A 57,671-nucleotide genomic window follows, 5' to 3' on the forward strand; every position below is an offset into this window, starting at 1 on the left:
GTCTTTGATTCGAATGTGATACGTCTTTGAACCCTGCCTTCTCCCTCTCTTCAACGGGAAAACTACGGGAAATGGACTGCCTCACAGCCCTCACACCAGGGTTAGGCCGGGGATCCACTAGGGCATGAACATACCATCTACATACCATCTACATACCATCTACATACCATCTACATACCATCTACATACCATGAACACTCCCCGGAGTTCATGACGTGTCCGGAAACTGTAGTTTCCGGGACCTTGTCATAGTCCAAGGGGTAGCAGACTCCGGAGAAACACCGGACAAGTGAGGGAGAAAAAAGAGCCCGGGAAGAGAAACCGGTTGGCTACAGTCCCTCTCCCCGGGCAACTTTGTAAACGCACCACGAATATTTGTTACTTCACGATTATCGTGAAACAATCAACCAAATCATGGGAATACCCTTCGTTATGTACATTCAAGGTTATCTTGTAACTCCCCGCAGGTATATCGTGTTCCAAAGGAACTTCAAACGCACCATTCCCACCCACGGAAATATACTCTCTCAACTTCTCTGGAACACCATCTTGAGAAGTGATATTTCCCACTTCCATATAAATCGGGTTAGTCCCCAAGACTCCTTGTATGGCAACACTTGTCCAGGGAGCACCCCATTTCGCACGATAATAATCCTCTCCCTCATTTATTCGTTCAGGAATACCCAAAACATTCACGATCATATCCGGCGAGTACCCGAAGCCAAGGTACAATTCGTAAGTCGGGTTTATTTCCCCGGGATCATCATCCAATTCCGAGCGAATAACCAGTGTATCCGGTTTATATATGGCGTTATCCGTTTCCAAATAACCCGGTGTAACATCCTGACAAGCCGCAAGAAACCACAGACTCACGGCCATTACCATCCAAGTGAATAATATTTTCATTGTTTTTCGATTTTTAAATTTACAGGTATTCATTAAATTTTCCCTATCCCAAAATTATAATTCAGCGCATGAACCACCCCATGCCACGGTTGAATGTCAGGTGTCGCTAAGGGTACCATGAGGGTTACCGAAAACGAGTATAAAAACATGATATCCGCCCCAGCTTCCGGCACGCCATTATACTCTTGTTTATCCAGATAAGCCACCAAAGAACGTCCCCCAAGCGAGGTAAATCGTGTTCCCCCGGTTTGCCTCGGGTCCTCGATCAAAAAGTTTATATCACGATAAGCTATATCTTTACGCAAATATTTCCCCTTTACCACGTGGTCGAGCATGGTTTTCCGGCAAAATTCCGGTGTCAACTCGTCCACTGATTCCATATTATTATCCCACAAGTAACGCAGGATACAATAGCTCGGGGGTGCAAAGAACGTGATTTCGGGCAAGCTATCCACCCGCCCCTCGAATAAATCCTGTAATCCCGCCCGCTCGATCATCGCCACGGTCAATTCCCAATTATACTCATCTCCACGCAAGTAATCAAGTATGGTACAATCGTGATAAGGAGAGGAAACACCCGAGTTTATCACGTTCTGTTGCGTATCACACGACACGCATAGCCCCCAAAGGCACACTACGATTTTTATATACTGTAAAGTTTTCATTTCATTGTCTATTAAAGGTATTTCTGCCAAAAAGGATATTGTACAAACAAAGTGTTATTCGCTTCACCATTTACAATCAGAAAAAAACAACCATCCAATATATCTTGTTGTGAAACCGAACGATATCCCCCGTATAATTCCGTTTTGTAGTACTCGTTTCGCAAGACATCGTACCATCTTGAACCTTCCATCAACAACTCTTTTTCACGCTCCTTGAAAATAGCGTAACGCAAATCACCCTCGGCTGATTCGTATGGCTTCGCATTAGCTCGTTTCCGAATGCGATTCAAATCATCGATAGCTCCCTCGATATTTCCCAAACGTACCCGGCTCTCCGCGCGCAACAAGATGATATCCGCCAAGCGGAACCATATCTTATTCTGATCGTATCCCCGGAACATCCCGGTTCCCGTCCCGGATGTTTCCAAACGAGCGTAACGCCACTTCCACGGGAAAGCATAACCTTCCGTGAGCGGTAACAACGTATCGTGAGCCAACGAGTCCAATTTATAGAAATAGGCATCCCTCCGTAAATCCGTCACCTTTTCTCCCCCTTCTTCTCGAGTCGGGAACATCTCCCGCACGGAAGAAACCAACATTCGACACCCGCTCGACAATGTCAATCTCGATGTAGTTACCGGATAAGTCTGCCAATACCTACTTTCTGCCAGAAGAAAAGTTGGACTTATCTCACCAAATTCATCAGCGAATCCACGGAAAATACTCTCGTATATACTTTCCCGATCGCCACCGACCAACACGGAAGTACACACCGCTTCCGGGTTTGAAGCCAATTTATAGACATCATCCAGACTGATGATTGCCGTACAAGCCGAATCAACCGCTTGCCACAAGGCGCTGTCATCATATCCGGATTTCACTGAAGGTGCCATGTATTTACACCCGGCCTTCCACGCGCACAAATGTGCCAACACCGCATTAGCAGCTCCTTTACAGGGGATAGATTTGTAAGTAACGACATCTCCATCAGCATCTTTCAGTTCCGAATATTCCGGCAACAAATTCGCAGCCGCCCGGGCCTCTCCGATCGCGTAATCAATCACGTCCACCCACGAAGTTCGTGCCAAAGGACCGGAAATCACCTCATCTCGAATCAACATGCAATCACCAAAATCCCTCACTAAATGCAAATAGGTAAATGCTTTGTAAAAATGGATTTGCCCCCGGTAAAAATTTCTCCGCTCCTCTGTCATAGGTACATCATCCAAAAAAGGTATAGGAGAATTGACCTCTTTCAATATATTATATGCAGAATACCAACCATATGTATACCCGTTCAACTTGGCCGGTTGTAAAAGAGCAAAACCCCCTCCATTATCAAAATAATCATCAAACTCCCCCAACTTAGACGCCCAATGAACATACTGGCTCGCAAAACTTCGTACCGCACCTTCCATCGCCAACATGGCACTCTCGATATCTTTTTCCGTTTGGTAAGCATTCCCGAAGGTCACGGAGGCTTCCGGGGTCATCGTCAGAGCATCCTCGCACGACCAATTAATCGTGCCCAATAGTAACAATAGTATTATATAACAATGCTTCATAGTTTAAAATTTAAGTGTGATTCCTAAAGTATACTTTCTCGGCAAGGGGTAGTTTTTGTTCTGATCATACCCACTTGTCAAATCAATAGTCTCCGGATCCAACCCGGAGTAGTTTGTCCAGGTCAATAAATTCTCTCCACTCACGAATAAACGTAATTCTGTCATTCCCATTTTCTGTAACCAACGCCGAGGCAAAGAATAACCAACAGTTAAACTTTTCAACCTCAGATAATTTACTTTCTCGACATTATAATCCACCAATCCCCATCGTTCTCTACCAACCGCCGCATAATCAGCTTTATCTCCCGGTTTTTCCCAGAAAGTAATCTTGTCCGGATTAAAAAGCAAAGGTGTAACACTCCTACCCTCTACACTTCCCGAAACCAAAGTATTCACCGCATGACGACCTATCGAGTAAGACAACAACATGTTCAGGTCAAAATTTTTCCAACGAAGCTCGTTCACAATACCCCCGCTTATTTCAGGTAAGGTGCTTCCCATGTACACTTGGTCGTTACCATCAATAACACCATCGCCATTCACGTCCACGTAATTTATATCCCCTTCTTTTATCATATAATTCTTGAACATCTCGTTTTTCACAACATAATATCCCATACCAGCCGCATTATGATACAATTTTAAATCATCATACGAATCAACGAAACCGTCAGTCAAGAATGCATATATTCCATTCAAAGGCTTACCGATAATTCGCCCCCCGTAATCTCTTCCATTATACGATTTCTGAAATCTATTCCAATTTTTGGCTCCATTCACGGAAATTTTCCAATACAAATCTTTTTCGCGGAAAATATCATACTTAATCATAATCTCCATGCCTTCGTTAGAAATCGCCATCGCATTTTGCCATTGAGTGACATACCCGCTATGACTACCTTGTAGTGGAATTTTCGCTAACATCTTATCCGTGTAACGATAATAGTAATCGGCCGTGACAGTCAACCGATAATTAAATAGATCCATATCCAAACCAAAATCATACTGATCCGTTTCTTCCCAAGACAAAGCAGGATTATACATACCCCCATCAGGGGAAGCTGATACATAGGCATCACCATGCACAACACCACCAAGATTTAACTCACCCAATGCCAAATAACATTGTGAAAAGTGCATCCCGGAACGCCCCCAACTGGCACGCAATTTACCGAAAGAGAGCCAACCCAAATTATCCTTTACCCAATTCTCCTCCGTGAAAGTCCAAGCTGCCGCTACCGAGGGGAAAGTTCCCCACCGATTATCGGCCCCGAAAGTTGAACTTCCATCCCGCCGAAAACTGGCAGACAGCATATATTTTCCCCGGAAATCGTACTCCAAACGAGCAAAATAGGATATCAAACTCTTTTCCTGCATATCTGACACGTAACGTTGGAAAGCGACCGGTTTCTCGTAAGTTTCTCCCCACATATCTGTAGTCGACACGTTTCCTAATACGGGCAAGCCATCAGGTGCGTAATAAATTTTATCAGAAGGGGAATTTTGAGCGGAACCACCATTATATTCCGCCTGGTCATACTGGTAAGAGAATCCACCCACGAAACTAACGGAGTGATCTTCTTTGATTGTTCGTTTGTAAGAAATCAAATTCTCGTTCAATACCATCAAATTGACTCCCGTTTCCCCCATGCTCTTGGAAAAACCATCGTCACTCAAGTAAGAGGGCTGGAAATAATTTCGCCGGTCAACCGAATAGTCCGCCGCCAACATCGTCGTGATGTCCAATCCCTGGATAGGTTGATACCCGACCCTAAAATTAGCACGCAAACGAACATTACGATTCTTCTCTTTCGTCCCCTCGTAAGCCTCCAACACGGCATTCCACGGAACGGATCCTTCGCCCGGCAAGAAAGAATTCAATTCAAGAGGTTCTCCCGGCACAACCTCCACTGAAGGAGCCGACGAACCCAACATTTCGGATTTGGTTGCCCGCTTACGATTGGCCAAAGAGGCATTGAAACGCATATCCACGTTCAAGTTCTTCACGGGGATCACGTTCATGGAAGAGTTCAAATCCACCCGGTTGTAGCCCGTTCCCCTGAAAACACCATCCTCCTTGTAGTATCCCAAACCTAACCCGTAACTCATATTTTCGCCTCCCCCGTAAGTCTGAATATTTGCGTTAGTCACTTTTCCTTTCACGTAATACACGGGGAAATAATTGGTCGCATTATTATAAAAGGGGTTCAAGCTATCTTGCAAAGTAGTACCCGGGTACGTACTGGGCACCACGACAAAATTTTTATCGTAAACGGCACTCTGATTACTATTTTCATATTGCTCGCGCAAGCTTTCCGGGTATTTATATTGATTGGTCTTCGGATCCAAGTAAGCAAAAACGTTATTTTTAGCCTGTTTTAATCGCAACCATCGCTCGGCCCGCCCGATCGTCACGTCCGGAAGCCGCGGGAGAATACTCCAAGTTTGAGAAAAATTGACGGCGAAATTTGCTTTCTGGTTCTTTTTTCCTTTTTTCGTGGTGACAAGAATAACCCCGTTTGCCGCCCTCGAACCATAGATGGACGCGGCAGAAGCATCTTTCAGTACTTGCACGGATTCAATCATTTCCGGATTCAAATCAGAAAGCAAATTCGTTCCCGATATCGGCGAGGTAAAAGAGTTCATCGGTACACCATCGACCACCCACAAGGGGTCGGAAAATCGACGCCCTTGCTCGACATCCAAGGAGTTGTAGCCTCGAATAATCACGGCTGTTCCCCCACCCCCAGGAGAACCGGACATTTGCGTGATATCCATACCTGCAACACGCCCCTGTAAAAGCGAGGCTATGCTTGAAGATGGGATACCTTTCATTTCATCAGCCTTCACGACCGAAACTGAGCCCGTTGATTTTCTACGGGTCGTTTCCCCGTAAGCAACCACGATGGTTTCATCTAATGCCTGTATGTCTTCCTCCAAAACTATACGCAACGTATCAGTTTGTGCATTAAAAGTAACCATTTTCTTTTTAAAGCCTACAAAAGAAAATTCCAACGTACCACTCGTCACAGGTAAATCCATAGCGAACCATCCCCTCGTATCCGTTGCCGTCCCCAAAGATACACCCGCCACCTTCACCGTCACACCGGGCATGGGAACTCTTTGCATATCGTACACGAATCCCTTCACCCGCAATGATTTCTTTTCCGGTTCATCGGGAGTGGCAGGCTTGATAATCACCATTCGATCGATATATTCCCAAGTAAATTTACCTCCAAGTATTTGTTGCAACACCTCATCAATCTTCGTGTTTTTAACATCCAGAGAAATCGTTTGTTTCACGTCCACCTCGTCAAAACTATAAAAGAAGTCCAGTTGCGTCTGACGTTTCAACTCGGAAATAACCTTGGTAAAAGGCATTCCTTCCACTTTCAGCGTTACCATCTGATCCTGTGCCCTCACTCCCGCCGATAGGGAAAAAACAAACGCACACATCATCAAAAAAGTCAATTTCATAATCATCAAAATTTTGGCACACCGATTTCTTAACGGAATCCACGTGCCCGTTCGATTTTTTTTCATACTTTTGTAATAAGAGTTAAACAATCATCCTTCAGGGATCGCGAGTCCCCGGGGGACGTTTACCACACCGGGAGTTGTTGCTGCAATTCCCGGTTTGTTTTTAATTATTCCTGTTTATTATTTATTTCACTCACCGTCACCACCCGGCCGTTCACGTTAAAGCGTACCCGCGTGGTTTTCTCGATAATCGAGAATATCTTGTTTGCTGAATATTCCTTGTTAATCACCCCGGCAAAAGCAAAACGTTTCACGTTCTCGGAAGTAAAGAAGAAATCGATGTCATACCAACGTTCCAGTTGTGACGCAATTTCCTCCAACGTGGCTCCCTCGAAATAGAATTTCCCGTTGATCCAAGCGGTATAAATTGACGTGTCGACCTCTTTTGTCGTAAAAGTTCCGTCTTCCCATTCCGCTTGTTGCCCCGGTAAAATAATCTCACCCTTTCCGGTTAACCGATCTCCAACCCGCACTTTACCATCCACGAGCGTCGTCCGTACAGCCTGTTCCGAAACATAAGCACTCACGTTAAAACTCGTTCCCAGTACACGTACATCCACCTCTTTCGCCTCCACGATAAAAGGTTTCGCAGTATCCTTCACCACCTCAAAATACCCTTCCCCTTCCAGATACACCCGCCGCTCCTTTCCCTCGAAACGAGTCGGGAAACGAAGTTTTGATTCCGAATTTAAGTAAACTTTCGAACCATCAGCCAGAATCAATTGATATTCGCCTTTGCGAGGTACGATGATCGTGTTGTACTCGATCTTAGCGGGTGTCCCGGTCACCCGTTCATACGTCACGCTTTTAGAGGAATCGAGCCGGATTCGGACATCTCCTTTATTCAAAATCGTATCACCGGCAAATAGAGACAAGTCTATCCTTTCCCCTTGTTCCATAAGCAATACGGCACGAGGTGTTCCTGCCTCAATCTCCGGTACAACTTCCGCAACAAGCATCTCCCTTTTCTCTCGCAGATTCATCCATAAAGTTCCACCCAATAACAAAGGTAACATCACGGCAGCCACCCAACGCCACACAGGAATACGCCTCCGGTTCATTCCTTCACCCCGGTATTGCTCGATGACTTGCCACATCTTTTCACGATCCGCCACCAACTCATCCTTTTTCCACATCCCGACTTCTCTCAACACACGCCTCACAGCGGTAAAATCCCTCTCCTTCCATATTCTCTCCCACTCGGCATCTCCCGGCTTGACCTTGCCCTCCAATATCGCCTGTAACCAATATTTTTCATCTTTTGTACTCATATTATCTCGTTTTTAGAGTAAAGCCTTCCCTTTTCAGCTTTCTACACGTAAAGCGAGAAACAGATCAATTAGGGTGAAAAGAAATCATGATTTTTTTTAGAAATTTGTGATATTTCTCTTTTTTGCCCGTCGATAACTATGATAACAACCAAAACCGGCACGAATCGCCAAATCCGTCATGCTCACTCCCGCACAAGTTGAATCAGCCAAAAAAGCTTTCATTTCACGCAGGCGACAATCATTAATATAGGTATTAAAATTCATCCCATACGTACGGTTAATAAACGTGGAAAGATACGTACGATTGGTCTGTAACTCCCCGGTCAGGTCCGTTATTTTCAATTCCGGGTTCAAGTAAGGCTTTTCTTCCCGGATATATTTCTCGAACCTCTCCTTGTTCAGTAGGGGCGTTTTTTTGATCTCCTGCCGATCACCGGACGATTCCTCCACGCAAGAACACAAAACGTAATTTCCGACAATAATATTATAAGCCACGATCGAATATTGTAACAACAAAATTCCAATCGGGAGAAAATCAAGCCAGTAACTCTCGGCGAAAAGAGGATCCAACAAGGGCATACATAAAGAAAAGAGAAACAAGAGCAACACGCATCCCAGCCAACGCAAGGGAGGCTCTTTCATATCTCCCAACCGTTCCCGCATAACACGCCAGTAGCGGAACAGACGTTTCAGCCCCAGCAAAGTATAACAAAGACAAAACAGGAACGCCACCATCAACTGGGAAGTGAAAAAACGAGTAAAATAAAAATAAACATCTTCCAGCGGGCTATCCACGGCCACGATCGCCACCTGCACGTCCAAAGGCACGAAAAGGCTCCACACAAGGAGAACCACCGGGATCAACACGGGCAGATAGTAGTGCCGCATGGAAAAATGCTCGGAAGAATCCACCCGCGTCAACCAGAAAACAACATGATAGAATGTCACGGACATCATGATAAATGAACAATAACACAAGCTATTCAAATAGACGAAAAGACGAGGCGACCACGTGTAGATGATCACGCAGGCCCACCCGAAAGCGACCGAGAAATAGAAAAAGAATAACCCCCGTTTCAAGTAACGCTCTTCCTCCCGCACACTATCCTTGTAGGTAAGTATCATTAACAGGCAACAGGTCAAGGCCGAGATCACCGGAAACAGGTTCGTGAGAATCGAAATCCATGTTTGCATACTCATATCATGCAAATATATCAAAAAACGTACAATAACATTCTGGCAAACAAGCTCTTTAATTATCATCATTTGTGCATATCATTCAAAATTCTCCCTCTACAAGCGCATATCGTACAATTTGTCACGTCGTTTTTTCTTACTTTTGAACGATTTGAACGGTCGATTTATATACTTTGCACGTTGAAGTTTCCATCTTTACCCTACTTTTATCGGTAAGAATTTTTATTGATAAAACGATGGATGACGAAAACTTATTTGAAATAAACCTTGCAGATTCGGTCTGGCGATGGGATTTTATCGATTTCTGGGCTCAACCGTTAAGCCAAAGGGGAACTAAACCCGGAAGAGAAAAGGATGACAAGCCCCCAGCCCCGGAAAAGGATCAATGATTCGTCCTTTTCCTGATCTGCTCCACACCCCATGCCAAAGCGATCCCGATCAAAGCTCCAACTGTGGCCTCACTAAAGCGCAGGACACCATTCACGAAAGGAGAAATCGAGGGAGACATTTTAGATATAAGCAGGATAATTACCAAAGTAATGGTGGCCATCTTACCATCATCGGGGATGCCCAAAAGCATACATAAAATATCCAATAAAAACACGGTGACAATCATTCCCAAAAGGGTGAATGGAAAAAGAAGTAGATACACGTAAGCAATCACGGCCCCGATAAACGTCCCGAACACCCGCAGACCTCCCTGATGAATAGAAGTTTTCACGTCTTCCTGCAACACGACAATCGCGGAGATTACCGCAAGCATGGACCCCATCCAACGGGATTCCACGTGAAAATGCCCCGTGAGGTAAGCCCCAACCAAATAGGACAAAAGTACGGCCACCCCTTTCGCCGTGGCCATCAATGGGCTCACCGGATGAAATACTCGTTTCACGTCTAACTTCATAAAAAACAGATTTTCTAGCTTTTACCGTTCCCACGGAAGAAAAGTTACAACCTATTTCTCCACCTCTTCTTTGAAAAAAGAATTACACAGGATTAACATGAAATTTTTATCCCGATCGCCAAACTCGGATTTAATTTTCTTGTAAGCGACCTTGACCTGTGTCTTCACGGTATTCACGGACACGCCCAATTGTTCGGCCACGTCCTTGTAACTCAATCCCTCGACACATCCCAAAATAAAAATCTCCTTGCACTTGGGCGGCAAGCTATCCATCACGATTTGCAATCGCTCGTACAACTCTTCGAAACTCTCAGAATCCTCACTTACTTCTTCCCCTGACGCCATCATTTCCCGCTGGTACCTTTGTTTCACCTCCTCGTGAAGTTTACGATCAATACAAGAATTCTTGACTGAACGACTTAAATAAGCATAGATCGATCCCGAGTGAGAGATTTTCGCCCGGTTGACCCATAGGTAAATAAACGTATCCTGCACGATGTCCTCCGCTTCCGCCCGGTTCCCGACAAAACCTAACGCGTAAAGGTATAACCGTTCCGAGTAAGACTCGAAAAAAGAATTGAACGCATTCCAATCCCCTTCCTGCATTTTCCGGAACAAAGTTAACTCATCCTGCATAAGCCATAATATTTATAACAAAAGTAATGATTCTCTTTATAATTTATTCCCCTCATGCCGGGAAATTACAAATAAAAGACAGCTTAATACTATCGCAATACCAACCCTTTCACAAGGTAATAATCCCCCATGTCCCATTCCACGCCCTTTCATTCCCCTTTCATAGCCCTTTTACCATACACGGGAAAAGGGGAGAAAAGCCTGAAACAAGGCTTATAGAGAATTATTACTTATATATATCCCAGATATTTCAATGGTTTTATCTTAAAAATACAAGACCACTCCGTCAACACCCAATATTTATTCCACCGAAGAGTTTCAAAAGAAATCAGAATCGTTTATATTTGCATCACTATTAAGATAAAAGCTAAAAAAGAAGACATGGCACAGACTCCATCTATCCCGAAAGGAACAAGAGACTATTCACCGGAAGTTATGGTGAAAAGAAATTATATATTCGACACGATCAAATCCGTATTCAAACTCTATGGTTACCTGCCGTTGGAAACTCCGGCAATGGAAAATCTTTCGACCCTCATGGGGAAATACGGCGAGGAAGGGGATAAATTACTTTTCAAAATACTGAACTCCGGGGATTTCTTGGCACCTGTCACCAATAGCGAAGTGGAGGAACGCAATATTCCCCGGTTGACCAACAAGATTTGCGAGAAGGGATTGCGTTATGACCTGACTGTGCCTTTCGCCCGATTCGTGGTACAACACCAGAATGAAATATCGTTCCCGTTCAAGCGCTACCAGATTCAACCCGTGTGGCGGGCTGACCGTCCGCAGAAGGGACGCTATCGCGAGTTCTACCAGTGTGACGTGGATGTCGTGGGAAGTGATTCCTTGCTGAACGAGGTGGAATTGGTTCAAATCGTGGACGAGGTGTACAAACGGCTGAAAATAAACGTACGCTTGTTGATCAACAACCGGAAAGTGTTGGCGGGAATTGCCGAGACAATCGGGCATCCCGACAAGCTGGTTGACATCACCGTTGCCATTGACAAGATGGACAAGATCGGTGCCGAGAACGTGAACGCCGAACTCCGGGAAAAAGGAGTGTCAGAAGAGGCCATCGAGAAATTACAGCCGATTCTACGCTTGGAAGGTTCCAACGAGGAGAAATTGACCCGCTTACAAGAAGTCCTGAAAGGCAGCGAAACCGGATTAAAAGGAGTTGCAGAACTCTCCACCGTGTTCCGTTACCTGAATCAACTGGACATCCAAACGGAAGTAAAACTGGACCTAACACTTGCCCGAGGTTTGAGCTACTACACCGGAGCCATCTTCGAGGTAAAAGCCAAGGACGTGGAGATCGGGAGTATCACCGGGGGGGGACGTTATGACGACTTGACCGGTATCTTCGGGATGAAAAATATGTCGGGTGTCGGCATATCCTTCGGGGCCGACCGTATCTTCGACGTGATGAACCAACTGGACATCTTCCCCAAGGATTCCACGGCAACGACCCGTGTACTTTTCGTGAACTTCGGGGAAAAAGAGGAGGCTTTCTGTCTTCCCGTGCTGAAAACCCTACGGGCCGCGGGAATCAACTCCGAGATATACCCTGAAGCCGCCAAGATGAAGAAGCAAATGACTTACGCCGACAAAAAGAGTATTCCCTACGTGGCCTTAGTCGGTGAAAACGAAATAAACAATAACGTGGTCACGCTGAAAAATATGCTCACCGGAGAACAAGAAAGTGTAGCCGTTTCCAGCCTGGTTGACAAACTAAAAAGCGAGAATTAAAATATGCAACTCTATCGCAAAGAACAACGTCCGCTGAAAAGCCACGGATTTGATGTCAGATTCCCGTGATCGGGAAGCTGTTTATAAAGTTTGTAAAGTCCATAAAGTTTATAAAGTAACGAAACTTTAAAAACCGAAAGTTTACCTTATGAACCTTATAGCCCTTACAAACTCGCCAGGCTCCCGCCTCGCTCGTGTGCGTACAATTTAAAATCTAAAATTTAAAATCTAAAATTCCAATGACTCATTATATAACCCCAGAGAAATTAATTTTCGAGCAAATCGAAAAAATCTTAACTAAAAAGTATAAGTTAGCTTTATCAGACGAAAGCAAGAAACTGATCAATGATTGCAAGGCTTACTTGGATCACAAGATCGCAACCTCAGACAAACCGTTGTATGGAATTACGACCGGGTTCGGTTCTCTATGCAAAATTTCTATTTCGCAAGAAGACTTAAGCCAATTACAGGCTAATTTGGTAATGTCTCACGCTTGTAGCTTGGGAGAACCCGTGCATAAAGATATTATCCGTTTGATGCTGTTGTTGAAGGCTCATGCTCTCTCTTTAGGAAAATCCGGGGTACAACAAGTGACAGTAGAACGTATTATCGATATGTTCAACCATGACGTTCTTCCCGTGGTGAAAGAGTTGGGTTCTTTGGGTGCATCCGGAGACTTGGCCCCACTGGCAAACTTGTTCTTGCCGTTGATCGGCGAGGGTGAAGTATTCTACAAGGGAAAAATCTATCCAGCAAAAGAAATTAATGCCAAATTTGGCTGGGAACCCATCCAACTGGGAGCCAAAGAAGGATTGGCCTTGTTGAACGGTACTCAATTCATGAGTTCTCATGCTGTTTACGCTTTATTGAATGCCTTCAAAGTGGTAAAATACGCTGACATTATCGGGGCGTTATCACTGGAAGCATACGACGGACGTATCGACCCGTTCTTACCACAAATTCACGAGGCCCGTCCTCATCCGGGACAAATTGAAACGGCTCGCAATATCCGCACCTTACTGGAAGGTTCAGAATTCCAGAAAATGGAAAAAACTCACGTGCAAGACCCGTACTCTTTCCGCTGTATGCCGCAAGTACACGGGGCAGTGAAAGACACCGTGGCTTACGTGGCCTCTGTCGTTGAACGGGAAATCAACTCGGTAACCGATAACCCGACGATTTTCATGGAGGACGATTTGATCATTTCCGGGGGTAATTTCCACGGTGAACCGCTAGCACTGGTATTAGATTTCTTGAGCATCGCTATTGCTGAATTGGGTAGTATCTCAGAAAGACGGGTATACCGTTTGATTGCCGGAGATCGTAAAACACCTGAATTCCTCGTTGCCAATTCCGGCTTGAATTCCGGTTTCATGATCCCGCAATACGCCGCTGCCGCTATTGTCAGCAAGAACAAACAATTGTGTTCCCCGTGTTCCGTGGACTCCATCCCGTCCTCCAACGAGCAGGAAGACCATGTCAGCATGGGTGGTAACGCCGCAACCAAGACCGTGAAAGTAATCGAGAACGTGGAACGCGTGTTAGCTATCGAATTGATGAACGCCGCACAAGCCATCGATATGCAACGTCCGACGAAAACATCAGAATATCTGGAAAACTTCTTGGCAGAATTCCGTACCATCGTACCGTTCAACAGCCAAGACCGGGTAATGTACCAAGACATTGAGGCTGCCGTTGAATTCTTGAAACAAGGAGAATTTGCTAACTTCGAATAAAATCAATATCGTGATATGAAAAAAGCCGGTAAGAACCGGCTTTTTTCATATCATTATTCGACTTTAACCCACTTCACGGCATCTGCAATGATTATTTGGTAACAAGTAACATTTGTATTTCTTCTTAACATTCTTGTTTTTATTACCGGTTGCAAATCAGTTCCACCCTTATCACTTAATCGTACAAAGTAATCCCCCTCACGGAACTCATATGTTCCCAACTCAATCCATCCCGGGGTTTCCTCGTTCAGATCCAGTTCTACATAAGTATCTCCTTCCTCCGAAAATACTTGATAATACAACCTTGCATTTTTCAAAAAGGAACCCAAGAAGGTTGCATACAAAGATTCCGGGACATGAGCGACAACACGATATTTTCCCGGTTCTTTAATCTTCACTATCCACTCGGCATACTCTTCCCCAATCCCAGCCTTTTTACAGTAAGCACTCTTTATTTTATACCCATATAAAGAAGAAGAAATTGAAAGAATCCATTCATCACCCACATCCTCCACACTCTGGTACTCTCGTTCTTCTTGAAGATGTTCGCCCCATTTCTTACGCTTATCCTTTCCCACCAAACGGAAACCGACATCTTCATTATCCACAACAATTTCATTCGGCGATAACCTAAAACTACTACTATCAGCATCTCTAATTCCTTCCCAATCCCACTCTGTTTTCTCTGTATCATTGTACATTATAGAAATTCTATCAGGTAAATTACAACATAAACCCAGTTCCACGGAAAAACTCGGTATAGTATAGTTCCTCACTCGAACCTCTTTACAACTTTTCGCTGGAATTAAAAAATAGTTCGGCCGTTGCCGACGTAATTTCTGATCATACCCATCCACCTTTAGTATACCATCGACATCCGAAGGATTATATACCTTACAATACCCTAAGGGAATATCATTATAAGATTCCATTTTCAAGTCTTGAACAAACAAGATTGGTAGTTGATTATCATCATAGTAGCGATCCAACAGACTATCTATATTCACATTGAATTGATCTTTAAATTCACGAGCAAAAACATCAAAATCAACTCGTTGAAAAGAATGACGTTTTACAAAATCCTCGATAAAATCCCACATATACATCATCTCTACCTGAGTCGCAATTAATGAATTGATATGCTCTCTTTTCTTTTTGAGCATCATGTATTCAACCGGATTATCCCTATCCATCAATGCTCCACGCAAGCTTTTTCCATCCCAATATTGAATGATTTTCACCTTTTCATTTAATGATAAATGATCTTTAGACTGACCGGAAAACCGCATCTCGTATATCAAATCTCCAATACAAGGAAACTTATCCGAATATATTGTGGCTCGAAATTCCTGATACATAGGCATAATATTATAAATCGGTTCGAAAAAACGATTTATCACGTTTGACCGCAGAACAACCCCTTCTCTCTCAAGAACTCTCTCGGTCTTTATTACTTTCAAAATATCCTTCATCGACCGATAGGATTCGGTAAAAAGTTTCTCCGGGAAGAACACAAATTCAGGTTGTACGAAATTACTTCCCAATTGGCCCTGTCTAAGATAAGCTCTAAAATTCAATGGCATTTCGACTATTGACAAACGATTTGTTGGAAGTGAATTTCCTATTTGATGTTTCAACATTCCCAACTGATCAGATATTAATAATCTCAAGGAATCTGACGACAAACGATGATCTTTAACCCAAAAATCATGCCCCGGGAAATAATATATCCCGAATGAAAGTGAATCAACGGTTATCGTCTTCTGTTCATAATCCCCTATACATAAACTGAGACGAGGCAACGGATGAGCATTGGAATAACTAATCCCTTTTTCATTTCTCTCCATGCAGCCTTGAGAAATAACAGCCTTACCTTCTTGCCCTTCCACCTCCAATTGATAATCCGTGAAATCGAAATCTTTCATTGAAGGCATTTGCAGGTTCACTGGTGGTACTGCCGATAAATACCACAAACATTCGGGCAAAAGAATTGTATATTTATTCCCAACATGGGCAAAACGTCCTCCATTACTATACAGTTCATGCCGGGTTTTAGGCATCTTCCCCGATGGATCAGCAGAAAACGGAAGAACTCCCATTCGCGTATTATGATATTCTTCATCAGATAGTTCTAAATAACAAATAGCCTCATCAATTGTTCCCTCATATTCTACCCGCAAAGGTAATTCCTCCCCACACTCCATTTTCCGATTCATGACAACCACGTGTCCTTCTCGATTATAAGCCAACTCCTGCCCTTCACTTGTCAAAGAAACAATGCCTAATCCGGGATTCAAATAAAGTATCGGGGAGTCTATCGGTTGCTTACTCTTATTCACCAGAAGTAAAAGACTTTCAACGTTCAGCCTGTTCCCGGATTGTTTATACACCATACGGTTGGAGACAATCTGGACCCGATCATTCTTCATATATTTTTCCTGAGCAATCCTGAATCTTACACGTCGTTGATTTATATCCAGGTAAGTATTCAAATATAATGTACCCGCTAAGATTCCCAATAGGACGAAACCACCCGCTAAGATTCCCAATACTTTCCGAAAAGCAGAACGTTTATCATCCATACGTTTCATTAACAGCATCGACAAAAATATCAGACCGACTCCACAAGAAAAGTATGCCAAGCGATGTAACAGGAAGATCCCGATATTGGCAAAACCGATTGCATCAGAAAATAACAACGGCTGGGAACGAGCCCATGGATCAAACATTCCATATAATGTCCACGGAGCGGCAAAATAACACCCGATGAACCCAATCATCAAAAGCAATAATACCAGATAATGATTACGAATCAACATCGCAACAAACAACGAGATTCCAAGAACAAACACCAAGGCAGGGAAAGTCAACGTCAATAAATAAAACAAATAGAGAAATGGATTAAAAGCTACCGTCTCCATGAATAACAAATGAATCATGATAGCGATTCCTATTGAAACAAGATTCAACAAGAGACAGATCTTCATTACTCCCCATATCTTTCCAAACATATACTCCACGTTTGTCTCGGAACGACTTAAAAAGGTTTCATTGGTACCTAACTGCCGATCCCTCCAGACAAATTCCACCCCGACAAAGATAACCAATAAAGATTGTAACAAATTGAACAACCATGCGTTCATGTAAGGTACCGTAGCAGATAAAGCAGATTCCACCCATACAGTGGAATCTACTTGTAAATACCATTGTACACCTGTAATTCCAAAAACAATACAAATAAGAAAAATCCAAAACAACAAATGTCGCCGAATGATCTTTCTCTCATAACTTGCAATTAGTCGAATTTTATCAAGTGCCATACTTTATTGGTTTTAATTGAAATTCAAACAACGGAGCGAATTGAATCCCGTTTAAAAATAACGGTGTACGATCTTTATCGCTTTAGAACGAGACATCTCACCGGGGCTTGTTCCAAGAATACCCTCCGGGATCGGAGTTTTATGGCGCTCGAAATGTTTCTTCCACAAGGGACTGGTTTCACCCGTCTCCTTGTCTTTAAATGACATTGGAGTCGCCTTGAAAATCGGCTTCCCGTTAGGACGCAAAAAAGCCAAATAGATGATCTCACTACAATAATATTTATCATTATCCGGTAAAAACACGTAATCATAAGGTTTCCCTAAAAATGACTTCAATATTTCTATCGCACGGGGAATGGACTTCTGATATTTCGGTTTCAGCCTCCCGACCACAACCAACGGATTCCCGTTCACGGATTTAGCCTGTTTAAGAAATTTTTCTAACGGGGTTTTACAAACGTCGGGCTGAGTGGCCTCCAACACGAAAACCTGTCCATCCTCAACCAGCACAACCCCAACATGGGAAAAGTTCAAATCATCCAAACTGGTTGTCACGTTTTCGATTGCCTTCACAAAAGAGGTTCGAGCCTTATTGGTCTGAAACAGGATATCTCCTGTTTTCAGATCAAAAGGTTTTTGGGCGTAAAGAGCTATCGTTAGTAACAAAACGCCCAAGCTTAATATAATTTTTTTCATCATGCTGTCATTATTTACGATTCGGGAAAATAAGTACGGCAATAAAACCATAAATTCCACATACCAATGTCACGGCCAGATCCAAATAATTAAATAAATTCCGCATACTCCGTTTATGGTACAACCTGATACAGAGTAACAATAAGGTTAACGCTATATTCAAATAAATAAACCGTTGCATATCATAGGCCTCCACTTTCAACTTTTTGGCTCCATCACGGGTGAAACGAGCTTTAAAGGGGAATACATAGTTCTCTCTCTGTCCCACTTTCGAATTTTCGTAAAGAGGATAAACCAATGTTTCGGAAGCCAGCAAATTATGCTCCTTGTCCACCACGTAAATTTTCACACGATCCAAACCGTACAATTGATAGGTATAGAAGAAAAGGTCCTCACTCATCGTAATCAGACTCCCATAGTCCTTGTAATCATATATCGGGAGCTGGAAGAAACTATAATCTTTGATACGCATCAAATAGATGTTATAGTTCTGATCGTACACGTATCCATAATTTACATTATCCACCAGACAATTCATTCCATTTACCTGCATACCGACAGGAAGAGGTATTTTATGACATTGAGGTTCTCCATCATACATTTTTAAATGGAAAAAATCGTCCTTATTGTCCACCATAAAATAGCCATCATCTTTTGATTTGGAAGTGGAAGGAAGTCCATAAATATTCTTTATCGGGAATTGTATGCCTTCATTCTTCATGGCCCGGGTAAAACGTTCACTCTTTTCCTTATTCACGCCTTTAACCCGATTAATATCCGTTTCAATAAATTCAATCCCGTCATCTGTCAAGCGAAACATATCTTCAGGAAGTTCCATTTTTATCCGATCCGTATGGGATTCGAACATCCACAACAAAGATTTTCGTCCGGGTCCAGCCCCAAGGAACAAGGGGAAACGTGCCGCATCCTGTATCATCTGTAAGGTCACGTGTTGCCCGCGAATTGTATCGGGGAACCGGTTCTCGTACATTAATTGCCGACAATTCTTCATCGGGAATATATCCATCAATGCTTTCGTGTCGTAAGTATTTCCGGCCCGATCTCTTCCGACCTGAATCTCACGTAACTGTACCGTGTCGTATTCATATTTCAAGGTAACAAAATCATTCAATATCTCGCTAAATACGAGCTGAGTACGTCTTTCCCTTTGTTCGAATGTTTTCTTATATATTTTAGGGAACTCCAACGCCATTACCAATACAGCCAATAGCACCAGAGCTAATCTTATCATCTTTGGTATCATATTATTTTTCTCCTATTTTAAAACGATTAGCCGTATATATCATTCCAAGACTCGCGATGACCAGTACTATAATCATTAGTACATAGAGATTCGACATATTACCTCCCAACAGATAAATATCCAATAATTCATACACCACGATCGCATATAAACACCGGAATTTCCAACTGGGTTCCATGGCAATCATTGCCACGAAGAAATAGGTCGTGAATCCTCCCAATATCCAAGGCAAGAAAGCATTTATAGCCATAACATGCATCTCCACCGGAAAGAAATAAAGGTCTATCGTGAAAAACAGTATCATGAAGATGACCATCAATGAAAGAATCATGAGAAACCCATATAAAACCATCGTGTAAAGCATCACAATTTCATTCAACGGTAAATGCAGGGTTAATTTGATTCTTTTTTGCAGGACCTCCGGCAAATACTGCGATCCACCAATCAATAAGGCAATGATAAAAGGGATATTCTTGAAAATCCCATAATGCGGCCGTCCGGCTTGTGTAAACCATTCAAAAACATAATTCGATCCTCCATCAGCATTTATAATATTGCTATTCAAGCCAATGAATGCATATAATATTGTTCCCACTCCCAACACCAGAGAAGCAAGTACAAACCATTTCGTTTTTAACCATTCTTTATAAAAAAGATGTAATGCCATAATCTTAATATTTACCTGTTAAACCAATAAAAGCATCTTCCAAAGTCATCTTTACAGGTTTAAAATCAGAATATTCCAACCCTTTTGCCTGCAACATGGCCTGTACTTCTTCTGCCGATGCATACGTGTAAAGTTCATAGTGATTTTTAATTCGATCCATCTCAACAGTCAGTGATTCTTCTTTAAGATTCACATCATCCCGGTTCAGATCAAATGTAAACTGGTGGAACTTTTCCATAAATTCAGATGCCGATCCTCGCATTAATACCCGGTTATAATCCATGATCAACACGTCATCGATCAATCGCTCCATATCCTGAATAATATGAGAGGTCAAGAATACGGTTTTATTTCCGGCCTTGGCATATTCACGCATATGATCCACGAACAAGCGACGATAGCCGGGATCTAATCCTAGAGAGAAGTCATCCAAGATCAGCAAATCCGGATCTTGAGCAAGAATCAGTCCTAAAGCCACTTGAGCCCGCTGGCCGCATGACATACTGGAAACTTTTTGAGAAGGAAGTATTTTCATCCTTTTCATCAGATCAAAATAGGCATCCCGATTCCAGTTTTTATAAAAACCGGAATAAAATTTCTCGATCTGGTAAATATTCATAAACGAGTACTGTATATGTCCCTCGATCAAATATCCTAAACGCCGTTTTGTTTCCGGACTCAAATTCTGGGTCGATTCCCCATAAATCAAACACTCCCCGGAACGAGGTTGCAGAAAGCCATTCAATATATTAATCGTGGTCGTTTTACCACATCCGTTTTTTCCCAATAATCCCATGATATGCCCTTTCTTCACCGAAAAATTGAGATTTTCATAGATTAACCGTTTCCCATAATAGTGGGTCAGATTTTTACACTCTATTATATTTTCTTCCATTACTATCTAGATTAATTTATTTTCGAATCGGATAAATCAACACGCTTATGAATCCAAAGACTCCAAATGCCACGACCATGAATAGATCAATGATATGGAACGGCTTCTTCACATTCAAACCTTTACGTCGTTTTATATACAATAGAACTCCGGCTAACACGAGATTCAACCAAATGAACTTGACGAATGGTTGTCCCTCGGAACTTATATAATATCCATTAATATAAGAGTAGGTGGAAGTTACAAACGGGAAGAGGAAGCCTTCAACAACTCCCGCAGCCGATTCTTCATACACGTCGGAATGAACCCCGTATTTATCCAGTAGTTTATAGTCCCGGTCAAAAATATATAGTTTCTCGTAACCATCTTTCTGGATAGAGATCATGTGGTAGAAGAGATTACCCATCACATCAAAAACTTTAAATTGATCGTAGTTAAACTCATCAAAATCCAATTTGATAATCTGATTGTCCACGGTCAGAATATATACTCCGTTATTATCTCCAAAAAGATAAGCCACAACTTCCGGATGATCGGGTTCACATTCAACTCTTCGCAATTTGATCTGATCGGGAAGTTCGATTTTACGACAATCCGGCTTATAAGCATGGTAGCGTACTTGAAATAACTGATCTTTACTATCCACAAAGAATAAACCGTCATCCCGCTTATACCCGGTAGCAGATCGACCATACAATTTTTTTGCCGGAGGACAATAGCCCAATTTCCGTAGTTCCTGATCAAAAAGGGCACTTTTTTCTTTATCTACTCGTCCATCCTCGCAGTTATAGAATTCAATCCCGTTCCGGTTTACCCGCATCATATCATTTGTGTAAATATACCCGACACGATCCGTACCCCCGTGAACAAGCGGAGACATGGCATAATACCGACCCCGTTCTGTCAGATTTACGATATGCCGATAATTATTTTCCGCCACAAGCTGAGGAGTCACCGGTACACCGGCCACGGTATCCGGGAATTCATTCCGTTTTAGTAATTGCGGCATACTGGAGAAAGGCACCATCCGTTCATATTCCTGACGAGAATATTCATTTCCAAGCGTATCTAACAGAACACCATCTTTTAATCCCCATATCACAAACTGTTTAGTCACCTCACTATAATTCAGCGAGACATATTTTACATTCCGTCTGAACGAGGTTTTATAAAAATCCGGTAGAACTATTGACGCTATAAAAACCGTCAACAGTATCATTATGATTCGTACTACTTTTGCTGTCATAATTATCTCTCTCCTTTCATAAACCGATATGATGTATACAATAATGCCGTACACGGCACAAAAGCCATGATGGCTAACGCCGGAATGATATGGCGGGTATCCGCATGTTCCACTCCGATATAGAATTGTTTCACCAGATAATAGGCCACAAGTGCATAAATAAATTGGTAGAATAAATTAGGTTCCATGGCGATCATGGCAATCATGAAATAAGCCGCAATTCCACCCAAGAGCCAAGGCATCATGGAAGTAAGTACCGCCCAACTTTCCTCGAAAGGGAAATAGCTGTTATTCAAATAAAAGAATGTCCCAAACACCACTCCATACGACAAGATTAACAAAAGAAATCCATAACAAAGCATCGTGTACAAAGCCATTGTGTTACGCAAAGGGAGATGAAGTGTCAACTTGATTCGTTTATCCAACACTTCCGGTACATATTGCGACAAACCGATACAAACCCCGATTAATAAAGGGACATATTTGATCAGAGCATTATAATAGTTTGCCTGAGGCATTCCGTAGAAAACACTCATCAAATAATTGAACGAACCTTTCATTCGCACGTTGTTATCCACATCCAAAAATATATAGACAACAATTGCCAGACCAACGAGAGAGACAAAAAAAGCTGCCCACCGGGTCTTTAACCATTCCTTATAAAAAAGGTGTAATATCATATTTTTAATATTTTCCAGTTAAACCAATAAATGCATCTTCCAACGTCATCTTTACGGATGCAAAATTTCGATACGCCAATCCTTTCGTTTCTAACATCGCTTTTACTTCACTTTCTGAAGCATAAGTGTAAATTTCATAGTGATTTTTTATACGATCAGCCTCAACAATCAGAGGATCTGACTTAAAATCCAGATCATCCCTGTCTAGATCAAAAGTAAACTGATGGAATTTTTCCATAAATTCGGATGCCGATCCTCTCATCAATACCCGATTATAATCCATAATCAAGACATCATCAATCAGACGTTCCATATCTTGAATAATATGAGAAGTCAGAAATACGGTTTTATTTCCGGATTTTGCATACTCTCGCATATGATCAACAAATAAACGACGGTAACCGGGATCCAGTCCCAACGAGAAGTCATCTAAAATCAACAGATCAGGGTCCTGTGCCAGAATCAACCCCAATGCCACTTGAGCCCGCTGTCCACAAGACATACTCGATACTTTTTGCGAGGGTAATATTTTCATCCGGTTCATCAGTTCGAAATAAGCATCCCGATTCCAATTTTTGTAAAAACCGGAATAAAACTTCTCGATCTGATAGATATTCATAAACGAATACTGAATATGCCCTTCTATCAAATATCCCAAACGACGTTTGGTTTCCGGGCTCAGATTCTGTGTACTCTCACCATAGATCAAACATTCTCCGGAACGAGGTTGAAGAAAACCATTCAAAATATTGATCGTGGTCGTTTTACCACACCCATTTTTTCCCAACAATCCCATGATATGCCCTTTCTTCACCGAAAAATTCAAATTCTCATAGATCAATCGGGAACCATAGTAATGAGTCAGGTTTTTACACTCAATCACATTCTCTTCCATAATTCATTTTTTTAAACATATATAATTTTTACATACAAAACGTCTATTTCCAGACAATAGAATACCTATAAGAAAAAGATTAGAGGTGGACAGGCTACCTCCGATAGCCTTGATAACCACGAGCCTGTCCCTCTTAATTTATTTCCAAAACACAATAAATTTCAATCACTCGAATAACTTAATTCGACAAATAAGGCAGGTACATCAATACCTTACCCGGTATGGAGTTCTCGCTCGATGCGAATTCTTCCACAACCGTTGTACGAGGGTTGATAATGTACATTGATCCTGTCTGAGTTGTTGAATTATAAGTAAATACTGCCGTGTATAACTCATTACTTTCATCATCTCCGAAAAGAGATGCATTCGGTGTCGGTACAACCGACACAATATCATCCGGGAAACTCTTGACAATAGTGGGAGTTTCCAACCCTTCATAACTATACCGCCACAAATCTTTACCCTTGGCAATGTAAGCATAGTTCCAACCAACAGGCAGAACCGTGGTGAACCAAATAGCGTTATCCGTCATTCCACCTGCCCATTGGGTCACATCTTTTTCCGATAGGTAAGAAATAACATCTGTTGCTCTTGCAAATTGTTGATATTCGTAAATATACATCTTATATTCATTGCCTTTTTTGCCCACAAGGAAGAATTTCAATTTGGTATTCGATTGTCCTGTCGGCTCATGGTATAACCCAACCATTTTATCCAATCTCACGACCTCCCCATTGCCATCGAACAAAGGCTGACGACTATATCCTTTATTGGCATTGTAGAAATAATAATAGATACTACCATCCGTTAAGCGTTGTAAGGTCACGGGAGCATTACGATTATACGGCAAAGCCCCAATTACTTGCTCCACTCCCGTCTCTTCACCCGGAGAATTCGGATTGATTAACTGATAGGGATAATCACTATTCATGGTAGAAAGGAACAATTCGTTTCCGATCAATATTTCCTGCATATGGTTGAAATAAGCATTTTTAGCCTTTACAACAGCCGTCGGTTTCTCCGTGAAAGTAAGACTTTGAACAGAACCCATTACCTGACCAAACGGGTACGTTTGTCCATCCGCAGCCTGAATCATCGTGCCATATCCATCCGGATCTTGCGTGTAAATACTTAATTGTCTTGTATCAAACGTTGCCCCGACAAACGGGCCTTTGATTACTTTATCCGAATTATAACGTTTAAACATTTCGGTGAAAACCGTTGTAAATTGTTGCGGAGCTGCCCGGTTACTTCCTTTAATAGATCCCCATTCAAGGGTTCCATCGGCCTTCTCGTAAATCATCACTCCAATCAACGGAATCGCCGTCGGGACAATCTTGACCTTTACCATATAAGCACCATTATTGGAAGTAGCATAATGTTTCCAGCTTTCCCCGGTCACTTTATTACGAATAGCCAACCAGAAATAAGCCTCACCACTCAAGAATTCGATATTCCCAAAAGCAACTTCCCAAGAAAGCTTCAGACTGGTTCCGATAGTGTCACCCCCCATAACCCATGCATACTCAAAATCATTAGGATTCGTCCCCTCCTTAAAGGTGATTTTAGGATCTATCTCTAAAAGTTCTCCCTCGGACAAAGAGATTCGTCCGTAAGAACTTCCCGGAATTTCTACTCCGGTCACGGAATCAATACCCGTCCACTCGGAATAGTTATAACTCCCCTTATCCTCGTAACATCCCGTAATGATCAGCATCAAAACAAAGGACATACATATAAAATCTTTTATCACTTTCATAGACCTGTTTTTTTTCAATATTCTATCGTTCCTTTAAATACCACTAACTCGCCATTGTCATACGTCGGGTTATTCTCAAACCATTCGTAAGTTTTCTTCGCATAAGCGTAGAGTATTGCCTTATTAGGAGCTTTCCAGTCTTCTTCCAATATACCATTCAGTTCAATAAACTTTTCCGCTTTCACGGACGAATAGGTCCCACCATAGGTATCTAAAGAATTGGTTCGCCAGAGAGTGGGCTGACTACTTAATCCCACTCCAGATACGTTTACAATCATGTATTGATAAAAATCTAAACCACGTACAAAGTTCTCATTAGGAACCAACTCTATATATATTCTTCCTTCAACTGCATCATCTTTTATTGCCTGTACATTGATTTTCACCACGGTTGAATCTATATATCTTCCGGCTCGAAATAATTGTGTTGTTTCCAAGGTATAATGAGTATTCTCCTTGATACCAAATGTTTCTTCCGGATTCACCCGCAATCTATATTCACGATCTTGATCTGACACCGATCCTGCCACACGAATAGGAATATAAAAATCAGCCACTTCATTTCCTCCACTGAACACGGAAGAAAATTGAAGGCTATCATATTTGTAGGTCGTAGAAAGATACTGGTATTTAGGGAAATTCAAACTATTTTGCTCTTCCTTAAAAATCATGATCTCATCTCTACTGCACGCATTTATGCAACCACCAAGTAACAAACAAAAAATCAATAGTTTTATAGTCTCCATCATTTCTCGTTTTTAAGTTAATACGTTCTTCCACCATCAAACTCTGTCGTCGGAATATCAGGGGTATATTTTTCAACCGACATGGTAACAACACCACTTGTAGCATACCCCTTTTCAATTTCCGGCACATTACGTCGTTTATACGCATAGAACACCTGTCCATCTCCGATCATTTCACGTCGATATTCTTTCAATATTTCCGAGATAATCGCCTCTTTATCATCACTCGTGAATATTCCTCCGTTACGAGATTGTTGCAAGATGTTCAACAAACGAATCGCCTCTCCGGTAGAGACAGATTCCGCGGCACCTTCTGCCGCAATCAGGTACATTTCTCCTAATTTCAACATAGAAACAATAGGCCGCGGGAAAAGAGCCAAATCTTTCTTTAATGTAGGGCGTTCATATTTTGCCAAATACATACTTGAACCGGAACCTTTTTTCCATGCCGTAATCCGGATGTCACCCGTGGAAGAATAGAATTTCGGGTAACGGGTTGATTGTAACCGGAAACGTTCATAATAAGAATTCCCTGTCGTGTGGTCCTCTTCGATATAATCCCCTAACTCATCGACAAGCAAGCCAAAGATATTTTCCATTGGACAACTCCGATTCACGTAATTATTACCGGAATCCGTACTCCCCAAGTCCGCATTTGTCAAGAACCGAATACCCAGACCTTCTGCCGCACCAATAACCTCCATAGCTGCATCATAGGCAGCTTTATACTCTCCTTTAAAAAGATAAACCCGCGCTTGCAATGCTCTTACTGCATAGTAGTTCATCTTATATTTGCGTTCACTCTTTAAAATGGTTGCATTATAAGTTTTCCCGGAAGAAATTGGGTCGGTATCTTTCAATAACTTTTCCGCACGCTCCAAGTCCCCAACCAAATAACCCAATATTTCATCAGATGATGATGAAGGGGTAAATTCCATTCCAAAATCCGTTTTGTACGGAATTCGTTTCTGAGTTTTTCCTTCCTCCGTTAGATAAGGAGGCTGGAACAGACGTAACATATCAAAATGGATATAAGCTCGCAAAGCAAGAGCCTCTCCCAACACGACATCTCTCGCTCCTTCCTCAAAAATCGAAGGATCTTGCTTCTCCAAATTAGAAATCAATTCATTGGCATTTGCAATTGCATTATAGGACGCTTTCCACATTCCCGTTATTGCATCCTCCACTTGATTAAAACGAGTTGTCCGTTCATAATAATAAGTTGCCAGCCCATTAAACCATCCCTGATCATAATAAGGTTCAATAAATGAAGCCTGAGCCATAGACAACGTTTGTCCCATGATTTCAACCGAGCTTACCGTCATATGTTTTCCATAGGCGCTTTTATCTGCCATTTTCACGTATATACCGGCTAATGCCGAATAATAACCGTCTTCATTATCAAAAATCCCCTCTTCCGTCATTTGAGACTTCGGAAGTACATCCAGCCAATCTCCACAAGAACTAAACAGAAGAAGTCCGAACGCTATAGTTAATAAAACACATATTCTCTTCATACGCTTTCTCTTTTAAAAATTAGCTTGTAATGAAAAATAGAAGGTACGGGCAAACGGGTAAGACAATCCACGTTCTTGCTTAATTGTTGAAACATAGAACAGATCATTTGTTGAAAGCGTGAACTTTAACAACGAAATGCCAAGCGACTGTAAATCATTTGCATTTAATGTATAACTCAATCTCGCTGATGTCATGGACAAGAAATCATCTTTTTGAACGAAACGAGACGTGGGTTTCAATTGACCCGTATTTCCATACCCCCGATATTTGGCTACATCTCCCGGTTTGGTCCAACGCTGAGTTAAAGCCCGGCGATCTGCGTTTTGAGCAAAATTACCTCCTTCGATCTTCTCGTATAAAGTCTTGTTGTAACGATCCGCCCCGAAAGAATATTGGAAATTAGCCCCGAAACTCCAGCGCTTATAGTCAACATTAAGACCAAAATACCCTTTCAAGGTCGGTTCCGTGTTCCCAACGACAACTTGATCTGCAGCATTCCATTGGAATGTCTGAACACCATCTGCCGTAACAAAAATCTCCTGCCCTGTTCCCGGATCAATTTCCATTGAACGCACGGCAAAGATCGAATTCAGAGATTGCCCTTCCTCAAATAAGAAAATTCGTTCCAATTGAGTATACCCCGCATAATTCAAATGGGCTGTCTGATTTTCTTTAATCACTTCATTATAATCTCTTAAAGCATCAGAAATATTTAATAACTTATTCTTGTTATGAGCGCCATTCACAAAAGCATTGACAATCCAACCATTCTTCTTGATCGGAGTTATACTCAAGCTAAACTCATACCCTTGGTTACGTACTTTACCCATATTCGCTTTATAAGTAGAGAAACCGGTAGAAGGTAAAATCGCAATATCCGTCAAATTGTTCTTTGTTATATTTGAGTAGTAATTGAAATCCAAGTTCACTAAACCTTGTAATAAACTAAATTCCAATCCAATGTTACGATTTAAAGTAGTTTGCCATTTCAATTCCGGGTTTGCAATCGACATAATCTCAGCTCCCATTACCCCATCATACATTTTCAAGAAATTATAAAGCGTCATGATCTGACTCAACTGGAAATTCTGATTCCCCACGGTACCAATATTTGCTCGAACAGCCAAGTTTTCAAACCAACCATGAGTCTTCATAAATTTCTCATTATAAATATTCCAACGAACTCCGGCTGACCAGAAAGGCGCTGAACGTTGTTTACTTGCAAAATTAGATGAACCGTCTATACGTCCCGTCAAGTCTATCAAGTAACGATTATCCCATGAATAATTGAAGTTCGCAAACATTCCGGCTGAACGAGAAATAGAACTACTTCCAGAAGGTCCTGTATAGGAATCAAATTGCACGGCGTAAGAAGGGTATCCTAGAGGGTCATCCAAGAAACCAACGGTCTTGTATGCATCACTCTCAGAATTCGTCTCTTTCAGTTCTCCCCCCACGATTCCTTGTACCAAATGTCTCCCGAATGACTTGGTATATGAAACATTTATACTACCATAATAATCAAACTGGGATGAATTTGTCATCGTATAAGTTCCCCGTTTGTAGATATTCTCCAAATTATACCCGTCATTCGTTTCCTCCCCGTCTGTCACGGAGGTATAGTCAAAGAAATCCGCTGAAAGAGGAGAACGATACACTTCGGCTTTATCCTGTACATTACTAATAGAGAAAGTACTTCTTACTCGTAATCCTTCTATGACTTCCCAGTTTAAGCCCAGATTGTAAGTCAGATTTGTTGTCTCCCCTCTACTGAAGCTATTCAGATATTTCGCCTCATAAAGCGGATTCAATTGGGCTGAAAAAGTACTTCCCGTAAAATCCGGGGCAGGCAGTCCCTCGTAGGCTGGAATATTCTCGTAAGAAAGTCTGGGGAAGTATTTCCCATTCTCATCTTTCATCCGATAGATAGGTAACAAATTTGAATACGTTGAGAAACTTCCATAAGGAGAGTCTGTATTCTTCACTAAAGCAACTTGTATGTCACTTGTTATTTGCACATGAAGATCATTGTACAATAATTTCAATCCAGCTCCATAACGATCTCGCTTTGAGCCTTTCATAACGCCATTACTCGGGGCTGCCGACAAATTTACTTGATAACGCATACTTCTCCGGTCTTTCTCACCAAACCGCACGCCACCTTCTAACATCAAAGAATGGGAATGTTGAACAGATGTCTGAAGTGGCTGAGACAACCAATAGGAATCCACACCATTCTCGACTTCTTTAGATAGCAAGGTGTACAAGTTTTGACGCCCCGGATTTCCCCCGACCAAATCTTCATAAATATTCGTAGAGGTATTATCTCCTTTATTTCCATTATTGAAAAGCTGGGCTTTTTCAAAATACTCCAATAATTCAGACGCATTCATCAAATTATAAGAAGTCAAGTCAGGCACCTGAATACTTCCGTTGAAAGTGTAAGAGAAACGTAATTTTCCACCTTCCGGCACTTTCGTTTCAATCACAATGACACCATTAGCAGCACGGGAACCATAGATAGATGCTGCCGCTGCATCCTTCAAAATCGTCACGGATTGCACCCGATTCATATCCAAGTCAAATACTTGTTGAACAGTAATCTGAAAGTCATCCATAATAAAAATCGGCAAAGAAGTATAAGTCTGTAAGTTGCCCTGTGAAATGTCAGGCATACTATTCTGGCCCCGAATCTCTATTTTGTCCGGAACTCTATTAGGGTCAGATCCAAACATTCCTTCATCATCCAAAACGGCAAAAGACGGGTCAAATACTTTCAGAGCGGCAAATAGATTTGTCGGATTAACCTTACGTAAATCATCTCCTTTCACTTGTACGGCTGTTCCCGTAAAACTATTTTTTGCTTTCGGAACATACCCTGTTACGATAACCTCATCCATCTCTGTCGCTTCCTCCACCATCGTAACATCTATCTTTACTCGTTTTTTTATTGCTACAGTTTGTGTTTTCATTCCGATAAAAGAGAAAACCAATTCTCCATCCAAAGAAGGAACTAAAATCCGGTAGAAACCTTTTTCGTCAGTAGCCCGTCCTAGCGTAGGCGTACTCTTGTAAATCACAGTTACTCCCGGTATTGGCATACCCTTCTTATCTTTTACAAAACCTGTAATTTCCAAAAGTTCCGGCTGAGTTTTAGCCGTAACCGGTTTTAAATTGGATACAACGATTGTTTTATTTACAAGCTTGTAAGTCATATCCAAAGGGGCAAGTAATGTGTGTAATGCACTATCCAGCGATACATCCGTCACCCGTATTGACACTTTTTGTTTGGCATCCACCAATTCATTATTATAAAATACTTTATATCCGACTTGTTGCTGAATCATCATAAACACAGATTCCAATTCCACATTTTGTACATTCAGATTCACCTTTGTCGTCTGGGCATAACTTCGGGTTACCATTGTCCCTTGCAAAAAGAGAAACAAGCATACACCCAAAATAACTTTCAGGATATATCCCTCTCTATTCCTGATCTTGATCAAATTATCTAATTTTTCCTTCATCATCTTATTCCATTTACAATTCCATAAATAGAGTTAATTCGCAGGAATCGGCCACACATACTTAGCCTTTGTCATCTCTAAATTCCGACCATCATAAGACGGAATAGAGGATAAATTCCAACGTTTATAGCAATAGAACAACTGCCCTTCTCCCAAAAATTCCCGTATATACTGTCTTTCAATCTCTTCCATAAGTTCCGTGGCTGTTGAAGTTTCCACGATAGAAGTCTTGGAGAAACGCTTATCCACAAACGTACTCAAGTAAGCATACGCCCCGGAGAGGTCATTCAATTTTAGAGCTGCCTCCGCACCTATTAAATAAATCTCTCCGAACTTGATATAGGGAATCTGTTGCGGCGCCCCACTAAACACGGCAATACTTAAACTATCATATTTAGGAAGTAAGTTTTGTAAAGTATTATTCATTGACCTGAAACGAATATCATCAGGAGCTTCCTGTTTCCATTCCTCAACCTGCACAATAGGAGATAAAACGACCCCTTTGTCTCGGAATAAGGTGTATCCTAATGCTTGTAATCCCTCTTTCGGAGAAGGTAACCCCAACAAATGCTCTCTAGAAAATGCCAAATCAGTCCCGGCAGAAGTTGCAAAAGAAAAATATCCGCCTTCAAGGATTTCATCCACACAAGCCCGGGCATCAAGGTATCCGGCTTCCGTCCCTAACGCTAATGCAATACGTGCTTTTAATCCTAAAGCTGCATAATAATTCATTTTCCACACCCGATTAGAAGGTGCCATTCCGAACAACCCATCTGAATTCAAAGATTCACCAGTATAAATAGGATCATATTTTTTCAGAATTGCAATCGCCTCTGTCAATTGAGCTAACATTTTCGTACACAATTCTTGCGTAGACAATTGTTGCAGTTCATCCCCCGTACTCTCTTTCCAATATATGCCTTTAAAAGAAGGCTCAGAGGTATATGCCGGATGGAACAAGCGAACCAAATCATAATGCATAGCTACCCGCAACACTTTCAATTCTGCCAACATGACTTCTCTCGCTCCTTTTATAAAAATCACATCTTGATTCTTATCGAATAACCGGAGCAAATTATTGCATGAATAGATCGCATGGTACATGGATGCCCAAACCTGCTCTATTTTTTCTTTCATGATCCGAGAATCGTAATCAAATTCTGCAATCGGTTTCAATTCTGAATCAGGTACAAGAGTTTGTCCCATAAACTCTATTCCCCCTAAACCTAAATTTGAACCAAACAACTCAGATGAACGTAATTCCGTGTAAATCCCATTCAGTGCATTACGAAATGCAGATTCACTACTGAACAAAGCGTCCTCATCTATGTATTCCTCTTTCGGGGCGACATCAAACCAATTGTTACATGAACTTAGCGCCAATACCGCCACTACCATATATAGTAATTTCTTCATAATTATTTCTTTTTAAAAGGTAGCTTGAAGTGACAACGTGAAACTGCGGGCAAAAGGATAAATCAACCCTCTAGGCATTTTAACCGATGAATAATGGAATAAATCATTACAACTTAATCCAAGATGCAAATCCTGCATATATAATTTATTTGCCAGATTTTTATCAAATTGATAATCCACCCGTAAAGATGCTAAAGAAATCATATTCCTTGACTCAACAAAACGAGATGTTGGTAACGTCGTGGAATTATCAAAGCCTAAATATTCGGTCTGATCCCCGGCCTTTTGCCATTTATCCATCATATCAACCGGTCCGTTTTGTCCAATAGAGGCCTCATCCACGTATCTCACCGCCGTTATATTGTATATCTTAGATCCGAAAGAATAACGGAACATACAATTAAAACTCCAATTTCTCAGACTTCCCAATAAACCAAAACTACCTGCCAACTTAGGAGTCGGATCTCCTTGGTAGACCAAGTTAGTTGCCTCCCATTGATTCGTTTCGGTTCCATTCTGTGTAATGAAGATTTCTTTACCTGTTTGTGCATCAATTCCCTTTGAATCTACGGCATAAATCGCATTGACCGCTTTTCCTTCCTTTAGCTGAAGAGTTGATGTTTGATTACTTTCATTCCACTCAGCCATAAAATCATTCGGGCAAGTTTCCAGTTTATTTTTATTGAATGTTCCATTCCATAAAAACCCTAAAGACAACCCGTTTACATCTTTCAATATGTCTGCATTTAACCCAAACTCTAACCCGCTATTCCGAATCTCTCCCCCATTATTCCATTTCCAAGCGGAGCCATTTACAACATTATCCTTTATCCGGGTAACAACATCCTTACTCAACGTATTGTAATAGCGTACGTTTGCTGATAAGTGGTCGAACAGAGTAAACCGGATTCCAACATAGAAGTTATGATCACTTCTCCATTTCAATTTTTTATTATAATCATTGATCGGATTCAATGTCACTAAACCCAATTTATTGGAGCTACTTGTTGCATTCAAATAAGGATTATCAATATCATAAGCATACATTGGATTCACTTGATCGTAATCGAACTGGAATCCCGGAGTCATACCAATACCTGCCGACAATACAAGTTGATTTAGAACATTGCTCTCTTGCAGGAATTTCTCGTTACGAACATTCCAATATCCCCCCACGGACCAAGCCATTGTAACTCGTTTTTTAGGAGCTAAACGAGATGACTTGTCCGCCCGTAGGCTAACATCCACCCCATAACGCTGATCAAAATTATAGCTACCACTTAAATATCCGCTAAAAAGACGATCAAATGCCTCCCGGCCTCCCGGTCTTGTATTAAACGCATAAGTCTTTGCAAAAGAAATATAGTCCATATGATCACTAGGCAAACCAACACCTATATAATTATCACTATAATCTTTTGCCGCATACCCGTGAATCCCTAATGACACGTTCAAATGGTGACGATCAAACTGATTCGAATAATTTAAAACCAAATCTTCTTCATAAATTGTGGTATTTTCCCGACGAATTTTATATTGACCGGCTAGCTCGGCACTATCTAAAGGTAGATCACTAAAATATTCCGATTTAAAAGAAATATACTGATCGAACTTATTAAAATCTTTGGTAAAAGTGAAATTACCAGATAACTCCAGATGTTCCATAATCTGCCAAGTCATATTCAAGGTATTCATTACCCTTGTAGCTCTCGATTTTGAAAAACTGGATAAAGAGGCCTCATAATACGGGGATACTTGTTCACTAAAAGTTCCCTCTCCCATAACAGATGCGGAGTGTTGTCCCCCACTTCCCTTACGATAATATGGATTAATCAACATATAATCCTGAAATACACCATAAGGAGACTCTTTTCCATAAATCACATCTATACGTAACTCATCAGAAACATATAACTTACTATTTCGATAATCTAAACGGGTTCCGATAGCATAATGATCCCGCTTAGAGCCCTTCATGACACCTTTATTACCCGGTGTAGCCAAGAAATAGGCCCGATACAAAATTGAACTGTCCCCTCCCTCTATCTCAAGTTGATGTTTATGCCGGAATGGTGTTTGTAGAGGTACTTTCAACCAATTCGTGTTACCATTTTTCAGCCGCTCTTGATAAAGAGCATCATTCCCATCGTACATACCCATACTTTTCTCTAATGCCAGTTTCTGAGAAGCATTCATTATATCGTAACTACTCAGATCTGCAACATCAATTCCTCCATCAAAACGATAATACAAGCGAAGACTTCCTGCTTGCATTTTTTTAGTTGTAATTGCGATTACACCATTCCCGGCCCGGACACCATAAATAGCTGTTCCGGTTGCATCTTTAAGAATGGTTACACGTTCCACCCGATTTATATCGAAATCAGCCAAGCGATCCATCGATATTTCATAGCCATCAACAATAATCAATGGTAACACTCCTCCCTCTTTTCCCAAAATTGTTTTTACACCTCGAAAAGTAATTTCAGACGGTACGTAATTAGGATCAGAGCCATACCACTCCTCAGCCCTATCTATTATCATAGAGGGTTCCACTACCTGCAAAGCTTTCAAGAGATTAGTCGGATGAAAACGTTTCAATTGATTCCCACTGAAACTATTTCCAAGGATTGCCTTCTCATCACGAGTTTGTACATTTTTCTTTATTCCGGTCTGTGCTGCCACCAATACAGAACTTCCAACCAGAATCATGACCCCGAAAATAGCTCGCCAAACAAAAATGTTATTTCGACTTTTTCCAGGATACTTTCTTTTTTTCCCTCGCAAAAGTTTAATCATAAGTTAATGAATTAATTGATTTAAGTATAAACAGTTATTATGCTTCTTCCCGAATAATTACTTTACCATTTTTAATGTCTAAAACGAAAGGAATACCTGTCGAGCGAATAATTTCAAGCACTCGATCAAGATTATCAAAACGTTTAAACTCTCCGGAGAAATGGTATTTATCCAAAAGCATATCAGGTACCTCATATTCAAAATCATACCATCGAGATAGTTGTTGCATAACCTCCCTCAACGTCGAATATCTAAAAATAAAATAACCATCCTTCCAAGCTGTATAAATCCGAGGATCAACATGGCGTAAAGAGATACTCTTATTGTTCGGGTTATAAACACTCTGTCTACCATTTTCTTGTAGAACTTGCCCTATATCCGGGCGATTAACCACACCCACGTTTACTTTCCCTTCAATTAACGTGGTGTAGATCATCGGAGCCCCTAAATAAGCATTAACATTAAACTCTGTCCCTAACACTTTCACCTCATGCTCGCCGGAAATAATCTTAAAAGGACGTTGCTCGTTTTTAGCAATTTTAAAATAAGCCTCCCCTTGAAGATATACAACACGTTCCTTTGCTATATCATGCACAAAATATTGCAATGTAGATTCTGCATTTAACCAGATTTCACTGCCATCAGCCAATACCAGATGAAATTCTCCGCCCTTAGGAACAACAATTTTATTGTATTTTTCTTCTTTTTCGATCTGATCTTTTGAATAAGTGATCATTTTCTTTCCAACTTCTATACCTCTTGTTCCTTCAATATCTAATGTGTCTGCATTCAAGGCAATCTGTCTATCATCATCAAGATATAAAACAGGAACTCCACGTCCCGGTAATATATTGGCAATCGCTTGATGGACCTCCACATTTTCCTTTACAATGTCATCCTGTTGAAACAAATAAACGGTAGCACTCAACAAAACGGTCACAGCTGCCGCAGCACCCCAGACCAACTTCCGCATCTTAGAGTGCATGCTCTTCTGTTGAGCCAATTTCCGGACTTTTGCCCGTTTCCAGGCTCCCGCTATATCAAAACTTTTATAATACAATGTTTTTTCTTGGATATAATCCGGGTCTGATAATTTTTCTAACACCTCCTCTTTACCAGATGCGGTTTCATCCCAATCAGAAATTCTCCGTTTATCTGTTTCAGTCGCATTATCAGACAGTTTTCTTCCAACACTCTCTCCTAATTTAATTACATCAACAATCTTTTTCATCATCTTATTTCTCCTTTTCAATGCCTACAACACTCGTAAGAAAAAACAAGACGACACCTTTCTTTAAAAAAACGACATTTTTTTAAAGAATTATTTACACAGAAGTAATTATCAATGGATTACAAACGACTCAAATATAAAATATTCTAAAAATCACCACGACATTACGCTACCATGGCTGCAACAAGAGAAGCAAGATTCGTAATTCATTCAGACGTCCCCGAAGATATTGATAAGCTCGTGCCTTGTGTGTCCTGACCGTATTCACCGAGATTCCCAACTTTTCTGCAATCTCATCATTAGAATATCCTTCTAATGCCAACAACATCACTTGTCGACCGACTTCAGACAATTTTAAAATTTCTTCATACACCATTCGAGATGCTTCCTCTTGAATAACAGCATCCACATAATAAGTTGTACTTTCAAGCTCTCCTTGAGTCTTTTGAACGGAATCTGCATATTTAGAGGCAATCCTCCGATGGCGGATATGATTCAAGCATTTATGACGTATTGTCTTATAAAAAAACGCCTTTACATAGTAGATATTTTCAAAGGACTCTTTCTGCTCCCAAAAAGTAACAAAAGTATCCTGTACAATATCCTCACAAGCATCATCTCGCCCTAAAAAATCTTGAGCAAAAGCAACAAACAAAGCAAAGGTATCATCAAAGAAATTCTTCAGAACCTTTTGATCTCCTTGTTGCAATTTTTCAAACAAGACTTTTTCCGTGAGCCGATTCATCATTCTCTAAAATGTAAAAGTATATATATAAATCACTAATAATCAATAGATCACGCTATTATTTCCATCGTCACAAATATATAGTAAAATTCACCAATATCCAAAAATTTAAATTTCTCGACTTAATATCAATTACATAATTCTAAAAAACTTCAATTATTTATCTTACATTTATGGAATTTCTGTTCTCCCCGCATCTATGTAATAACATTTCCCCCGGGAATTGCGAATAAACATAGAAAGGAAAAGAATAATTAAACAGATAACGATATGATGAAAAGATTACTTATTATCACGGTATTAATATTCGGCGTACTTGCCGCTTTCGGACAAAAAAATGTTTCCGACAAAGAAAAAGAGGCAGCACCGAAAACAGCCTTAATCGAGGCGCAAAAGGATTATCAGAAAGCAGTAAAAGAAAAAAATTCTCCATTACTGATTCAATCATTAATCCGCCAGATCAAATACCAATCTTTGATTGACATGGACAGTATTCCTCCCATGTTACAAAACTTGGAAGAATACATAGAAACAGACCAGAATATTGTTGAAAAAAGTATTCTCCACTCGTTATTGGCAGAACTTTATCAAATGTACTTCAATACCCAGCAAGGCAAGATCAACCGTAGAACACCAATCACGGGTTACGTACCCCGTAATATGTCAGAATGGACAGGTAACATATATCGAGAAAAAATATTCCAACACGCACTGGATGCGGTAAAAGCCCAACCCCAACTCTCCGAGGTAAATTGCCTCTCGTACAAAGAAATTCTCGTACTTGGGAAAAACTCACCGGCACTTCGTCCGACGATGTACGATTTCCTTGTGTATCGCAGTATTGATATTCTAAACACTATTTCTCGTTACGATAAACAAGAAGCTATCACGAACAAGCAACTACTGTTCGCCCCGATGAAAGAATTTGTACAAATGCCCATCGAGGTAAAAAAGATGGATGCTTATTCAAACACGCTCAAACTTTATCAATCATTATTACAATCCGAGATTGCGGCTCAACGCACGGATGCAATTCTTATTTCCGATCTGGACCGTTTGGAGTATGTGAACAATATCATCGGTTTAAGTCTGAACGATTCTTTATACATTCAGGCTTTAGAACAATTGTCACAACAATATAGCAAAAACCCTTACAAAGTTGAAATTCTTTACGAACTTGCCCAATATTATTACCAAGGAAGTTATATTTCAATCAATAGAGATCCTCAAAAAGCCTTGGATATATGTAATAGCGGGATACGCCAGTTCCCCAAGTATTTCCGGATAGACGTTTTAAAACAATTAGCCAAGGAAATCACCCAAACTACCGTATCTTATTCTATAAATCCCAACGTGTACCCGGGACACAAACAAGAGGTGAACCTTTCCTTCAAGAACTTATCAGAGATTTCAATCTCGCTGTACAAAATCACGGAACCCACTCTGGAATACCTGAATTTGAACAAAAGAGTTCCGAAACTGGAAAAAATATCAACTCACACGTATCGTCTTCCCAAGCGACTGGATTCTCAGGACACGATTCTACGACTTCCCGTACCTAACACGGGACGCTACCAGTTAACCGTGTCTTACGCAAATAATCCCAAAGCGGACTCATCCTATTTCAGTTCCAGCCGTCTATCTACCATCGCCCGCAAAACGGGAGAAACAACTTATAATGTCCTCGTTTGTGATCTCATTAGCGGGGAACCTATCGAAGGGGCAAAAGTAAAAATCTACAAGAGAAACGGACAAAAGTACAGTCTCGCAGGAGAATTTTCTTCCGACAGAAACGGGATTGCCACGTTGAATGAATCCAATCCTGACAATTATTACCAAGTAACCTTGGGAGAAGATAATCACGGCACGATAAATCGCCTTCCCTACCAATACTTTGGCCGTACGGATGAGCGATCATCATCAGTAAACCTTTTCACAGACAGGGCAATATACCGCCCCGGACAAATAGTATATTTTAGCGGCATCAGTTGGGAAGCCACCCAAGACGCATCCAAAGCGATTGTCGGGAAAAACTATACAGTAACTTTACAAGACGTGAATCAACAGGTTATCGCAAAACAAGAAGTCCGGACAAACAAGTTCGGTTCCTTTGCCGGAAAGTTCTCCTTGCCCAAAGAAGTGTTGAATGGTATGTTTATCATCTCTACTGATGGAGGTAGCCAAATGATCACCGTGGCAGAGTACAAACGTCCGAAATTCGAGATCACGTTTAACCCGCTGAAGGATGCCTACAAATTAGGGGACCGGCTTACCGTTTCCGGTATTGCCAAAACTTATTCCGGAGTCAACATCGAAAATAGCAAGGTTACCTATACCGTACAAGCCCGTACTTTTGATTGGGGCCTCCAGGAAAATACAATTGCAGCAGGAAAAACACAAACGAATGCAAAAGGAGAATTTGAGATCTCTTTCCAAACGAAAGAATCTCCCAATACTCCTGCAATATACAGAGGATTCGAAACCTACACGGTTTCCGTCACGGTTACAACGTCCAACGGGGAAACTCAGGAGGCACAATACCCGATTATCATCACAAATCAACGTTATCAGTTAAACACCCTCATTACCCCTGAAATCAATAAAGATATTCCAAGTAAGATTCTAGTTACCACCCAAAATCAACTCGGTTATCCCTTGACAGAAAATATCACGTACGAACTACTCTCTCTTAAACCGTTACAAAAGGTAGGAGAGCAATATGACGAAGGGAATCTACCCATTGACAAAAAAGTTCGAGAAGGAACGTTCACTACCGGAGAAAACAAAAAACTGGAAATAAATTTGTCATCCTTACCTTCCGGTGCATACTTATTGAAATTTGCGGGAACAGGAAACGATAAAGATATCACTTACCAAAGGATTGTCTATCTTTACTCCACTCAAGACGCACGCCCACCCTATCCTACTTACTACTGGTGCGTGCAAGAGAAAACTGAATGTGCTCCCGGCGAAGATGCCAAAATTCTGGTAGGTTCGTCCGCTAAAGACGTGTATGTGTTATACGAGGTATATTCCAATCAGAAATTCATGGAACGCAAACGCTTCATGTTGAATAATTCCAATACAACCTTGTCTATCCCTTACAAGGAAACTTATGGACCAACAACAGAGGTTTTCATCAGTTATATAAAGGATGGAAAATTCTTCTTGGAAAACATTACTTTAACCCGTAAAGAAGTAAGCAAACAACTGGATATTACCACAAAAACATTCCGAAATCACCTTACTCCCGGACAACAGGAAGAATGGTCATTCATTGTCAAAACAGAACAAGGAAAAGCCGTTATAGCGGAAATGATGGCGGGAATGTATGACGCCTCTTTAGATAAGATTCGTCCACATCATTGGAATTTCAATCCTGTCTACTCCACTTATAGCATGTCCCCCAGATGGAGATATACTACCTATCCGCTAAACGGTTATTTAAGCGAACGCATCAAATGGGCAAATGCCCCCAGATTTGAATATGATGTATTAAATCTATATGGCCTAAATCAGTTTGGATTCTCTAACGAGACACAGATCATGGTAAGAGGATACGATGGAGTATTGGGAGCCTTAGCGAAAGAAACTACAACAGAAGACGTGGCGGTTGTTGCTTTCGGGAAAGTTGCAGGAGTTTCCAACTTAAGAAATTCTGACCAGAGATTCTACGCCAGAGGCTTATCTTCTTTTAAAGAATCCGGAGACGAGGCCTTTGCAGCCGGCGAACTTGCTTCCCCGGAAATCAGACAAAATTTCCAAGAAACAGCCTTTTTCTTCCCTCAACTCTTGACAGATTCAACCGGTAACGTGGTCATTAAATTTACAGTACCGGAATCAACCACCACGTGGAAATTCATGGCTCTGGCACACACACCGACCATGCAGTTCGGACAAATTGAAAAACTCGTCGTTACAAGTAAGAAATTCATGGTTAACACGAACTTACCACGATTCGTACGTACAGGGGATAAAGTCGTATTACAAACCACAATTAATAATCTCTCGTTGGAAATACAGCAAGGAGAAGCCTACCTTGAGTTATTCGTTCCCTCAACCAATGCCGTGATCAGCAAACAGCAGGTAACGTTTAACGTGAAGGCACAGGAAAATCAAACCGTCAACTTTGAATTTACCGCCCCGGAGAACATGGATTTACTCGGCTGTCGCATTGTTGCCTCTTCTTCAGAATTCAGTGATGGAGAACAGCACGTACTGCCCGTGGTTCCTAACGCAACTTTAGTCACCCAGACACTACCCATATTCACGAGTCAACAAGGCCAACAAACATTCAAGCTGAATGCCCCGAAAGGTGTCACCCCGTATCGCCTGACCCTGGAACTCACGGCAAACCCGATATGGTATGCAGTGTTAGCTCTACCGACTATAAACACACCACAAACAGATAACGTGACCGAAATCACGGCATCCTATTATGTCAGTACACTTGCCACGGCCATTGCCAACGCAAACCCGCAGATCACAAATACCATCCAGCAGTGGATGCAAAAACCGGATGCCACCCTAACCTCTCCGTTAGAAAAGAACCCGGAATTGAAATCTATCCTATTGCAACTTTCTCCCTGGGTAACCGATGCCCAGAATGAAACTCAACAGATGCATTCATTAGGAGAACTTCTGGATGTTAATCGCCAAAATTACATCTCACAACAAGCGATCAACAAACTTGCCGAACTGCAAAATGAAGATGGCGGATGGTCTTGGTTTAAAGGATTTAATTCCAGTACCTTCATGACAGAAAACGTGCTGGAAGCTATGGCAAGACTTGTCTCTTTAAACGTCACAAGTCACCCGGAGCAGGTGAAAAAGATGCAAATCAAGGCATTACAATTCCTGGATAAACAAATACAGGAATCCTACAAACACGTGAAGACAGCCGGATATTCTCAAATCTTGTACTTGTACACACGTAGCGCATACAGAGATATTCCACTGACAGAGGCTCTGGAGGCACATAAATATTATCTCGGCCAACTGGAAACGTCATGGACAAAACTTTCTCTTTACGAAAAAGCCTTAACTGCCATCGCTATGCAACGTTACGGTAAAACGGATATTGCCAAACAAATTATCCGTTCTCTGAAAGAATATTCCACGACAACCCCCGAAATGGGAATGTATTGGGCAAACAACCGTTCTACCCTGTTCACGAATTCCACTATTCAAACCCACGTGGCCATCATGAGCGCCTTCCGGGAGATCGAAGGAAATTCCATGGACACCGAGTTGATGAAACAATGGTTATTACGGCAGAAACAAACCCAAAGCTGGGGATCAACGCCAAGTACGGTAGACGCCATTTATGCCTTGTTACTCACGGGAAATAATCAATTGGCATCATCAGAAGAACTGACTATCAAACTCGGAAACAAGAACCTGAATGTTTCCCCGGAAGAAAAAACACTCGGTTACATCAAACAAACTTTCACGAGTAAAGAAATTACCCCGAAGATGATGAACGTAACCCTTTCAAAGAAACAGCAACAAACAAGCTGGGGTGGTCTATATTTACAATACTTTGAAAAATTAGACAAGATTACCAGTCATTCAGGTGGTATCTCCGTGAAGAAAAATCTTTTCATTCAGAAAGAAAATGCCAATGGCAATACACTTACCCCACTGGCAGGACAGGAATTACAAGTCGGAGACCGAATTTGTATCCGCATCACGGTAACCAATGATCAGGATATGCAATTCGTACATCTGAAAGATTTGAGAGCCGGATGTTTCGAACCTACTGAACAGCTATCTGGTAACCGCTGGCAAGACAATCTTGGATACTATCAAGAAACCACAGATGTCGCAACAAATTTATTCTTTGATTTCCTCCCCAAAGGCACGCACGTGTTCGAATACACGGTATGGATTGCCCAAAGTGGGACTTATCAAGATGGCATTACCACCTTACAATGTATTTATGCTCCACAATATTCAGCGAATAGTGATGCCGGAAGTGTTACCGTTCAGTAAACAAAAGAAAAGTTGAGAATTTGATTCTCAACTTTTCTTTTTGTAGTCTCACATTTATTTCTCTTCCAAAATTAAGCGGAAACCTGATCCATGTACATTTTCTATTTTGATCGCTGGATCATCTTTAAAATATTTTCTCAACTTGGTCACGTAAACATCCATACTACGGGCCGTGAAATAATCGCTGGCTCCCCATATCTCATTCAACGCCTTATCACGTTGTAACAGACCATCCCGATGATAATATAATAATTCCAGCAAACGAGACTCTTTCGGGGTCAACTTGATAACTTCATCACCTTTTGTAATCGTACGCAACTCCGTGTTAAACAAGTAAGCTCCCAATTCTATCAATTTAGGTTTCACTTCCGTTTCTTCATGTTCGCAACGGCTGAGAATAGCTTTAATCTTAAAGATCAACAATTCGGAATCAAACGGCTTAACAATATAATCATCTGCCCCAATCTCGTAACCCAATTTCATGTCATCCTTCATACTTTTAGCGGTGATATACACGAAAGGTACTGTAACGTCCAGCTCCCGGATTTTCTTACCTAAAGTAAAACCATCCATCTCGGGCATCATCACATCCAATAGACACAAATCGAACTTTTCCTTACGAAATGCTTCAAAGCCATCGACTCCGTTCGTGCAGTGTATCACATCGTAATCGGATAACTCCAAATAAGATTTCAGAACCGACCCGAAACAAGGATCGTCTTCTACCAAGAGTATTTTATGTCCCATATCTATTTATTTATATTTACTATTTCAACTCTCCATTTTAAAAATAATCTCTACCTGAGTTCCCTTATTCTTCTTTGAGGTTAACTGGATCTCTCCGCCATGCAATTCCACGATCGATTTCGCATAGCTCAACCCCAATCCGAACCCTTTCACGTTATGCACGTTCCCGCTAGGTACCCGATAGAAACGTTTGAACACCTTGTCCTGCGCCTCCTTCGGAATTCCGATTCCCGTGTCTCGAACTCCAATAATAAAACGGTTACCCTCCTGTTTCGTGTATATGTATATATTCAACGAATCATGGGAATATTTGATGGCATTATCAATCAAATTACAGACAACATTCAGCATATGTACCTCGTCCGCAGATATTACATAACCTTCCGGGTCTAGTTCGGCTCGAATAACTCCTCCCTTCTCTTCGACTTGTAATCTGAAATGTTCTACGGCCTCATCCACCAGCACGTTTAAGTTTACAGGAACTTTTTTCAAATGTACTTCTCTCCGGTCCAGCTTAGCCTGCAACAAGATTCTTTCCACGTATTTATTCATCCGCTCGTTCTCGTTACGGATCATTGAATTAAACTTCAATATCTGTGTTCGATCGTTCAACACCTTCTCTTTCTCAATAGCAGACGTGGCCAGTGAAATCGTTGCCAAAGGGGTCTTAAACTCGTGTGTCATGTTATTGATAAAATCATTCTTGATCACGGACAATTTCTGTTGCCGCATGATAATCACGATTGTAATAATAAACACGCTCATCAAACCGATAATACAAAAACCCGAAGCGATAAACATCCATCCCATATTATTATAGAAAAGAGAATCTCTCGTATCAAACATCACACACAGGTTAGCATCTTTCGTAGTCTGGTCATTGGGAAACAGTTCCACGTAATAGAATCCTTTTGTCCCCTTTTCCTTGATATATTGTACGATTTGCTCCCGGGTCATGATCTTCCACGTGAACGGATTATCAATTCCCGTATTGATCATTTCCTCTTTCAAGTAAGGATTCAGATCAACATTCTCCAAACGTTTTTCCACTTGCGCCATCTGCGGGTCCTTCTCCCTCAAATAACGAATCACAAACTCCCGTACCAGATCCATCATTCGCTGACGCTCCAAAGAATCGGCTAATCTCTCGGCCTCCGATGTCGCAGAACGCATCACTTGATAAAGGATATTATTATCCCGGTCTGTTTCCAAGATATAACCGGGGCCCATCCGTCCTCCCGGATTCATAAAAATCCTCAACATGCTAGAGATATTTCCCCCCTGCCCTTCTCCGACCTTACCTTTAGAGAAAGCAAGCGAAAAAAGAGAGATTTCGTTATTACCCGGGTCTTCATCCGCCAATACAGAATCCTGAGTATGATTCATCGTAGAAATAACTTCCTCCACCTGCGTGTAGCGTTCTTTCAAATCATTAAAAAGACGGATATTATTAGTTTGCTCAACCAAATTGACAGCTTTCCCTAAAACATCGTACACCTTTGAGGTGAAACGAGCCTCACCTTCCCGCATACTATATTTCATCCAAATCCATTGCACGCTCACCACCGCGATAAAAGCGATAAGCATAATGATAGATAATATTCTGATTATTATTTTTTTAATCATAAGCTGCCATATACAATCAGCGAAAATAGCATTTTTTATTTCATCATGCAATGACTTGAAAAGAAAATATCATGAAAAAGAGGTACCCGGGTAAGGTACCTCTAAAAAACAACTAAGTAATAAAAACGGGAAAATTAAAACCACCATAATGGTTTTATGCTTTATTTTAGTTTGCTCTCTAACACTTTATAAATGTTACTTTCTTTATTTTCAACAGCCATTTTGTTGAACAGTTTCTTTTGTAAATCCAAACTATCCACCAACTGGTCTTTAATCAAAAATAAAGAAATTTCTTTACGCGGGTTAGCAACAATCAAATCTCTTGTCCAATTGGCTTGCTTTTTCAGGAAACGTTGTTTTTGCAACTGGTGAATACCTAACATAACCTCGTCATCTTTGGAAAGTTTCTCTTTCTTGCTGATCTTCTCGATACGCTTGTCGATCTTGGCAATATCTTCACCAAATCTTTCCTTGTACATCTTCTTGATTTCCTTGTACTCGTCCATCAAACCAGAACCATCAGCTTCGATTTGATCCGGGAATTTGATTTTACCTTTGATCCAGATCATATCTTTTGTATCCAAAATAGCCTCAACTGTGGCCTTTCCATCAATATCAACCCATACTCTTCCCGGGATTTTAAACTGATCTGTTCTTAAATCTATTTTACCATCTTTCACCTCTTGTTGTGCCAAAATCGTCAAACCCGGTTCGCCCGGCATCTCTGCTAGTAATTTTACTGTTCCGTTCAGTCCTTCTACTTCTCCCCGTACTTTTACCGTATCACTATCGCATGCACAGAACAAAAGTGTGGCAAGTACTAAAAATAAACTAAATCTTTTCATAGTAAATAAGTTTTGTCTCCCATTCATGTCTTATCATGAATGTAAATTTCATCTGTTATTTTATCAAGCTCTTATAATAAACCATACATCACAGCGAGCAATATTACCCCCTGTAAACATGGACAAATATACAAAAAAATTTATAACCCCACACTTCTTAAAAGTAATTTAGCAGAGCTTGATGGTTTCGGTGCATCAACATCGACAATTCGCCCCTCCGGATCAATCAGCATATAGCGGGGCATTACAGTAACCATATAACGAGAATAGAAAGCATATGTGTTGTTTACGACATAATGTTCTCCGGGGAGATTTTTTACTTGTCCCAGCCATTGGGAAGGTCCCATGCAAAAAGTAGCGAAAAGAATATTCTTATCTTTATACTCTTCGACAAGTTTTTTCCACTCAGTCTGAACCTCTTTATCCATCTCTCCATAGCTAGAAGCCCAAACAGATATGTATAGGAATTTACCCCTCAAATCTTTTAAATACAATGCCTTTCCGTTACTATCCTGTAAAGAAATATTCGGAGCGGTAGCCCCTGGAGACAACTTACGCCAGCGATCTACCAGTTGTTTTATCTTCACCATTTTACTGGTGTCAGACACTTCATTCCAACATACTGCTAATAAATAATCGGCATCTTTTAACCCGTTTTCCTGAAAATAATTATAAACAACCTCGGATAATAAATAATCCCGAACCTTTACACTATTGACATTTGAGCGGATATAATTAACCAAGCGACGCATACTGAAATTTTGTCCCTTGTAATAAATATAAGTCAAAACAAAACGTTGATAGCTATCAAAAGCTAACATATCTTCGTTATTAATGTCAAACTCGGACACGAAATTATCATACAATGCTCCCGGTTTATACAATGTATCAAAAGCCACATGACTACGGGGATAATGTATTGCCTGTTCTGCAACACGATACCTAATCCGTTCCCGTTCCTGTTTTGTGAATTCTTCTCCCAAATTCTTTGCCTCTAACAAAACGATACTAGTATTAATATTTTCCCGCATCCTATTCACAAAATCCTTTTCGTTCAGTTTATATAAATTAGGATCATAAATATGATATCGATTTTGTTGTTCCTTCAAATAAGTATTGATCGCACTCAACGTACCTTTAAACTGCAAGGAATTGGACACATTCCTCACGTTATTCATACTGATTTCTAAATCTTCTCCGGGTGTTAAAAAAACTTGAATCGAATAAGGAATGAAACGAGCATAGGTACCCTTTTCCAGTTCTATCTTACCGGAAAAATAATGTTTCTCATCCAAGCGAAACTTATGAAGGCTATCATTTACTCGAAAATAAACAACAGTATCACCCGTCTCTACCCGGCCCGACACTTGCACGCTTTTATTACGAGTACAAGCAACGAAAAGAATAATAATTATTATACCTACAAAACTCCTCATGCGTCAACACATTAATTTTTAGAATACAAAGATATATATTCAGCAAAAAACTATGTGTTAAAAAAAAGGTAAATAAAAAAGGCAACCGCATGGTTGCCTTTTTGCATATCTTAACAGATAATTATTTTGTTATTGCAATGAAGTCGTTGTTTTCAAAGAATTTAGCAAATTCCATATCGGTTGCAGCCAATTGTTTGAATGAACCATCCAAAGAACATGCTTTTCTTAAGTTCTCGATTACTGCAGTAGCATCATTGGTTCTAGCACCAATAACAGCTTTCAAGTAATAAGACATCGGACATTCTTTGTTTTCAGCATTCAATTTCTTCAACGCCTCGTTATTATTTCCAGCAAGCACGTTAGCTAAAGCAGCATTCACGCAATTGCATTGACCGAAATAATTTACAGCAGCAGCATAGTCACCGCTCTTGATAGCCACGATACCTTTGTTATAGTTAACTTCGTCACCAGCACCGGTAGCAGCACCAAAATAAATTTCAGCTTGTTTCAAATCACCATTTTTCAAAGCTACAGCACCCAAGTTGTTTTGAACAACTGGATTGTTAGCTGACATGGAATTAGCTTTATTGAAATTAGATTGAGCAGCAGCGATATTACCCATTTCAAATTGAATCATACCTGCATCGTTGAAACCTCTCCAGTCATTCGGGAATTGTTTCATACAAGCCTCATAGATAGCTAATTTATCATTGTTATTATCGAACAAAGTAGCAGAATAAAGTAATTCTTCTACATTCAAGTCTGCCGGATTTGATTTAGCTAAAGCTTTCAATTCATCGTCTGACTTACCAATCAATTCGGTATTTACAACAAACAAAGATCTTCTTAATTTCGGAAGGATCTGATCAGCAACAACTGCGAAAGCAGATGCGATATTTCTGATTTCTCTCTCTCTTACTTCAGGATCAGAGTGCATTGACAATACGCGAAGGATCAATTCTTTATCCTGAATATTTGATTCTTCCATAGCTTTCTTGAATCCGTCCCAGTCTTCAGCTACAACGAAATTCTTGAAGAAATTCTCGTCTTTATACTGATCAACTTTACCTTTCTTCATTTGTTTTTTCAAGAAAGTAGAAGAACTCTTTTCACGTTGGTTAGCTAATTTCTCGTTGAAATCATAAGCACCATCAGGAGAAGCGTATGATCTAACATCAATTCCGTTCAAGTTCATATTTTCTTTCGCTGCAGCTTCTTTGATGTAAGCCTCTAACTTTTTCATTTCTTCAGAAGTCATTTCTTTAGAACGAATGTTTGCAGAGTTAATCAAATAATAGATAGCAGCCTCTTCCTGTTGCTTGATAATCCGTTGGAATTTATCCTCTCCGACTGAAGTTGCAGGAGCGTTTACTACCAAAGTTTCAGTAGCAATCACACCATCGCCAATTTTTCTCGGATCGAATTTCACGGTTTTGGCACCTTTTGCCCCGGTAATATCGATTTCCAAATCAGAAAGTCTCATTGCATCCTCGTAAGGAATACGGCTCATGTAAGAAACGGTCTTACCAGCTTCGTAAGGAATCACTTCTGCATTACCCTGAACTTTCTCACCTTGGATAGCTTTCATTTCATAAGCTTTCTCTCCTCCTTTGAAACGCAATACAGGGGTAGCCTCAATAGCCACTTTTTTGTTAAAATATTTAGCCGGGAAAGTTACGTCTATCTTCAAATCAACCATTCCTCCTTTAGCCACTAATGTCTCCGGAGTAACAGAATACGTGATTTCTCCTGCACGTTTCTTCATTTTATTCAATGAAGAACAGGACACAGTTATTAACCCAGATAAGGCAACAACGGCAACAAAACCTAATGTTTTTTTCATACTCGTCTTAATTTTTATTGTAATACTCAAATTAGTTCACTTCCTTTTTCACAAAACAAATGTATAAATTTTTATTAATATATAAAAGGCTACACAAATTTTGTACCAAAAACTAATGAATTTTATCCAAAATCAGTTTCTCCGCTCTTTCCAGAGCTTTACTAACCCCCTCAGGATTTGATCCTCCGGCAGTTGCGAAAAATGGTTGTCCACCACCACCACCTTTAATTTCTTGAGCTGCATCCTTGACGATCTGCCCGGCATGCAATCCAAAGTCTTTCACCAGAGTATCGCTGAACATCACGGTCAAATGAGGCTTATTATTAAAGACACCACCAATCACCAGAATGAGGTTATTCAACTCCCCTTTTAGCTGGAAAGCAATATCTTTCACGTTTGCCGGGGGCATCATAACCGTCTTCACAATCATGTTAATATCACGGATTACACGCTTTTCGTTCTTCCACCCTTCTTTCATGATCCGTAAACTCTCCTGCGTGAATTTCTCTACATCTTTCTTTAATCCCTCGTTTTCGTTCAACAGTTCTCTAACATTCTCTAATACACCTCGGTTAGACTTAAACATACTATCAATTTCCTTCATCATCTTGAAATAATTCAAGATATATTCTTCCGCCTTCGCTGCCGTAATGGCTTCTATACGACGAACCCCGGCAGAAACGGAACTCTCTGAAATAATCTTGAAGAACCCGATTTGCCCCGTGGCATGGGCATGCGTACCTCCACACAATTCCACAGATTCCCCAAATTTCACCACACGGACCAAATCCCCATACTTCTCCCCGAAGATAGCCATCGCCCCCATTTTCTTGGCTTGCCCGATAGGTATAGCCCGACTTTCTTCCAACGGATAATTCTTACGAATTTCCTGGTTCACTATGGCTGCAACTTTCTCCAGCTCTTCGTCAGTTACCTTCTGAAAATGGGAAAAGTCAAAACGCAAATACTCGTCACTCACGTATGATCCTTTCTGCTCCACGTGCGTTCCCAACACTTTCCGCAAAGCATAATGCAACAAGTGAGTTGACGTGTGATTATTCTCCGTGGCAACCCGTTTGTCCAAATCCACCTTTGCCGTGAACACCTGAGTCAAATCCTCCGGCAAACGGTCTGTTATATGAACCGTCAACCCATTTTCTTTATGAGTATCTAAAACATTAATCTTTTCCGTTTCTGAAATCAACCAGCCACGATCACCGACCTGTCCTCCACTCTCTCCGTAGAATGGAGTTATATTAAACACCAGTTGATAAAGCGTTTTTCCTTTCGTACTCACCCGGCGATAACGGGTAATCTGCACTTCTGTTTCCGTGTAATCATACCCCACAAACTCCTGGGTATCATCGGCAATCAATTCCACCCAATCATCCGTGTTCACGGCAGCAGCCGAACGGGAACGTTCTTTCTGAGCTTCCATCTCGGCCTTGAACTCCCGACGATTTACCACCAATCCGTTTTCTTTCAAAATTAACTCGGTCAAATCCAACGGGAAACCATAAGTATCATACAACTCAAAAGCCACATTCCCCGGTACAGTCAAGAAATCTTCCGCCTTGGTTTTCTCAATAATCTTATCCAATAACTTTATACCTTTATCTAATGTACGCAAGAAGGCATTTTCCTCTTCTTGTATTACCCGCTCAATCAATACCCGCTGAGAAGAGAGTTCCGGATAGTGTTGCCCCATAACCTCAATCAACACCGGCACCAACTTATACATGAATGCATCCTTCTGATCCAAGAATGTATAAGCATAACGAACAGCCCGACGTAAGATTCTCCGGATCACGTAACCGGCTTTCACGTTCGAAGGCAACTGCCCGTCTGTAATTGAAAATGCGATCGTACGCAAGTGATCTGCAATCACCCGCATTGCGACATCCGCAGCCGCATCCTTCCCGTATTCTTTTCCACTCAATCGGGCAATCTCCCCGATGATCGGAGTAAACACATCCGTGTCATAATTGGACGTCTTTCCCTGTACGGCCATACACAAACGCTCGAATCCCATCCCCGTGTCCACGTGATGACTGGGTAAATTCTCCAAACTACCATCAGCCTTACGGTTATACTGCATAAACACCAGATTCCAGATCTCGATCACTAACGGGTTATCCTTATTCACTAATTCACGCCCCGGTTTCAATGCCCGTTCGGCCTCCGGGCGCAAGTCTATGTGAATCTCCGAACAAGGTCCGCAAGGTCCCATATCCCCCATTTCCCAGAAATTATCTTTTTTATTCCCGTACAGAATCCGATCTTCAGGCAAGTACAATTTCCAATACTCCAACGCCTCTTTATCTTCTTCCAAACGATCATCCTTACTTCCCTCAAAAACGGTTGCATACAATCGATTTTTATCCAACCCCATCTCTCCCGTAAGGAACTCCCAAGCGTAAGCAATCGCCTCTTTCTTGAAATAATCACCGAATGACCAGTTACCCAACATCTCGAACATCGTGTGATGATAGGTATCATGTCCCACCTCCTCCAAATCATTGTGCTTTCCGGAAACACGCAAACACTTCTGGGAATCCGCCACCCGAGTTGCTTTCGGACGCACATTTCCTAGAATTATATCTTTAAATTGATTCATTCCGGCATTCGTGAACATCAAGGTCGGGTCCCCTTTGATCACCATCGGTGCCGATGGTACTATTGTATGTGATTTCTTCTCAAAAAAATCTAAAAATCTCTGTCTGATTTCTGCTGATTTCATACCTTCTAAATTTAAAAATGACATACGCAGATTCTGTCTTTCACTCTCTATCAACTCCATGCTTATTGCCCTAATCCTCGCTCGAAAAGAAATTCAGCTCCCTTTTTGACATCCTTCCTACCAAGCGCATTTCAACCGGGATTATCATGCTATCACTTTGATCTGCCTTGTTTACCAAGTTGCAAATTTAGATTATTTCTTTAACTTTGCATCGCAAACACTATTTTTTATTAGTAACTATGCGAAAAGCAGGGTATCATTTTAATTCGGACACATTATCTTTTGATAAAATAGAATCATCTTTAAGAAAAAGGCTTTGGAGATTATTCAAGAAATTCTTTTCTAGTTTCTCCTTGGCTATTGTCATGCTATACTTGGTATATGCTTTCATTGATTCCCCGAAAGAAAAACTTTTAAAACGGAAATACGAGGAAGTTCTCACTCAATATAGTTTATTAAGTAACAAGGTAGAACACCTGGATAACGTCTTAAAAGATATGGAATCCCGGGATGATAACATTTATCGGGTGATCTTCGAAACCGACCCGATCCCATCATCCATTCGCCGGGCAGGTTCCGGGGGTGTTGACCAGTACGAACATCTGAGACAAATCGACAATGCGGATCTGATTATCGGAACAGCCAAGAAAATAGATGAATTATCAAAAGCAATCTATATTCAAAGTAAATCCTTTGACAAGATTGAAGAACTGGCCAAAAACAAAATCGACATGTTAGCCTCCATTCCGGCTATCCTTCCGGTATCGTTGAAAGACAAAAATACACATCAGGTAACATCTTCATTCGGCTATCGGATGCATCCCATCTACAAAACCCCAAAATTCCATGCAGGTATGGACTTCACGGGTACTATCGGGACCCCGATCTATGCAACTGGCAACGGTGTAGTTATCGAAAGTAAATTTGATAAGGGATATGGCCGTCACGTGGTTATCGACCACGGATTCAGTTACAAAACGCTATATGCCCACATGGATAAAATCCTGGCTAAAAAAGGCCAAAAAATCAAGCGAGGGGACGTTATCGGATATTTGGGCAACACCGGACTATCCACGGGACCTCACCTACACTATGAAGTACGGAAAAATGACAAGCCGATAGATCCCATAAACTTTTATTTCAACGATCTCACCCCCGACGAGTTCGAGTTGTTAGTGGAGACCGCAAATAACACGGGACAAAGCATGGACTGATCCAATTTAAATTTTAGATTTAGAGATTCTAAATGAATGTATAACACCGAAAAACGAAACTTGAAAAGCTAATTTTCAATTTTCAATTTTCAATTTTCAATTAAACATGGTGGCTGAAGAATCATTAAAGTTGTATTATTCTATCGGAGAAGTAGCCGAGATGTTCGGAGTCAACACGTCATTGATCCGGTTCTGGGAAAAAGAATTCGACGTGATTAAACCTCACAAAAATAAAAAAGGGAACCGTCAATTTACGAAAGCGGATGTCGATAATTTCCATCTGATCTACCATCTAGTCAAGGAAAAAGGAATGACACTAAAAGGAGCCCAGCAACAACTCAAGAACCGGAAGGACGAAACCGAATTACACTTCGAGGTCATAAAACGCCTGAAAGGAATTAAGGAAGAATTGTTATCCATCAAAAACCAGCTACCGTAATAATTTAGATTTTAAATTTTAAATTCTAAATTTTAAATTCCAAATATGTATATAAAAGAGATTATTTCGCTCATAGAAGCCTATGCCCCGTTAAAACTTCAGGCAAGTTTCGATAATTCCGGATTACTTTGCGGGGACCCGGAACGGGAATTAACATCCATACTACTATGTATTGATGTCACCGAAGAAGTTGTAAAGGAAGCGATTGATAAGGGACACAATTTAATTATTTCCCACCATCCACTCATTTTCAGCGGGCTAAAACATATTACTCCGGCAACTTACGTGGAGCGCTGCGTGATTGATGCCATCAAACACGACATCACTATTTACGCTGCACACACGAACATGGACGTGGTTGCCAACGGTGTAAGCGGACGTATGGCAGATAAACTCGACCTGCACCATCGACAGATTCTTCAACCGGAAGGAGACCCGGTGGACGGTAACGGATTCGGGATTATCGGCGAGTTACAACAACCCGTTGAAAGCATGGCCTTTTTGCAGCAAGTAAAAGAAATATTCCGGTGTGATAGGCTACGTTACACAACACCTCATACATCCTCCATACAACGGGTTGCCGTTTGTGGTGGAGCCGGAGCCTCCTTTTTCAAGCAGGCCTTGGCCGGACAGGCCGACATATATATATCAGGGGATTTCAAATATCATGACTTTTTCCTCACGGAAAACCGCATTATGATTGCCGATATTGGCCATTACGAAAGCGAACAATTCACAAAAGAGATATTTTATGAGATACTTACAAAAAAAATATCTAAATTTGCGGTTCAGTTTTCTGAGATTAATACAAATCCGATTAAGTATTTATAATATATGGTGACGAATAACAATGAGAAAATGCAAGAGCTGACAGTTGAAGAAAAACTGCAGAACCTGTATGAATTACAAAGAATTGACACCGAGATCGATAAAATCAAGACTCTACGGGGAGAATTACCGTTAGAAGTTCAAGACCTTGAAGACGAGATCGCGGGATTGGAAACACGTATCGAAAACTTGAAGGTTGAATTAGGCGAACTTGACAAAACCTCTTCCACTCGGAAAATGGACATCAAGAAAGCCGAAGAAGCGATCAAAAAATACAGTGAACAATTGGATAACGTTCGCAACAATCGCGAATACGATGCTTTAAGCAAGGAAATCGAATTCCAGAAACTGGAAATTGAATTACAGGAAAAGAGAATCCGGGAAGCTCAAAAAGCAAAAGCAGAAAAAGAAGCGCTAATGGAAGAATCCAAAAAGCGTTACGAAGACAAAGTATCTGACTTGGAGGCTAAAAAAGGTGAATTGAACGACATTATCAATGAAACTCACAAAGATGAAGAGTCTTTGCAAACCAAATCGGAAGAACTCGCAGCAACCATTGACGAACGTCTATTAACGGCATATCGCCGTATCCGTTCCAACGCCCGCAATGGATTAGCCGTTGTAACCGTTGACCGTGATGCATGTGGTGGATGTTTCAACAAAATCCCGCCACAGAGACAGTTAGACATCCGTTCTCGGAAGAAAATCATCGTCTGCGAGTACTGTGGTCGTATTCTCATCGATAAATACATCTGTGACTACGACGGTTCGCAACAAAAAGCAGACCTTGAAGCTCTCCTGGATGCACAAAAGAAAAAAGGAAGAAGACTTAGAAAATCAGAAGAATAAAAAAACAAGGCTGCTCGACAAGGCAGCCTTTTTACGAATATATAATTTTAATCTGAATTAAAATGATCCCAACAAACTATGATCCGCGAACGAGCGAAGAGAAATGGTATCAATACTGGTTGGAACACAGATTTTTCCATTCCACTGTTGATAAAAAGAGAACTCCGTATTGTATTGTAATCCCGCCACCTAACGTCACGGGAGTCCTGCACATGGGACACATGCTGAACAACACGATACAGGACGTACTCGTCAGACGCGCCCGTTTACTGGGTAAAAATGCTTGTTGGGTTCCGGGAACCGACCATGCCTCCATTGCCACGGAAGCCAAAGTGGTAGCCAAACTTAAAAGTGAAGGCATCGAGAAAAGGGACCTTTCCCGGGATGAGTTTTTAAAACACGCTTGGGCTTGGACTGAAAAGCACGGGGGGATCATCCTCGAACAATTAAAGCGATTGGGTGCATCCTGCGATTGGGACAGAACTTGCTTCACGATGGATGAGATTCGTTCTGCCAGCGTGATAAAGGTATTTATCGACCTGTATAACAAAGGACTTATCTATAAAGGAGTCCGGATGGTTAACTGGGACCCGTCGGCCAAAACAGCCGTATCCGATGAAGAAGTTGTTTACAAAGAGGAACACAGTAAATTATATTACCTACGTTACCGTATTGAGGGGACAGAGGACGAATATATCATCATTGCCACGACCCGCCCGGAAACTATCTTGGGTGATAGCGCCGTGTGCGTGAATCCCAATGACGAGCGTTTTCGTCATTTGGCCGGCAAGAAATGTATTGTCCCCTTGGTAAACCGGGTGATCCCGATTATTCAGGACGAATACGTGGATATGGAATTCGGTACCGGAGCATTAAAAATCACCCCGGCACACGACATCAATGACTACGAAATCGGTTATAAACACCATCTTGAAACCATCGATATTTTCAATGACGATGGTACATTAAACGAGAATGCACAGCTTTTCGTGGGTAAAGATCGTTTTGTTGTGCGTCAAGAAATCATCCCCGAACTGGAAAAAGCGGGTAACCTTGTAAAGATAGAAGACTACAATAACAAGGTAGGATATTCCGAGCGGACTAACGTGGTTATCGAACCCAAACTATCCATGCAATGGTTCCTGAAAATGAAGGAACTAGCCAAACCGGCCTTGGATGCCGTGATGAACGACGATATTCTCCTAACCCCGGCCAAATACAAGAACACGTATCGCTATTGGATGGAGAACGTGAAAGATTGGTGTATCAGCCGCCAATTATGGTGGGGCCACCAGATTCCGGTATACTACTTGCCGGATAGCAACGACTATGTGGTTGCCGCAACTCCCACGGAAGCAGTACAACTGGTGAAGGAGAAATTCGGCAAAGACATCCCGGTTGACCAATTACGTCAAGATGAAGATTGTTTGGACACTTGGTTCTCGTCTTGGCTGTGGCCTATCTCCGTGTTCAACGGCATTTTGGAACCGGACAATGAAGATATTAACTATTACTACCCGACAAATGACCTAGT

38 protein-coding genes (1 of these 38 running past the window's edge) are annotated in these 57,671 nt (G+C 41.2%); 8 read left to right on the top strand and 30 right to left on the bottom strand.

Translation table 11 applies throughout. The features are described 5' to 3' along the window. Positions 1–378: 378 nt before the first annotated feature. From I2I33_RS16430 to I2I33_RS16465, 8 genes are all read right to left on the bottom strand, one after another. Entirely contained in the window at positions 379–906 is a 528-nt protein-coding gene (locus tag I2I33_RS16430; protein WP_087419735.1) for a hypothetical protein, read from the bottom strand. A gap of 32 nt (positions 907–938) precedes the next feature. Further along, complete coding sequence (locus tag I2I33_RS16435) at positions 939–1,571, bottom strand: hypothetical protein (RefSeq protein WP_087419734.1); 633 nt, start codon at positions 1,569–1,571, stop codon at positions 939–941. Positions 1,572–1,582: 11 nt separating this feature from the next. After that, positions 1,583–3,136 (bottom strand): RagB/SusD family nutrient uptake outer membrane protein, encoded by a 1,554-nt coding sequence (locus I2I33_RS16440; protein ID WP_087419733.1) that lies wholly within the window; start codon positions 3,134–3,136, stop codon positions 1,583–1,585. 3 nt (positions 3,137–3,139) lie between these two features. Beyond that, positions 3,140–6,613: a SusC/RagA family TonB-linked outer membrane protein gene (locus I2I33_RS16445; protein ID WP_087419801.1), complete on the bottom strand. Its 3,474-nt coding sequence runs from the start codon at positions 6,611–6,613 to the stop codon at positions 3,140–3,142. 170 nt (positions 6,614–6,783) lie between these two features. Beyond that, complete coding sequence (locus I2I33_RS16450; RefSeq protein ID WP_087419732.1) at positions 6,784–7,947, bottom strand: FecR family protein; 1,164 nt, start codon at positions 7,945–7,947, stop codon at positions 6,784–6,786. A 96-nt stretch (positions 7,948–8,043) separates the two neighbouring features. Next, positions 8,044–9,213: an AraC family transcriptional regulator gene (locus tag I2I33_RS16455; protein WP_087419731.1), complete on the bottom strand. Its 1,170-nt coding sequence runs from the start codon at positions 9,211–9,213 to the stop codon at positions 8,044–8,046. A gap of 313 nt (positions 9,214–9,526) precedes the next feature. Then, complete coding sequence (locus tag I2I33_RS16460; protein ID WP_087419730.1) at positions 9,527–10,048, bottom strand: FUSC family protein; 522 nt, start codon at positions 10,046–10,048, stop codon at positions 9,527–9,529. A 51-nt stretch (positions 10,049–10,099) separates the two neighbouring features. Further along, positions 10,100–10,684, bottom strand: coding sequence for an RNA polymerase sigma-70 factor (locus tag I2I33_RS16465; RefSeq protein ID WP_087419729.1), 585 nt, complete (start codon positions 10,682–10,684; stop codon positions 10,100–10,102). Positions 10,685–11,065: 381 nt separating this feature from the next. On the opposite strand from I2I33_RS16465, the gene hisS reads away from it, so the two are divergent. Both hisS and hutH read left to right on the top strand, forming a co-directional pair. Next, the gene (gene hisS, locus I2I33_RS16470) at positions 11,066–12,436 is read left to right on the top strand and encodes a histidine--tRNA ligase (protein WP_087419728.1); all 1,371 of its coding nucleotides are present in this window, start codon (positions 11,066–11,068) and stop codon (positions 12,434–12,436) included. Positions 12,437–12,675: 239 nt separating this feature from the next. Further along, on the top strand, positions 12,676–14,172 hold the full coding sequence (gene hutH / locus I2I33_RS16475) for a histidine ammonia-lyase (RefSeq protein WP_195666852.1): 1,497 nt from the start codon (positions 12,676–12,678) through the stop codon (positions 14,170–14,172). 53 nt (positions 14,173–14,225) lie between these two features. Here hutH and I2I33_RS16480 read toward each other — a convergent pair whose 3' ends face one another. The 16 genes from I2I33_RS16480 to I2I33_RS16555 form a co-directional block, all read right to left on the bottom strand. Further along, positions 14,226–17,492, bottom strand: coding sequence for a hypothetical protein (locus I2I33_RS16480; protein WP_087419726.1), 3,267 nt, complete (start codon positions 17,490–17,492; stop codon positions 14,226–14,228). Positions 17,493–17,543: 51 nt separating this feature from the next. Further along, the gene (locus tag I2I33_RS16485) at positions 17,544–18,191 is read right to left on the bottom strand and encodes a YiiX/YebB-like N1pC/P60 family cysteine hydrolase (RefSeq protein WP_229128350.1); all 648 of its coding nucleotides are present in this window, start codon (positions 18,189–18,191) and stop codon (positions 17,544–17,546) included. A 7-nt stretch (positions 18,192–18,198) separates the two neighbouring features. Further along, complete coding sequence (locus I2I33_RS16490; protein ID WP_162613702.1) at positions 18,199–19,440, bottom strand: DUF4857 domain-containing protein; 1,242 nt, start codon at positions 19,438–19,440, stop codon at positions 18,199–18,201. A 13-nt stretch (positions 19,441–19,453) separates the two neighbouring features. Then, on the bottom strand, positions 19,454–20,119 hold the full coding sequence (locus tag I2I33_RS16495) for a hypothetical protein (protein WP_087419724.1): 666 nt from the start codon (positions 20,117–20,119) through the stop codon (positions 19,454–19,456). A gap of 4 nt (positions 20,120–20,123) precedes the next feature. Next, positions 20,124–21,014 (bottom strand): ABC transporter ATP-binding protein, encoded by an 891-nt coding sequence (locus I2I33_RS16500; protein WP_087419723.1) that lies wholly within the window; start codon positions 21,012–21,014, stop codon positions 20,124–20,126. Positions 21,015–21,030: 16 nt separating this feature from the next. Beyond that, positions 21,031–22,260 (bottom strand): DUF4857 domain-containing protein, encoded by a 1,230-nt coding sequence (locus I2I33_RS16505; protein ID WP_087419722.1) that lies wholly within the window; start codon positions 22,258–22,260, stop codon positions 21,031–21,033. Positions 22,261–22,262: 2 nt separating this feature from the next. After that, positions 22,263–22,940: a hypothetical protein gene (locus I2I33_RS16510; protein ID WP_087419721.1), complete on the bottom strand. Its 678-nt coding sequence runs from the start codon at positions 22,938–22,940 to the stop codon at positions 22,263–22,265. Between the two features lie 4 nt (positions 22,941–22,944). Next, positions 22,945–23,835 carry an ABC transporter ATP-binding protein gene (locus I2I33_RS16515; RefSeq protein ID WP_087419720.1) on the bottom strand — a complete coding sequence of 297 codons (891 nt, stop codon included), beginning with the start codon at positions 23,833–23,835 and terminating at the stop codon, positions 22,945–22,947. A 178-nt stretch (positions 23,836–24,013) separates the two neighbouring features. Further along, positions 24,014–25,594 (bottom strand): PKD-like family lipoprotein, encoded by a 1,581-nt coding sequence (locus tag I2I33_RS16520; protein WP_087419719.1) that lies wholly within the window; start codon positions 25,592–25,594, stop codon positions 24,014–24,016. 14 nt (positions 25,595–25,608) lie between these two features. Then, complete coding sequence (locus I2I33_RS16525; RefSeq protein ID WP_229128351.1) at positions 25,609–26,340, bottom strand: DUF4843 domain-containing protein; 732 nt, start codon at positions 26,338–26,340, stop codon at positions 25,609–25,611. Between the two features lie 17 nt (positions 26,341–26,357). Continuing rightward, positions 26,358–27,857 carry a RagB/SusD family nutrient uptake outer membrane protein gene (locus tag I2I33_RS16530; RefSeq protein ID WP_087419717.1) on the bottom strand — a complete coding sequence of 500 codons (1,500 nt, stop codon included), beginning with the start codon at positions 27,855–27,857 and terminating at the stop codon, positions 26,358–26,360. A gap of 12 nt (positions 27,858–27,869) precedes the next feature. Beyond that, complete coding sequence (locus I2I33_RS16535) at positions 27,870–31,388, bottom strand: SusC/RagA family TonB-linked outer membrane protein (protein ID WP_229128352.1); 3,519 nt, start codon at positions 31,386–31,388, stop codon at positions 27,870–27,872. 30 nt (positions 31,389–31,418) lie between these two features. After that, positions 31,419–32,801 carry a RagB/SusD family nutrient uptake outer membrane protein gene (locus I2I33_RS16540; RefSeq protein ID WP_087419716.1) on the bottom strand — a complete coding sequence of 461 codons (1,383 nt, stop codon included), beginning with the start codon at positions 32,799–32,801 and terminating at the stop codon, positions 31,419–31,421. Positions 32,802–32,813: 12 nt separating this feature from the next. After that, positions 32,814–35,600, bottom strand: coding sequence for a TonB-dependent receptor plug domain-containing protein (locus I2I33_RS16545; protein ID WP_087419715.1), 2,787 nt, complete (start codon positions 35,598–35,600; stop codon positions 32,814–32,816). Positions 35,601–35,637: 37 nt separating this feature from the next. Next, positions 35,638–36,834: a FecR family protein gene (locus tag I2I33_RS16550; protein ID WP_087419714.1), complete on the bottom strand. Its 1,197-nt coding sequence runs from the start codon at positions 36,832–36,834 to the stop codon at positions 35,638–35,640. Between the two features lie 166 nt (positions 36,835–37,000). Continuing rightward, on the bottom strand, positions 37,001–37,579 hold the full coding sequence (locus I2I33_RS16555) for an RNA polymerase sigma factor (protein ID WP_087419713.1): 579 nt from the start codon (positions 37,577–37,579) through the stop codon (positions 37,001–37,003). 267 nt (positions 37,580–37,846) lie between these two features. Between I2I33_RS16555 and I2I33_RS16560 the strand changes: the two genes are divergently transcribed. Further along, entirely contained in the window at positions 37,847–43,570 is a 5,724-nt protein-coding gene (locus I2I33_RS16560; RefSeq protein WP_087419712.1) for an alpha-2-macroglobulin family protein, read from the top strand. Between the two features lie 54 nt (positions 43,571–43,624). Here I2I33_RS16560 and I2I33_RS16565 read toward each other — a convergent pair whose 3' ends face one another. The 6 genes from I2I33_RS16565 to alaS form a co-directional block, all read right to left on the bottom strand. Then, positions 43,625–44,317, bottom strand: coding sequence for a response regulator transcription factor (locus I2I33_RS16565; protein ID WP_087419711.1), 693 nt, complete (start codon positions 44,315–44,317; stop codon positions 43,625–43,627). Between the two features lie 24 nt (positions 44,318–44,341). Further along, positions 44,342–45,943, bottom strand: coding sequence for a sensor histidine kinase (locus I2I33_RS16570; protein WP_229128353.1), 1,602 nt, complete (start codon positions 45,941–45,943; stop codon positions 44,342–44,344). A 161-nt stretch (positions 45,944–46,104) separates the two neighbouring features. Beyond that, positions 46,105–46,788, bottom strand: coding sequence for a hypothetical protein (locus tag I2I33_RS16575; RefSeq protein ID WP_087419798.1), 684 nt, complete (start codon positions 46,786–46,788; stop codon positions 46,105–46,107). A gap of 140 nt (positions 46,789–46,928) precedes the next feature. Then, positions 46,929–48,224, bottom strand: coding sequence for a TlpA family protein disulfide reductase (locus tag I2I33_RS16580; RefSeq protein ID WP_087419709.1), 1,296 nt, complete (start codon positions 48,222–48,224; stop codon positions 46,929–46,931). Positions 48,225–48,345: 121 nt separating this feature from the next. Beyond that, positions 48,346–50,067, bottom strand: a complete 1,722-nt coding sequence (locus I2I33_RS16585) for a tetratricopeptide repeat protein (RefSeq protein ID WP_087419708.1) — start codon at positions 50,065–50,067, stop codon at positions 48,346–48,348. Between the two features lie 112 nt (positions 50,068–50,179). Next, the gene (alaS, locus tag I2I33_RS16590; RefSeq protein ID WP_087419797.1) at positions 50,180–52,807 is read right to left on the bottom strand and encodes an alanine--tRNA ligase; all 2,628 of its coding nucleotides are present in this window, start codon (positions 52,805–52,807) and stop codon (positions 50,180–50,182) included. 239 nt (positions 52,808–53,046) lie between these two features. Between alaS and I2I33_RS16595 the strand changes: the two genes are divergently transcribed. From I2I33_RS16595 to I2I33_RS16615, 5 genes are all read left to right on the top strand, one after another. Then, complete coding sequence (locus I2I33_RS16595; protein WP_027200388.1) at positions 53,047–54,021, top strand: M23 family metallopeptidase; 975 nt, start codon at positions 53,047–53,049, stop codon at positions 54,019–54,021. A gap of 106 nt (positions 54,022–54,127) precedes the next feature. Continuing rightward, on the top strand, positions 54,128–54,460 hold the full coding sequence (locus I2I33_RS16600; protein WP_087419707.1) for a MerR family transcriptional regulator: 333 nt from the start codon (positions 54,128–54,130) through the stop codon (positions 54,458–54,460). A gap of 45 nt (positions 54,461–54,505) precedes the next feature. Then, positions 54,506–55,291, top strand: coding sequence for a Nif3-like dinuclear metal center hexameric protein (locus I2I33_RS16605; RefSeq protein WP_087419706.1), 786 nt, complete (start codon positions 54,506–54,508; stop codon positions 55,289–55,291). Positions 55,292–55,294: 3 nt separating this feature from the next. After that, entirely contained in the window at positions 55,295–56,137 is an 843-nt protein-coding gene (locus I2I33_RS16610; RefSeq protein WP_087419705.1) for a zinc ribbon domain-containing protein, read from the top strand. Between the two features lie 62 nt (positions 56,138–56,199). After that, on the top strand, positions 56,200–57,671 hold the 5' portion of the coding sequence (locus tag I2I33_RS16615; RefSeq protein ID WP_087419704.1) for a valine--tRNA ligase. Its footprint extends 1,153 nt past the window's final position; the window shows 1,472 of its 2,625 coding nt (coding positions 1–1,472); its start codon is at positions 56,200–56,202; its stop codon lies beyond the right edge, outside the window.

This window comes from Butyricimonas sp. BSD2780061689_150309_C8, assembly GCF_015560935.1.
Taxonomy (GTDB): domain Bacteria; phylum Bacteroidota; class Bacteroidia; order Bacteroidales; family Marinifilaceae; genus Butyricimonas; species Butyricimonas paravirosa.

Excerpts from the sequence above, each read along its gene's own strand:
- hutH (WP_195666852.1), top strand. The coding sequence starts at position 12,676 with ATGACTCATTATATAACCCCAGAGAAATTAATTTTCGAGCAAATCGAA.
- I2I33_RS16605 (WP_087419706.1), top strand. The coding sequence starts at position 54,506 with ATGTATATAAAAGAGATTATTTCGCTCATAGAAGCCTATGCCCCGTTA.
- I2I33_RS16580 (WP_087419709.1), bottom strand. The coding sequence starts at position 48,224 with ATGAGGAGTTTTGTAGGTATAATAATTATTATTCTTTTCGTTGCTTGT.
- I2I33_RS16535 (WP_229128352.1), bottom strand. The coding sequence starts at position 31,388 with ATGATGAAGGAAAAATTAGATAATTTGATCAAGATCAGGAATAGAGAG.
- I2I33_RS16595 (WP_027200388.1), top strand. The coding sequence starts at position 53,047 with ATGCGAAAAGCAGGGTATCATTTTAATTCGGACACATTATCTTTTGAT.
- I2I33_RS16490 (WP_162613702.1), bottom strand. The coding sequence starts at position 19,440 with ATGATAAGATTAGCTCTGGTGCTATTGGCTGTATTGGTAATGGCGTTG.
- I2I33_RS16565 (WP_087419711.1), bottom strand. The coding sequence starts at position 44,317 with ATGGGACATAAAATACTCTTGGTAGAAGACGATCCTTGTTTCGGGTCG.
- alaS (WP_087419797.1), bottom strand. The coding sequence starts at position 52,807 with ATGAAATCAGCAGAAATCAGACAGAGATTTTTAGATTTTTTTGAGAAG.
- I2I33_RS16525 (WP_229128351.1), bottom strand. The coding sequence starts at position 26,340 with ATGGAGACTATAAAACTATTGATTTTTTGTTTGTTACTTGGTGGTTGC.
- I2I33_RS16570 (WP_229128353.1), bottom strand. The coding sequence starts at position 45,943 with ATGATTAAAAAAATAATAATCAGAATATTATCTATCATTATGCTTATC.
- I2I33_RS16555 (WP_087419713.1), bottom strand. The coding sequence starts at position 37,579 with ATGATGAATCGGCTCACGGAAAAAGTCTTGTTTGAAAAATTGCAACAA.
- I2I33_RS16560 (WP_087419712.1), top strand. The coding sequence starts at position 37,847 with ATGATGAAAAGATTACTTATTATCACGGTATTAATATTCGGCGTACTT.
- I2I33_RS16460 (WP_087419730.1), bottom strand. The coding sequence starts at position 10,048 with ATGAAGTTAGACGTGAAACGAGTATTTCATCCGGTGAGCCCATTGATG.
- I2I33_RS16450 (WP_087419732.1), bottom strand. The coding sequence starts at position 7,947 with ATGAGTACAAAAGATGAAAAATATTGGTTACAGGCGATATTGGAGGGC.
- I2I33_RS16540 (WP_087419716.1), bottom strand. The coding sequence starts at position 32,801 with ATGAAGAAATTACTATATATGGTAGTGGCGGTATTGGCGCTAAGTTCA.
- I2I33_RS16495 (WP_087419724.1), bottom strand. The coding sequence starts at position 20,119 with ATGGCATTACATCTTTTTTATAAAGAATGGTTAAAAACGAAATGGTTT.
- I2I33_RS16445 (WP_087419801.1), bottom strand. The coding sequence starts at position 6,613 with ATGAAATTGACTTTTTTGATGATGTGTGCGTTTGTTTTTTCCCTATCG.
- I2I33_RS16530 (WP_087419717.1), bottom strand. The coding sequence starts at position 27,857 with ATGAAGAGAATATGTGTTTTATTAACTATAGCGTTCGGACTTCTTCTG.
- I2I33_RS16515 (WP_087419720.1), bottom strand. The coding sequence starts at position 23,835 with ATGGAAGAGAATGTGATTGAGTGTAAAAACCTGACTCATTACTATGGT.
- I2I33_RS16510 (WP_087419721.1), bottom strand. The coding sequence starts at position 22,940 with ATGATATTACACCTTTTTTATAAGGAATGGTTAAAGACCCGGTGGGCA.
- I2I33_RS16575 (WP_087419798.1), bottom strand. The coding sequence starts at position 46,788 with ATGAAAAGATTTAGTTTATTTTTAGTACTTGCCACACTTTTGTTCTGT.
- I2I33_RS16440 (WP_087419733.1), bottom strand. The coding sequence starts at position 3,136 with ATGAAGCATTGTTATATAATACTATTGTTACTATTGGGCACGATTAAT.
- I2I33_RS16435 (WP_087419734.1), bottom strand. The coding sequence starts at position 1,571 with ATGAAAACTTTACAGTATATAAAAATCGTAGTGTGCCTTTGGGGGCTA.
- I2I33_RS16505 (WP_087419722.1), bottom strand. The coding sequence starts at position 22,260 with ATGACAGCAAAAGTAGTACGAATCATAATGATACTGTTGACGGTTTTT.
- hisS (WP_087419728.1), top strand. The coding sequence starts at position 11,066 with ATGGCACAGACTCCATCTATCCCGAAAGGAACAAGAGACTATTCACCG.
- I2I33_RS16520 (WP_087419719.1), bottom strand. The coding sequence starts at position 25,594 with ATGAAAGTGATAAAAGATTTTATATGTATGTCCTTTGTTTTGATGCTG.
- I2I33_RS16600 (WP_087419707.1), top strand. The coding sequence starts at position 54,128 with ATGGTGGCTGAAGAATCATTAAAGTTGTATTATTCTATCGGAGAAGTA.
- I2I33_RS16545 (WP_087419715.1), bottom strand. The coding sequence starts at position 35,600 with ATGATTAAACTTTTGCGAGGGAAAAAAAGAAAGTATCCTGGAAAAAGT.
- I2I33_RS16550 (WP_087419714.1), bottom strand. The coding sequence starts at position 36,834 with ATGATGAAAAAGATTGTTGATGTAATTAAATTAGGAGAGAGTGTTGGA.
- I2I33_RS16465 (WP_087419729.1), bottom strand. The coding sequence starts at position 10,684 with ATGCAGGATGAGTTAACTTTGTTCCGGAAAATGCAGGAAGGGGATTGG.
- I2I33_RS16485 (WP_229128350.1), bottom strand. The coding sequence starts at position 18,191 with ATGATGAAAAAAATTATATTAAGCTTGGGCGTTTTGTTACTAACGATA.
- I2I33_RS16430 (WP_087419735.1), bottom strand. The coding sequence starts at position 906 with ATGAAAATATTATTCACTTGGATGGTAATGGCCGTGAGTCTGTGGTTT.
- I2I33_RS16500 (WP_087419723.1), bottom strand. The coding sequence starts at position 21,014 with ATGGAAGAAAATATAATAGAGTGTAAAAATCTGACCCACTATTATGGG.
- I2I33_RS16585 (WP_087419708.1), bottom strand. The coding sequence starts at position 50,067 with ATGAAAAAAACATTAGGTTTTGTTGCCGTTGTTGCCTTATCTGGGTTA.
- I2I33_RS16455 (WP_087419731.1), bottom strand. The coding sequence starts at position 9,213 with ATGATGATAATTAAAGAGCTTGTTTGCCAGAATGTTATTGTACGTTTT.
- I2I33_RS16480 (WP_087419726.1), bottom strand. The coding sequence starts at position 17,492 with ATGGCACTTGATAAAATTCGACTAATTGCAAGTTATGAGAGAAAGATC.
- I2I33_RS16610 (WP_087419705.1), top strand. The coding sequence starts at position 55,295 with ATGGTGACGAATAACAATGAGAAAATGCAAGAGCTGACAGTTGAAGAA.